Origin of the sequence: Microbacterium sp. PAMC22086, assembly GCF_019443525.1 — a bacterium.
Lineage (GTDB): Bacteria > Actinomycetota > Actinomycetes > Actinomycetales > Microbacteriaceae > Microbacterium > Microbacterium maritypicum.
Genome location: NZ_CP080380.1, coordinates 684,070 through 740,366 on the forward strand (window position 1 = coordinate 684,070; position 56,297 = coordinate 740,366).

Sequence of the window (56,297 nt, forward strand, 5' to 3'; positions counted from 1 at the left end):
TACCACCTTGCCGCTGGAGAGAACCACCAAAACCTCGTCGTCCTCGGAGACGATCAGACCACCCGCGAGAGTGCCCCGATCGTCGTTGAGCTTGGCGACCTTGATGCCTGTTCCGCCGCGTCCCTGCACGCGGTATTCCTCCACCGCGGTGCGCTTGGCGTACCCACCGTCGGTGACGACGAAGACGAATTTGCCGGGCGCTGCGACAGAAGCCGAGAGCAGGCAGTCCTCGTCGATCTTGAACTTCATGCCCCGGACACCGGCCGTGGCACGACCCATCGGACGCAGTGCCTCGTCGGTCGCCTCGAAGCGCACCGACATGCCGCGACGGCTGATGAGGAGGATGTCGTCCTCGGCGTTCACCAGGAGCGCGCTGACGAGTTCGTCCTCCTCGTTCAGGCGGATCGCGATGACGCCGCCCTGACGGTTGGTGTCGTACGCCTCGAGTCGCGTCTTCTTGACCAGACCCTCGCGCGTCGCCAGCACCAGGTAGTCCGCCACCTGGTAGTCGCGGATGTCGAGCACCTGCGCGATGTTCTCGTCCGGCTGCAGGGCGAGCAGGTTCGCGACGTGCATGCCCTTCGCATCGCGCCCGGCCTCGGGCACCTCGTAGGTCTTCGCACGGTAGACGCGACCCTTGTCGGTGAAGAACAGCAGCCAGTGGTGCGTGGTCGTCACGAAGAAGTGCTCGACGATGTCGTTCGCGCGCAGCTGCGCACCCTTGACGCCCTTGCCGCCGCGGTGCTGCGAACGGTAGTTGTCGCTGCGCGTGCGCTTGATGTAGCCCTCGCGGGTGACGGTGACGACCATCTCCTCCTCGGCGATGAGGTCTTCCATCGAGACATCACCGTCGAAGCCGTGCAGGATGTGCGTGCGACGCTCGTCTCCGAAGCGGTCGACGATACCGGTCAGCTCTTCGCGGATGATCGTGCGCTGACGACCCTCATCGGCCAGGATCGACTTGTAGTCGGTGATCTGGGCCTCGAGCTCGTTGGCCTGGTCGATGATCCGCTGACGCTCGAGAGCGGCGAGGCGGCGCAGCTGCATCTGCAGGATCGCGTCGGCCTGGATGTCGTCGATGTCGAGGAGCTTCTGGAGTCCCTCGTTCGCATCCGCGGTGGTCTGCGAACGACGGATCAGCGCGATGACCTCGTCGAGCGCGTCGAGCGCCTTGAGGTATCCGCGCAGGATGTGCATGCGCTTCTCGGCCTCGCGCAGACGGAACTCCGTGCGCCGGACGATCACATCGATCTGGTGCGAGATCCAGTGCGTGATGAAGCCGTCGATCGCGAGGGTGCGCGGCACACCGTCGACGATCGCGAGCATGTTCGCGCCGAAGTTCTCCTGCAGCTGGGTGTGCTTGTACAGGTTGTTCAGCACGACCTTCGCGACGGCGTCGCGCTTGAGCACGACGACCAGACGCTGTCCGGTGCGGTCGGAAGACTCGTCGCGGATGTCGGCGATACCGGTGATCTTGCCGTCGCGGGCGAGGTCGCCGATCTTCACGGCCACGTTGTCGGGGTTCACCTGGTAGGGCAGCTCGGTGATGACGAGGCAGGTACGACCCTGGATCTCCTCCACGTTGACGACCGCGCGCATCGTGATCGAGCCGCGACCGGTGCGGTACGCCTCGTGGATGCCCTTGTTCCCGAGAATCTGCGCGCCGGTCGGGAAGTCCGGTCCGGGAACACGCTGGATCAGACCTTCGAGCAGCTCCTCACGGGAGATGCCGGGGTTGTCGAGGGCCCAGAGGGCGGCGTCGGCCACCTCGCGCAGGTTGTGCGGCGGGATGTTGGTGGCCATGCCGACCGCGATGCCGACCGAGCCGTTGACGAGCAGGTTCGGGAACCGGGCCGGCAGGACCGTCGGCTCCTGCGTCTGGCCGTCGTAGTTGTCGGTGAAGTCGACGGTGTCTTCTTCGATGTCGCGCACCATCTCGAGCGCGAGCGGGGCCATCTTGGTCTCGGTGTACCGCGGGGCCGCGGCACCCATGTTGCCAGGCGAGCCGAAGTTGCCCTGGCCGAGGGCGAGCGGATACCGCAGCGACCACGGCTGCACCAGTCGCACGAGGGCGTCGTAGATCGCCGAGTCGCCGTGCGGGTGGTACTGGCCCATGACCTCGCCCACCACACGGGCGCACTTCGAGAACGACTTGTCGGGGCGGAACCCGCCGTCGTACATGCCGTAGATCACACGGCGGTGCACGGGCTTGAGCCCATCGCGCACATCGGGGAGCGCGCGCCCCACGATGACGGCCATCGCGTAGTCGAGGTAGCTGCGCTGCATCTCCGACTGCAGGTCGACCTGATCGATCTTGCCGTGATCGTGTTCCGGTTCGGTGCGTTCTTCGTCAGTCATGAATCAATCTCTCTGTCACACATCTGGTCTGAGCCCGCGGGCATCAGATATCGAGGAAGCGGACGTCCTTGGCGTTGCGCTGGATGAAGCTGCGTCGGGACTCGACGTCCTCGCCCATCAGCACGCTGAAGATCTCGTCGGCCGCGGCGGCGTCCTCGATGGTGATCTGCTGCAGGGTGCGCGTGGTGTGATCCATCGTCGTCTCCCACAGCTCCTTCGGGTTCATCTCGCCGAGACCCTTGTAGCGCTGGATGCCGGCATCCTTCGGGATGCGCTTTCCGTTCTCGATGCCATGCTTGAGCAGGGCGTCGCGCTCGGCGTCGCTGAACACGTACTCGTGCGCGGAGTTCGACCACTTCAGGCGGTACAGCGGCGGCATCGCGAGGTACACGAAACCGGCCTCGATGAGTCCGCGCATGTAGCGGAAGAGCAGCGTGAGCAGCAGCGTGGTGATGTGCTGGCCGTCGACGTCGGCATCGGCCATCAGCACGATCTTGTGATACCGCGCCTTCTCGATGTCGAACTCTTCACCGATGCCCGTGCCGAAGGCCTGGATCATCGCCTGGACTTCCTTGTTGCCCAGGGCCTTGTCCAGACGCGCGCGCTCGACGTTGAGGATCTTCCCTCGCAGCGCCAGGATCGCCTGCGTGTGCGGGTCGCGACCCTGCACCGCGGAACCACCGGCCGAGTCACCCTCCACCAGGAAGATCTCGCTGATCGACGGGTCCTTGCTCGTGCAGTCCTTGAGCTTGTCGGGCATCGCCGCCGACTCGAACACACTCTTGCGACGGGCGGTCTCTCGCGCCTTCCGCGCCGCGAGGCGGGCGGTCGCGGCGTCGATCGCCTTGCGGATGACGTTCTTCGCCTGGTTCGGGTTGCGCTCGAACCAGTCGCCGAGCTGATCGCCGACGACCTTCTGCACGAAGGCCTTGGCTTCGGTGTTGCCGAGCTTGGTCTTCGTCTGGCCCTCGAACTGCGGTTCTCCGAGCTTGATCGAGATGACCGCGGTCAGTCCCTCGCGCACGTCGTCGCCGGAGAGGTTGTCGTCCTTCTCCTTGAGGAGATTGTTCGCGCGGGCGTACTTGTTGACCAGGGTGGTCAGTGCCGCGCGGAAGCCCTCTTCGTGGGTTCCACCCTCGTGGGTGTTGATCGTGTTGGCGTAGGTGAACACGTTCTCGGTATACGACGTGGTCCACTGCATCGCGACCTCGAGCGAGATCTTGCGCTCGGTGTCTTCCGACTCGAAGGCGATGATCTCGTCGTTGACCACTTCGGCGTGACGCACCTTGTTGAGGTACTCGACGTAGTCGACCAGGCCGCGCTCGTAGAAGAACACGTCTCCCGGCTGCTTGGTGACGGTCGAGCCGTCTTCCTCGACCTCGTAGGCGGAGGACTCGCGCTCATCGCGCAGCTCGATGCGGAGGCCCTTGTTGAGGAAGGCCATCTGCTGGAACCGCGTGCGCAGCGTGTCGTAGTCGAACTCGATGGTCTCGGTGAAGATCGAGGAGTCCGGCCAGAACGTGATGCTCGTTCCGGTCTCGTCCGTCGCCTCGCCCTTCTCGAGCTTCTGCTGCGGGATGCCGCCGTCGGCGAAACTGTGCCGCCAGACGAATCCCTTCTGCTTCACCTCGACGTCGAAGCGCGTCGACAGCGCGTTCACGACGGAGGATCCGACACCGTGCAGACCACCGGAGACGGCGTAGGCGCCGCCACCGAACTTTCCGCCGGCGTGCAGGATCGTGAGCACGACCTCGACCGTCGACTTGTTCGGGTCGGAGGAGTGCGGATCGACCGGGATGCCTCGACCGTTGTCGACGACGCGCACGCCGCCATCGGCGAGCATCGTGACGAAGATCGTGTCGGCGTAGCCGGCCAGAGCCTCATCGACCGAGTTGTCGACGATCTCGTAGACCAGGTGGTGGAGTCCTCGAGGCCCGGTGGACCCGATGTACATACCGGGGCGCTTGCGCACAGCCTCGAGGCCTTCGAGGATCTGGATCGAATCCGCACCGTACTCACCAGGCTGCTTCGCCTTGGGTGCAATGGTGCCCTCGGTTGCGGGGGTTCCCCCGGTGTTCGATTCCGTCTCGTCAGCAGGGGATTCAGGCGTCATCAGAGGGCATTCTCCACATCGATATCACGAACTCCCATTCTAGCGGAGTTTCGTCGGGAAATGCCGCTCAACGGCCGTGTGTGGGCCTGTGAGCGTTTCGACCCCCTTGCGTGGTGCCCTACCCGTAGGTATCGCGCGGGCCCCGTCCTGGAACGGCTCTGGGACCCCATTTCCACGAGGGAACGTCCGGTCCGATGAAGCGAAGATTCTCGACCCCCGCGTCGGGATACCGTCGGCCGATCTCCGTGAGAATCGTGGCCCGCATGAACTGCAGGTTCTTCGCCCACGCGGTCGAGTCGCACTTCACCGTGAGCAGGCCGCGCTCCAGGGAGACGGGTTCGGAGTGCTTCGCTGTGTCGGCGCCGGCGAGATCGGCCCACTGACGGACGAGATCTTCCCGAGCGAGGGTGATCTGCCAGCCGGAGTCACGGCTCAGCTTGTCGAGCACCGCGCCGAGAGCACCAGGATCGCGCCCAGGAGTGAAGGGAGCGTTGTCATCGTCGTTGGCGATGCGCCGCTTGCGCTTCCAGCTTTTGGAGCTCGGCTGCAGGCCCCGAAGGCGCAGGTACGTGCCGATCGTCTCGGGAACTTCGGCCGCGGGAGTCGAAGCCGCGTCAGTCATCCGCCGCCTCCCGTTCGTCGCTGATCGTTCCGGCGCTGATGCGCACCACGTGGGCATGCAGCACCTCGGGGATATCCTCCTCCACCGCCGCCGTCACCACCACCTGCTCGTAGCCGGCCGTGAGGGCCGCGAGTCGCTGACGCCGATCGGCGTCGAGCTCGGCGAAGACGTCGTCGAGGATGAGCACCGGGTCGCCGGCGGGGGATTCGCTGCGCAGCAGCTCGGCCGAGGCCAGCCGGAGGGCGAGGGCGACCGACCAGGACTCGCCGTGAGAGGCATAGCCCTTCACGGGGAGGTCGCGAACACGCAGAACCAGGTCGTCCCGGTGCGGCCCGGTGAGGGTCAGCCCGCGATCGAGCTCGTTCGACCGCTTCGCTGCGAGCGACGCGCGGAAGAGATCGGCGATACGGTGCGGATCGCTGAGTCGGTCGATGGCCGATGCGCCGTCGGCTCCTTCGCCACCGTCTTCTCCTTCTTCGGGGTCGCCGCCGCCGACGGAGAGCGCCCACTCCAGTTCCGGACGATGATCGGCACCGGCGATCGCCTCGTAGGCATCGGCAACCGGCTGCTGCAGATCCGCCGCGAGACGCTGACGTGCCGTGATGATCTCCGACCCGAGCGAGACGAGCTTGTCGTCCCACACATCCAGCGTGCTCAATCCTTCGCCGCGGACACCGCGAGCTCGGGCAGACTTCAGCAGCGCATTGCGCTGTTTGAGCACACGGTCGTAGTCGGCGAGGACGGCCGCGAGCCTCGGAGTGCGTTGGATGAGGAGCTGATCGGTGAAGCGGCGGCGAGCCGAGGGGTCGCCGCGCACGATCTGCAGATCTTCCGGAGCGAACAGCACCACATGTGCGTAGCGGGGGAGTTCGTTCGGCTTCGAGGGCGAGCCGTTGATGCGAGCCTTGTTCGATCCCTGCCTGTTCACCTGGACCTCGGCGAGCACGCGACGCTCGCCGTGCGAGAGTCGCGCGCGGATCACTGCGAACTCCTGCCCGTCACGGACCATCGGCGCATCCGAGGAGACACGGTGCGATCCGAGCGTCGCGAGGAAAACGATGGCCTCGGCGAGATTCGTCTTCCCCTGACCGTTGCGCCCGACGAGGACGTTCGGTCCGCGATGCAGGGTGAGTTCAGCGGTCGCGTAATTGCGGAAATCGACCAGACTCAGGTGCTCCACAATCACGGAGTCAGCCTACCTTCGGGGTCTGACACAGGTTCTTCTCTGGTTTTCATGTGGGGCGCAGGTGACGACGCGCCCCTCGCTCGCAGAGCGGGTTCCCTCCCGATGCTCATTCCGGGATCACCACATCTCCCGAAGGATCTACGTGAGCGCCAAGGCGCCGGCCGATCCGGGAACGTTTCGGGTAGGGAGGTAGCGGAGAGGATCAGCGCAGGAGCAGGTTGGGCTGAAGCAGGTACTTGAACGAGTCGAGGCCGGCCTGGTCCACGGAGGTCTGACTCGTGATCAGCACCGGGCTGAGCTTGTTGGCATTGTCGCTCGAGGTGAACGTCACGCGGACGAACTCGCTCTTCACCGCGCCGAGGGCCTCGATGAGGTACTGCGGGTTCAGGCCGAGCGTGACCTCGTCGCCGCCGGCGAGGATCGCATCGACAGACTCGGAGGCGCGTGCGTGGTCTCCCCCCGAAGCATCCATGGTCACGCTGTCGCTGGAGAACGTGAAACGCAGTGGAGCAGCGCGATCGAGAACGAGAGAAACTCGGCGGACGGCCTCGACCAGGTCGGCCGTGTTGACGACCGCGTAGTGATCCGTCTGCTCCGGGAAGAGTCGGCGAACGGGCGGGAAATTGCCCTTGATCAGGAGAGAAGTGACGGTCTTGTTTCCCGCGGTGAAGGCGATGATCTCTCGGTCGCCTGCTCCGGAGAAGGCCACCTGGATCGTGCCGGCGTGACCGAAGGTCTTCCCCACTTCGAGGAGCGTGCGTGCGGGAACCAGTGCGGTGGCCTCGACGGCTTCGCCGTCCCACGGCACATCCCGCAGCGAGACGCGGTAGCGGTCGGTCGCGACGAGGCTGAGGTTGTGTCCGGAGACTTCGAGCTGCACACCGGTGAGCACGGGGGTCACGTCGTCACGCGACGCGGCGAATCCGACCTGGGAGATGGCGGTGCTGAAGTCGTCGGCGGGAACCACACCGGAAGAACCCGTCACCTCGGGGATCGACGGGTATTCCTCGACCGGCATGGCAGCGAGTGTGAACCGTGCGGAGCCGCAGGTGACGGCGATGCCGCCGTCTTCCTCGACCGCGATCTCGATCGGAGCGTTCGGGAGGCGGCTCGCGATGTCGGAGAGCAGCCGGCCGTGGACCAGAATCGTGCCGGGTGTCTCCACCGTGGCTTCGATGGTCGTCCGCGCGGATGCTTCGTAGTCGAAGGCGGAGAGTGTCAGACCGGAACCATCGGCTTCGATCAGGACTCCGGCCAGGATCGGCTGGGGGTTGCGCTGCGGCAGAAGCTTGACGACGAACGAGACAGCCTCGCTGAAGACATCGCGGTTGACCTGAAACCTCACGGGTGCTCCCTTGTCGTCGAACTGTGACGCGTTGTCGTCTGCCCTGCCGGTGCAGGGCTTCCCATGCTAGCCCCACACTCCGGCGTATCCCTACGCCGAGGTTCTTGTCGTTCGTCCGGCGGTTCTCCCCACCGTCTGGTGATCGGATCGCGCCTTGAATGACTTAACTCCTTAACGGTGTTAACAGCTGTGGATACTGTGGATAAGTCGGTGGATAGCAAGAGCGAGTAGGGAACTACACAGTTGTCAGTTGTGGAAACCCTGAGGAATCCGCGGGCTGGGGGGTTGTGGGCCGAGGACCGCCCTCCCAGAGTTATCCACAGGTTTGGGTGATCAACCCACATTCGTCCCGACCGAATCCACTTTCATCCACAAGTTATCCACATGTGCATAGAGGCATCTATCCGAGGATCAGAACCCCTGTCCGTGTCACAAAAATGGGGAGGACGGCACCCGATCAGGTGCTGTCCTCCCCATTTCTCGGAGACGCGGCGTGTCAGCGTCGGCCGAGCTGCGTGGTGATCTCTGTGACCTGGTTGTAGATGGAGCGTCGCTCCTTCATGAGCTCGCTGATCTTCTTGTAGGCGTACATGACGGTCGTGTGGTCGCGGTTGCCGAACAGCTGTCCGATCTTGGGCAGGGAGAGGCTGGTGCGCTCACGGCACAGGTACATTGCGATCTGTCGGGCGGTGGCGATCTGCTGCGAACGGCTGGAGCCGTACAGGTCGTCGACGGTGAGCTTGAAGTACTGCGCGGTGGCCGTGATGATGTCGGTCGGCGAGATGATGTTGTCCTCGGCCGTGTCGATGATGTCTCGGAGCACGGTCTGCGCGAGGGAGATGTCGAGCGCGGAGCGGTTCAGGCTGGCGAATGCCGACACACGGATGAGTGCGCCCTCGAGCTCGCGGATGTTCGACGACACTACGGTCGCGATGTACTCGAGGACCTCGTCGGGGATGTGGAGCGCCTCGCTCTGTGCCTTCTTGCGAAGGATCGCGATACGCGTCTCGAGGTCGGGCGCCTGCACATCGGTGATGAGACCCCACTCGAAGCGGCTGCGCATCCGGTCTTCGAACCCGGTCAGGTGCTTCGGGGCGACATCGCTGGTGATGACGACCTGCTTGTTGTGGTCGTGCAGCGTGTTGAAGGTGTGGAAGAAGGCTTCCTGGGTCTCGGCTCGTCCCTGGAGGAACTGGATGTCGTCGATCAGGAGGATGTCGACGTCGCGGTATCGCGCCTGGAACGCGGCACCGCGGTTGTTCGCGATCGAGTTGATGAAGTCGTTCGTGAACTCCTCGCTCGAGACGTACCGCACCTTCACTCCTGCATAGAGGGACTGTGCGTAGTCGCCGATCGCGTGGAGGAGGTGCGTCTTGCCGAGGCCCGAGTCGCCGTAGATGAACAGAGGGTTGTACGCCTTGGCCGGCGCTTCGGCGACAGCGACCGCCGCAGCATGAGCGAAGCGGTTGGACTGCCCGATGACGAAGTTGTCGAAGGTGTACTTCGGGTTCAGGCGGGACTCATGGCGCAGCTGCGTCGGCTGCTCCATCGGGGACTCGACGCGCACCTGCTCGTGCCGGCCGAAGTCGCCGACGGCGATCGGTGCCGTCTGCTGCTCGGCCAGTTCGTGATTCACGACGACGCGGTAGGAGGTGACCTCTTCACCGATGTGGGAGAGGGCCTCCATGATCGGCAGGCGCAGTCTCTTGTTGATCTGCGCGGCTGTGAGGTCGTTCGGCACCTCGAGGTAGAGGGTGGCCGACATGACACCGGCCGGGACGGCCAGGCTCAGGAAACCCTGCAGTTGCGGGGTGACTCGATCGTCGTCGACCAGAAGCTCCTGCACCGTGGTCCAGATGGGGACGTCGGGCTGGGCAGGTGATGACATGACGCTCCGGACGAGTGATCGAGGCGGGGTCGACGTGCTGTTCCCCCTGTGGATAACTTAGGATGCCACGGTAGTCATCCCGGCTGTGAACGGCAACCTGCCCTTGAAAATACGCGCGCGTGTTGCACCTGCCGGGCGTGGTTCGGTTGTGGATAATGGCTGTGCGGTTCGTACCGGAAGACCACCACGTGAGCGCGCAGATTTGCTCTGTGCGTCGGTAAGACGTACCCTTACTTGGTTGACTTATGCCATTTTTGGCAGTACCCCATGTCTCCGGTCGCAGTGAACCCGGTGGCAGCATTCCCGGAGTGATTCCATGAGCAAGCGCACCTTCCAGCCCAACAACCGTCGTCGCGCCAAGAAGCACGGCTTCCGTGCCCGCATGCGTACGCGTGCAGGCCGCGGCATCCTCGCTGCCCGCCGCGCGAAGGGCCGCACCGAGCTCTCTGCGTAGTCTGCTGTGCTCGCCCGCCCGTATCGGCTGACCCGCGGGAGCGACTATCGTCTGGTCGTTCGTCGCGGTTCCCGTTGTGGCGGGGCGCGCGTCATCACCTCGATGTTGACGACGGGCGAGAGCAGAGCCGCGAGGTTCGGATTCATCATCAGCAAGCAGGTGGGCACCGCTGTGGTGCGCAACACCGTGCGTCGTCGGCTCAAGGCCGTGTGCGCGGAGGCGCTCCCGCGAGTTCCCGAGGGCACGGATGTCGTCATCCGTGCCCTTCCTGCGTCTGCCACCGCATCGTTCGCCGAGCTTCGTGCCGATGTCGATCGCTGTCTGAGCAGGCTGACGCCGGCGTCCGACGCGGTGTCGGCATGAGCGCCCTTCCGGCTTCGTCGGTCGGGACTGCGCATCTTCGCTCGCAGGACCTGGTGCGCAGCATCCCTGTGATCCCCCGCAATCTGGTGCTGGGGTTTCTGACCGCGTATCGCAAGGTGATCTCCCCGGTGTATGGAGATGTCTGTGCGTACTACCCCAGCTGTTCCGCCTACGCTGTAGGTGCGGTGCAGCAGCACGGCGCAGTGAAGGGAGCGGCGCTCTCGGCATGGCGCATCCTCCGCTGCAACCCCTGGACCACCGGCGGCGTCGATGACGTCCGTCCGCACGACCACTTCCGCTACGACCTGACCGCACACGGTTTCGTCGTCCCTTCCCGAAAGGACTGAACGGTGGGTCTTGACCTTCTGCTCGCCAGCACCACCCCCAGCGATGCGCCCGCGGCGGGTGGCTTCGACCTGATCGGCACGATCCTGTGGCCGCTCAAGTGGGTCGTCGAGATGATCCTCGTCGCCTGGCACTGGCTTCTCACCGCTGTCGGTCTGCCCGCGGCATCCGGTCTGACCTGGGTACTGTCGATCGTCGGTCTCGTCATAGTCGTCCGTGCCGCTCTGATCCCGCTCTTCGTCAAGCAGATCAAGAGCCAGCGCAAGATGATGGAAATCGCTCCTGAACTGCGGAAAGTCCAGGAGAAGTACCGCGGAAAGAAGGATCAGCTCTCTCGTGAGGCCATGAGTCGCGAGACTATGGGCCTCTACAAGAAGCACGGCACGACGCCGATGTCGAGCTGTCTTCCGCTGCTGGTCCAGATGCCGATCTTCTTCTCACTCTTCAGTGTGCTGAGCGATGTGAAGAAACACGCCGTCGATGGTGTCGGTGGAGTCGGTTTGCTGAGCGCTGAGCTGACAAAGGAGTTCTACGACGCGAAGCTCTTCGGTGTGGCGTCGTTGCACGAGACACTGGGCGACGCGGTCGATGCGCAGAACACCACGGCGATCATCATCCTGGTCACCCTCGTCGTTCTGATGATCGGCTCGCAGTTCTTCACTCAGCTGCAGATCATCTCGAAGAACCTGTCTCCGGAAGCTAAGACCGGCCAGGCGTACCAGATGCAGAAGATCATGCTCTACGTGCTGCCGCTCGGCTTCATCTTCTCGGGCATTTTCTTCCCGCTCGGTGTCGTCGTGTACTGGTTCATCTCGAACCTCTGGACCATGGGCCAGCAGTTCCTCGTCATCCGCGAGATGCCGACTCCCGGTTCGGAAGCCGCCAAGGCTCGTGAAGAGCGTCTGGCACGCAAGGGCAAGGCGCTCGACTCCTCGGGCAAGGTCGTCCCGATGGCCGCCTACGAGGCAGAGCAGCAGCGTCTGCTCGAAGAGGCTGAGAAGGCGAAGGCAGAAGCACCGAAGCGCCAGCAGCCGGTAGGTAAGAAGCGCGCGAAGAAGAAGGGGAGCGGTTCATGAGCGAAACCATGACCGACAACGCCGAGCCCACCGTGGCTCAGCTCGAGAACGAAGGCGACGTCGCCGCGGACTACCTCGAGGAGCTCCTCGACATCGCCGATATCGACGGTGACCTCAACCTGGATGTTCGTCAGGGACGTGCCTATGTCTCGGTCGAGGCCGAAGGCGATGCGCTGTCAGTGCTCTCCGCTCCGGAGACAGTCCAGGCGCTGCAGGAGCTGACGCGCCTCGCCGTGCAGAGCAAGACCGGCTCGTTCTCGCGACTGATCCTCGACATCGCCGGCTCCCGCGACACTCGTCGCCGTCAGCTGGAGACCTTGGTCGACGCCGCTGCCGCGAAGCTCGATGAGGGCTCGTCGCAGGCATCCCTGCCTTCGATGTCCAGCTACGAGCGCAAGCTGGTGCACGATATCGCTGCGGAGCGCGGTCTGGTCTCCGAGTCCTACGGTGAGGGTGCTGACCGTCACACGGTTCTTCGCCGTCGTTGATGTTTCACGTGAAACATCGCTCGATCGGAGCCACGCATGAGTGAGCTGGAGCCTGAACCTTCTGTCGCCGCAGATCTCTTCGGAGACCGCATCGATGTGGCGCGATCGTTCACTGCAGCTCTCGCTCGCGAGGGCGAGGAGCGAGGACTCATCGGGCCGCTCGAGTTGCCACGGCTCTGGACGCGACACATCCTCAACAGTGTGATCGCTGCTCCTCTTTTCCACGGCTCCGTCGCTGATATCGGCTCCGGTGCTGGACTTCCTGGGCTGGTGCTCGCGATCGCCCGCCCGGATGTGCAGTGGACGCTGGTCGAACCGATGGAGCGGCGGATCACCTGGCTCAACGAGCAGGTCGATGCTCTGGAACTCGCCAACGTCACTGTTCTTCGTTCTCGTGCGGAGGACGTGCAGCCCGGGGATGGCTTCGATGTCGTGACTGCTCGAGCCGTCAGCGCGCTGCGTACTCTGATCCCGTTGACTGCTCCGCTGGTACGAGAAGGCGGTGAGCTCGCGCTCCTCAAGGGGATGAACGCACCGAACGAGATCGATGCGGCTCAGAAGCAGATCAAGAGGTTCCGGCTGTCCGATGTGAGGGTCGAAGTGTTGGGGGAGAGTGTCCTCCCCGAGACCACTCGGGTGGTTCGCGCCCGCGTTCGCTAGCTTCGTTGTGACAGGTAGGCGGGGTGTTTCACGTGAAACACCCCGCTTTCCGTGTCCATGGGATGGGCATCAGGGCATCGCGCGGCGCTGATGACGAGTTTTCGACCTGATTGTTCGTCGGATGCTGGATCCTTCGTCTAGCTTCGTTCGCCCGGGCCGATGAGACCTCACCCTGCAGAGTTCATCGCCATCGGCGCCGGATCAGGCGCTCTCCTGCGCTGGGCGGGCTTCAATGGTCTCCATGGCAGGTTGGTTCGTCTGCACTGCCCCATTCGCAGGTCGAGGTCGTTTGGCATGTTTCACGTGAAACATGGGCACCATGCTGCTTCCAGCCGTGAGCCTGGGTATGTAGAGGTGTATCGCCGGTCGATCGAAACGCGCGCGAGGGCGATGCCATCGCCAGGGTGGGATTCCGTGAGGAATGAGTGTAGGAGGGATGCAGGTCTGCGTAGCCGCTGCTGGTGCTGGTGCTGGTGCTGGTGCTGGTGCTGGTGCTGGTGCTGGTGATGGGTTGCTGCCGCTCCAGACGTTGCTGTTGCGGCGGACGTTGCTGGTCGTACGGACAGGGTTCGTCGGATTGTTACGCGTTAGCGGGCTCTGTGAAGGGAGGTCACTGCGAGATCGGACGCGTGTCATGTTCGGTTTCACGTGAAACACTGACGTACCTGACGTACCTGACGTACCTGACGTACCTGACGTACCTGACGTACCTGACGTACCTGACGTACCTGACGTACCTGACGTACCTGACGTACCTGACGTACCTGACGAGCCGGACGTGGCCGACGTGCCCGACGTGCTCTGCTTGGTGTGCGGTGCGATCTGGTGCCATGGGCGCTTCAGAGATTTCTGCGGCTGGAGAGCCCTTATGTGCGGGGCTACCCCGCTCGCCTCCACTGCTTTCGAGCATCAAGGGATGAATGTTTCACGTGAAACGTACCCATCCGATCGCCGTCTCTTGGTGTGAATGACCCCTCTACGCAAGGCCGCCGCAAAAAGGAGCGTGGAGAGTGATGCAGACGTGGCGGGAAGGTGGGGGAGGGGTGGCTGTACCGATTCCATGAGCGGTAGAGGCCAGCGGCTGCGGCGACAGCCGCCTCCTGGGTGCGCCTCTCTTGCGTGCGCTGCTCCTACGCTCAGGCGACTCCTGATCACGGATCTTGTGCAGCGCGGTCAGCTTGGAGGGGGTGACGCGTCGTCAGGTTGCAACGCCAGAGCGACGGGCCCGGCTCGGATCTCGTGAGAGCTTGTTGAACGGCGCGAGTGGACACCGTCCAGGAGTCGGTGGCTGTGGGGATCCCCTCGGGCGTGTACGGCCACTCAACACATGTTTCACGTGAAACGGCGTCGATGATGCCGTGGGTGTTCCTACGTGTTCTCACTGCGGCCAGTATCCCTTCGGTTGTCAGCCGGCATGAAACGCGCACCTCCGTACGAGTGTGTGGCGGCCCGATCGGCAGACGTGTATGGCGGTCCGTGTGTGCAGTCCGCAAAAGGTGATGTGGGGGAGGAGGGGTCAGGACCAGAGGCGCGCAAGCGCTCGGGTCATGCCGCGGGCCCAGCGTCATGGGAGGTTCGACGCGAATGGGCGTCTCACGCACCGCTTGTCGCATGGACGCGGCGTACCTACGGGGGTAGACAGCCCCCGGACGCGACCGTTTCACGTGAAACATCGACGTTCCTGCTCCAAGCGACCGCCATCCGGACGCAATTTCCAGTGGTGCTCGGCGCCCCAGCTGTCCGGGGATGGGGCGCACCGTGCGCCCCTCCGTCATCGAACGTCACTCCCAGCGATTAGAGTGGAAGGCGGCCCCGAAAGGAGTGGATGTTTCACGTGAAACAATCCGAGAAGACGTCATCGAACGGATCGTTCGGGATGGATACACCGCTTGCGCGGGAACTCGCTGACCTCTCCGCCCGTAGGCGCGCACTCGAGGCCGCCACCGTCGAGTTCACCGGGGAAACCCGTGTGCTGACCGTGTCGAATCAGAAGGGCGGTGTGGGGAAGACCACCACCGCCGTGAATATCGCATCGGCCCTGGCAGGAATGGGCGCGAAGGTCCTGGTCATCGATCTGGATCCGCAGGGCAACGCCTCCACAGCATTGGGTGTGCCGCATAGCGCCGAGGTCCCCAGCGTCTACGACGTGTTGATCGATGAGTTCCCGCTCGCGGACATCATCCAGGAGTCCCCGGAGGACTCGAACCTCTTCTGTGCGCCGAGCACCATCCACCTCGCGGGTGCAGAGATCGAGCTGGTTGCACAGGTTGCTCGAGAGCATCGCCTACGTCGTGCCCTTGAGGTGTACCTCGCCGACCACCCGATGGACTTCGTCATCATCGACTGCCCTCCATCACTGGGGCTGCTCACCATCAACGCCTTCACGGCGGCGACAGAGGTCTTCATCCCCATCCAGTGCGAGTACTACGCACTCGAGGGACTGAGTCAGCTGCTCGGGAGCATCCAGATGATCCAGAAGCACCTGAATCCCGTCCTTCATCTCTCCACGATCCTGCTGACGATGTTCGACGGGCGCACACGCCTCGCGCAGCAGGTTGCGGAAGAGGTCCGCACACACTTCCCGGAACAGGTGCTGGAGACGGTCATCCCGCGTTCGGTCCGGGTATCGGAGGCCCCGAGCTTCGGGCAGACCGTGATCGCGTACGACGGTCAATCCGCTGGCGCGATCGCCTACCGTGAGGCCGCCGTTGAGATCGCATCGCGCACAGCGACGCAGAGCAAGGAGAAATGATGGCGAAGCGCACTGGGCTGGGCCGGGGTATCGGCGCCCTCATCCCCACGACTGATCAGTCGGAGCGTCCTGTCGACGTGTTCTTTCCTGGCGCGAGCCTGCGAAAGGCGAATGCGGAGGCAGTACCCGAGGTCGAAGCCGACGCCGCCGAACTCGAGGTCGTCCCCGGCATCCACCTGATCCAGGTCGATCCGAACACGATCGTGGCCAACCCCCGTCAGCCGCGAACGCACTTCAACCCCGAAGATCTCGCTGAGCTCGTCCACAGCGTTCGTGAGTTCGGTGTGCTCCAGCCCGTCGTCGTCCGCAAGAACAGCGAGGGCCAGTACGAGCTCATCATGGGGGAGCGACGTACCCGTGCTGCTCGTGAAGCCGGGCTCGAAGTGATCCCCGCGATCGTTCGCGAGACTGCCGACGAGGATCTCCTCCGCGACGCCCTGCTGGAGAACCTCCACCGTTCCGAGCTGAACCCGCTGGAAGAGGCCTCGGCCTACCAGCAGCTCCTCGAGGACTTCGGGATCACGCAGGAGGAGCTGGCCACACGCATCGGCCGCTCACGTCCGCAGATCAGCAACACGATCCGGCTCCTGAAGCTTCCTGTGCCCGTGCAGCAGCGGGTTGCGGCCGGGGTGCTGACCGCGGGGCACGCGCGAGCCATCCTCAGTCTCGAGACTCCGGAGTCGATGCAGCGTCTCGCGGACAAGGTCGTGAACGAGGACCTCTCGGTGCGCGCCACCGAGGAGGCCGCCAAGTCGCAGCCCAGCGCCGGCAAGTCCGTGAAGCCGACCCCCGGTGCGCGCCGCGCATACCTCGACGAGGTGGCCGGCAAGCTCGGTGACCGACTCAACACCCGCGTGAAGATCGCTCTCGGCGCACGGAAAGGCCAGGTCACGATCGATTTCGCTTCCATTCAGGATCTCAATCGCATCCTGGAGGAGATCGGAGAGAGCGGTTACGGCTCGTCGAAGTGAGGCCCCGGCCACGGCAGCGCTAGCCTAGACTCGCGTCATCGTGACGACGAGGGGGATGTCATGTCGAGTACAGCCGGTCCAGTAGCCATCAAGCGCCGTGTGATCGCGGTGAGCATCGCGGCCGCGTTGGGTGGTTTCCTCTTCGGATTCGACACGGCCGTGATCAACGGCGCCGTGGATGCCCTGGCCGGTGACGTCTCCGGGTTCGATCTCGGCACGGCCCTGAAGGGCTTTGCCGTCTCCTCCGCTCTCATCGGTTGCGCGGTGGGTGCCTGGTTCGCAGGACCGGTCTCCAACAAGTACGGACGCATTCCCGTGATGGTCGTCGCAGCGGCGATGTTCTTCATCTCCGCTATCGGCTCTGGTCTCGCCTTCAGTGTCGTCGACCTCATCATCTGGCGAGTCATCGGTGGACTCGGTGTCGGCGCGGCCTCGGTCATCGCGCCGGCATACATCGCTGAGGTGTCGCCGGCAGCCGTGCGGGGTCGCCTCGGATCCCTGCAGCAGCTCGCCATCGTGACCGGTATCTTCGCTGCGCTGCTCTCAGACGCGCTGCTCGCCGGTCTCGCCGGTGCAGCGGATCAGCCGTTGTGGGGTCTCACGGCCTGGCGGTGGATGTTCATGGTCGCGGCTATCCCCGCGTTGGTCTACGGGCTCATGTCTCTTCGGCTCCCGGAGTCTCCGCGGTACCTGGTGCGCAAGGGAGAGCTGAAAAGGGCGGCTGAGGTTCTCGAGACCGTCACCGGTACCGTCGACGTCCAGGGGAAGATTGACGAGATCACCGGAACCATCGACACCGAACGCTCCGAGTCTCTGCGCGACCTGCGCGGCAACCGTCTGGGACTGAAGCCGATCGTCTGGATCGGCATCCTGCTGTCGGTCTTCCAGCAGTTCGTGGGCATCAACGTCATCTTCTACTACTCGACCACGCTCTGGCAGTCGGTGGGTTTCGACGAGTCCAGCGCATTGCTCACCTCCGTCATCACCTCTGTCACGAACATCGTCGTGACGATCGTGGCGATCCTGCTGGTCGACAAGATCGGTCGACGGATCATGCTGCTGGTGGGCTCGGTGGGGATGACCGTGACCCTCGGCCTCATGGCTGTGGCTTTCTCGTTCGGCACGCTGGACGCGCAGGGGACGGCGACACTCCCCGACCCCTGGGCCACCATCGCGCTGGTCTGCGCGAACGGATTCGTCGTGTTCTTCGGCGCGAGCTGGGGCCCGCTCGTGTGGGTTCTGCTCGGCGAGATCTTCCCGAACTCGATCAGAGCCGGCGCCCTCGCGGTGGCCGCTGCGGCGCAGTGGGTCGCGAACTTCTTCATCTCCACGACGTTCCCGGCCTTCGCGGAGATCGGACTCACCTTCGCCTACGGCTTCTACGCGTTCTTCGCGCTTCTGTCGTTCTTCTTCGTCTTCTTCAAGGTGCCGGAGACCAAGGGGAAAGAGCTCGAGGAGATGACAGAGAACATGAAGGTGCAGCGCCGGAGGGGTCCCCAGCCGACGTAGGCTTGAAGCATGACCGAGTCCGTACAGCGTCGCGCCAGCCTGGAAGTGCTGCGGGCCGAAGCGGCCGACGAACTCGCGGTCCTCATCCAGGAGCGCCTGCTCGGAGGCGAGGATCCGTGGGAGTTCATGGAGGAGCTCCCGAGCGTCGACGAGCTCGTCGTCTACCTTCTTCGCGCCGACAACATCAATGCGAATGACGGCGTGCGTCCCAACGCGGCCCGCCACTATCGTGTGCTGCGACAGATCGCACTGGAGTACCCGGAGCTGACCTCGGCCGTCTGGGGCCTGTTGGACGAGAAGCAGCGCCACCGCCGCTGGGATCCGTCCGTCGCCGACGCCTCCTGATGTGGAGGCCGTCCTCGATCCGTACGATCCGGCCTGGCCGGACGCCTTCCGGAGGGTCGCGGCAGAGCTGCGGACGCAGGGGAATCCGAACCGGATCGTCGAGCACATCGGCTCGACCAGCATCCCGGGGATGAGTGCCAAGCCGATCATCGATGTCGCGGTACGGATCGCCGACGAGGAGGACCTCGACCGGCATCTGCCTGCCCTCGAGACCGTCGGGTGGCGGCTCGGGAGCGGAGTGCGAAGCCACCAGGTCATGGTCTTCGAGGAGGACGGCGTGCGCACCCGAATCGCCCACTTCTTCGAGGCGTCCAGGTGGGATGAGGTGAACCAGAGGATCCTTCGGGACTGGCTGCTGCAGAACCCGGAAGATGCCGAGCTCTACGAACGCGCGAAGCACGCTGCTGTCGATGCCTCGCGAATGGGCGAGGAGTCATACAACGCGGGCAAGACCGCAGTGATCCAGCTCCTCGTCGATCGAGCCCGTGCTGCCCGTGGACTATTACCCGTCTCGGTGTACGACAAAGACTGACGGAGAGGCGCATCGCGCACGACACGGGGCACGGAGACGAAGAAAGGGCCGTACCTCCCCGGGAGGTACGGCCCTTTCGAATCGCAGGATCAGCCGATGAAAGCGGCGAGGTCCTTCTCGAGAGCGAACTTGGGCTTGGCGCCGATGATGGTCGTCTTGACCTCACCACCGTGGAACACCTTCATCGCCGGGATCGACGTGATCTGGTACTTCATCGCCAGCTCGGGGTTCTCGTCGACGTTGAGCTTGAGGATCGTGATCTTGTCGGGGTTGTCGGCCTGGATCTCGTCCAGAACCGGCGCGACCATGCGACACGGACCGCACCACTCGGCCCAGAAGTCCACCAGCACGGGACCTTCGGCCTGCAGAACGTCCTGCTCCCAGGTCGCCTGGCTCGTAGCCTTTGCACTCATCAGAGTTCTCCTTGATTCGAGGTTCGTCTGCTACAACAGCCGACGAGGGAAAAGTGTTCCCGGCCTATGCCCTGGCGGTGAGGATCTCGGCGGCCTCGGCGGCCGGGACCTCCACGGACGCGTCCTCCAGGTCTGCGAGGAAGTGCTCCGCATCGAGCGCGGCGACCGCGCCGCTGCCGGCAGCCGTGATGGCCTGACGGTAGGTGGGGTCGATGACGTCACCCGCAGCGAAGACACCCGGAACCGAGGTCTTCGACGAGCGTCCGTCGACCCAGATGGTGCCCTCGGGCGTCAGCTCGAGCTTGTCGTGCACGAGGTGCGTGCGCGGGTCGTTGCCGATCGCGATGAAGAGCCCGTCGAGCGGGAGGTCACGGAGCGTGCCGTCGACCGTGGAGCGCAGCTGCACACCCGTCACGGAGTCGCCACCGAGGACCTCGGCGACCTCGCTGTTCCACACGAACTCGATCTTCTCGTTCGCGAAGGCGCGCTCCTGCATGATCTTCGAGGCCCGCAGGGTGTCCTTGCGGTGGATGACGTAGACCTTGTCGGCGAAGCGCGTGAGGAACGTGGCCTCTTCCATCGCGGAGTCGCCGCCGCCGACGACGGCGATCGTCTTCTCGCGGAAGAAGAAGCCGTCGCACGTGGCGCACCAGGAGACGCCGTAGCCGGAGAGGCGCTCCTCACCGTCGATGTTGAGCTTGCGGTAGGCCGAGCCCGTCGCGTAGATCAGCGACTGGGTCTCATGCTCCGCACCGCTGCCGAGGATGACCTTCTTGACGGGGCCGTCGAGCTGCAGCTCGGTGACGTCGTCGTAGACGACCTCGGTGCCGAACTTCTCCGCCTGCTCCTGGAACTTGGCCATGAGCTCCGGTCCCTGGATGCCCTCAGGGAAGCCCGGGTAGTTCTCCACCTCGGTGGTGTTCATCAGCTCGCCGCCGACCTCGACCGAGCTCGCGATGAGCAGCGGCTTGAGGTTCGCCCTGGCGGCGTAGATGGCCGCCGTGAATCCGGCGGGGCCGGAGCCGATGATGATGACCTGACGCATGTGCTCTCCGTCTTTGAAACTGCAGTCGAATGACCTTCGAGTGCTTCAACCCATGGTAACCGCGAGGCATTCCCCGCACACTGTGTGCCGCCGGACTGGGAGAAGGCTCTGGGCGCCGATCAGCGACCGGGGAGAAAGCGACGGACCAGCGCGCGGCCGGCCGTGAGCTCGGGGGCACGCATGATGGCGAGGATCGCGATGTAGACGATCACGACGGCGAGGCCGACCATCGCGGTCGCGAGGGTGGCGGGGATGACGCCGGAGGTGGCCCAACCCGTGGTGCCGCCGAGAAGCTGGAACGTTCCCCAGCCCGCGGATCCTGCCGGGATTGCGGCGATCGTGAAGCGACCGATGGCCGTGATCCACGAACGAATCCTCAGACCGCCGATCTTCTTGTGCAGCAGCCAGGTGGCGACGATCGTCTGCAGGATGCTCGCGATCGACTGGCCGAGGGCGATCGCCGCGGCGAGAGAGGTGAGAGGGATGATCCCGGCTTCGCGCAGACCGAGCGCGGCCAGGGCGGTGACCACGATGAGGACGCACTGGAAGATCGTGAACCAGAACGGGGTCTTCGTGTCGTCGTAGGCGTAGAAGGTGCGCTGCACGATGAAGAGGATCGTGAGAGGAATGAGCCCGACGAGGTAGGCGAGCAGCACCATTGCGGCGGCTTGGGCGTCTTCGGCGGACTCGGTGAACACCCGAGACGCCGGGATGGCCGCGGCGGCGACGGCCGCGGTGGCCGCGACGATGAAGAAGAGCAGCGTGCGGATGCTCTGCGCGATGTCGGCGCGGACGTCGTCATGGCGACCGGCAGCCGCGTGCGCGCTGATCTGGGTGAAGTAGGGGGTTCCGATCGAGAGCACGATGACGGAATACGGGAGCATGAAGATCAGCCACGCGTTCGCGGTCACGGTGGCGGAGGCACCGAGGCCGGCGACCTCGCTGACGATGTAGCCCTGGAGAACTCCGGCAGACAGGCTCGCGAAAGCCATGAGGAAGGTCCAGCCGGCTAGGCGGCCGACATTGCCGAGACCGACACCGCGCCAACGGAAGTCGGGCTTGAGAGCGAGGCCCGTGCGACGCCAGAAGATGAGCAGGACGACCGCCTGCAGTGCGATGCCCAGCGTGGCCGTGCCGCCGAGCAGGGTGATCATCTCCGGCGTCCAGTCGGTAGCCTTCGTGGAGACGGGACCGAACAGCGCGCCGAGCGCGAGGAAGCCGACGATCGAGACGATGTTGTTGACGACAGGCGCCCAGGTGAAAGGACCGAAGATCTTCCGTGCGTTGAGGGCTTCGCCCAGCATCGCGTAGAGACCGTAGAGGAGGATCTGAGGCAGGCACCAGTAGGCGAGTGCCGTGGCGAGGGCGAGAGTGGCCTCGGTCGCTCTACCGGCGACCAGGTGCACCAGCCACGGTGCCGCCGCCGTTGCGATTCCCGTCACCACGACCAGGACGACAGTGCCCAGGGTGAACAGCTTCGAGATGAAGGCATTGCCGCCGTCGGCATCCGCGGTCGCCTTGACGATCTGGGGGACGATGACCGCCGTGAGGATTCCGACGGAGATCAGGGAGAAGACGCTGTTGGGCAGCTGGTTCGCGTAGGTGAACGCATCAGCCGCCTGCGACCCGAGAGAGCCGATGACTCCGACGAGCACGATGCTGCGCAGCAGACCGGTCAGGCGGGAGACGAGGGTGCCCGCGCCGATGATGGCGCTCGCGCGGCCGAGGCTACTCATTCTTGTCTTCGGTCGCGGTGGCATCCGGTCGTGTGTGCACGGCACCCTCTTCGAGCGTCTCGATCTCGGCTTCGACGGCGGCCTCTTCGGCTGCTTCGTGGCGCTTGCGGCGCACGGTGCGGATCACGCCGAGCGCGATCAGGACGACGGCGAGCCCTCCGAAGACGATCAGGCCGATGGTCTCCCACTCGGCACGGACGGCGACCCGGATCTCCTCCTGGCCTTGGATCTGCACGCCGGTGGGGCTGTACAGGCTGAGCCGCAGGTCGACTTCGCCACTGCCGACGCGTGCCGACACGGGGACCTTGACCCGCTTGGTGGAGTTGGCCTCGACCACCGTCTCCGTCATCGGTGTGACATCAAGACGAGGGTCGGTCGGCGAGACGAAGAGCTGAACCGTCACCGGCCACGGAAGGTCGTTGCGCACGGCGATGGGCAGGTCGGCGTTGGCGGTCAGCAGCTGGATGGTGCTGGACGGCGGTGTGCTCACGGCGCTCAGCGTCTGCGTGGTGCGCTTCTGGTGCTTCTCGACGTTCTTGGCGAAGGCGCTCGCCGGTGTCCCGACGGCCAGCGTGCGCAGGATGCGGATGCGCTCGGGGCTCAGCAGGACCTGCGGATCACTGAGCATCGATGAGAAGGCGGTGAGTGCTGCTTCGTCGGCGAGGAGATCCGTCACCGCCGTTGCCCGTGCCGGGTCGGCTTGGGCTGTGACGGAGGCGGGGATCGCCGGAGTCGCACGCAGCGCCGAGACCTCGAAACCGATCGAGTCGGCGGAGGAGATCGCATCGCGCAGCGCATCGGCGTCACGGTTCTCATCACGGTCGAGACCGATCAGCAGCGGAGCACCGGACACGCGATCCGCTGCCAGCAGGAGCAGGGCGGATGCCTCGGCGAGCAGACGCTGGCGATCCACCTGATCGGACTCGGCCGCAACCTCCGACAGGGACTCGGACAGAGCGGTGTCCGTGACCAGCAGGTCGTTTCCGCCAGCAGTGGCGTGCGCCGCGCTCTGTCCGCCTACGGCGGTGGAGGAGACGATCGTGGTCGTGCCCTCACCGAGATACCTCGTGAAAGCGGCCAGGTCATCCTCGCTGAGCTCGTCGTCCGGCCACACGATCTGAGCGAGCGCGCCGTCGATCGCGGTGAGCTCCTCGTCGTCGGGCAGCTGTGGTGTCCCGGTCGGGCCGGGCGTCGGCTCGGGGGTCGTGGTCGGGGTGCCGGTCGGCGCAGGCGTGGCCGGGGTCTGCGAGAAGTTCGCCGCGTCGAGGAACGGGGCCAGCGTCGTCGGCTGCAGGAGTTCGGGCAGACCCGCCTGCGCCTGGGCCGCGGCATCAGCATCCCCGAACTGCAACGCGAACCGCGCATTGGGCAGGGCATCGAGGCGACGCAGCCAGTCCTGGGCGCTCTCGGGCGCCGCGGAACCGAGAGCGCGGATGGCCGCGACGATGGCGGGATCGATCGCAAGGACCGCGGTGGTGCCCGCCACACCGTCGAGCTGAGCGGTGAGAGCGCCCTCGGGGCCGGTGAGGGCAGCGAGCTCGTCCGAACTGAGCAGTGCACCGCCCTCGGGGGTCGCCGTGATGGGGACGAGCACCCCGACCTGAGCGGTCTGAGAGTCGGCGACGACCAGCACGCTGGTGGCGGTGGTCGCCGCTGCGTCATCGTCGTCGGTGTTCTGCGTCTTCGCGCCGGTGAGCTCCGCCCGCAGCGGGTAGACGCCCGGAGCGAGGGCCCCGAGGGTCTCGGCCGGCACGAAGACCGTGGTCATGGCCGACTCTCCGGCATCGAGGGCTGCCGTCGTGTCGGAGCCGATGGCGTCGAACTCGCCCGGGGCCGTGCCGTCGTCGAGCCAGCTCGCGACAGAGGCCTCATCCGTCAGCGGCGTCCTGCTGAGCTCCACCTGCACCTGACCGCCGGAGAGCTTCGACTCGGTGTCGTTCTGCACCGTGAGCATCGCCGTGGTCGCGGAGCCGGGGGCGACGAGGCCGCGCAGGCCCGCAGAGATGTGGAAGCCCACCCGTGCATCGTCGTCCGCACCCGATGCCCCGGCTGCACTGGCCGCGCTCGGTACGACGACCGCGCAGGCGCCCAGCACGATCGCGAGAACAGCGGTCCTGCTTGCGAGCCTTCGAAGGCGCGCACGGAGGCCGTGCTCGGGGGTGATCGCGGTCATGGAGGTCTTCCTCGAACGCCCGGAGACGGGCTGATCGTGAGTACTGACCTCCCGATTCTAGGAGGCGCAGGGAAAGAGAACCCTGAAGACGCGTAGAGTGACGGCCGTGTCCGACACCCCCGCACCGCTCCCAGACCCCCTTCGCTGCGCCGCGCTCGCTGCCGATCTCGACGCCGCCGACCTCCGTTCCGAGCCGCTTCGTCGTCTATGGGGCGAGGAAGCGGACGACGCTCTCGCGCGCGGCATGCACGAGCCGATCCTGCGCGCCATCGCTGGCGACTCCGGCGTGCTGGCGACGCTCGGGCGACTGCTCGTGCTCGGGAAGCCGCAGCCGCGGGGGGCCGTCGCCGCCGCGTTGCCGCACCTCGGAGTGGACGGGCTCGTGGCTCTCGGACTGGGCACGTCCGACGCCGAAACGGTGACCCCGACCGCGCTGCTGCGCCCGCAGTCTTTCGTCGATGCGGATGGTGTCGGGGAGTGGTGGATCGCCAGCGACCTGGACGAGGTGGCGCTCGATGGCCCTCTTCCTGCCGACCATGTGCTCGGGGTCGGGGGAGCGTCGCGCACGCTCGCCGAGACGATCGTTCCCATCCAGGTCGATCGGGCTCTCGATCTGGGCACCGGCTGCGGTATCCAGGCGCTCCTCGTCGCCCGTCGCGCCGGCACGGTGATCGCGACCGACATCTCGCAGCGCGCCCTGGCCTTCGCGGAACTCAACGCCCGCCTCAACGGGGTGGTCAACATCGAGTTCCGGCACGGCAGCATGTTCGAGCCCGTCGCGGGAGAGGCCTTCGACCTGATCGTCTCCAACCCGCCGTTCGTCATCACGCCGCGGGTGGAGGGGGTCCCGGCCTACGAGTACCGAGACGGCGGACTGGTGGGCGATGCGCTGGTCGAGCAGTTCGTGCGGAGCGCGCCCGCGTATCTGACGCAGAACGGCATCGCGCAGCTGCTCGGCAACTGGGAGTCCAGGTCCGGCATCACCGGCCTCGCCCGTCTCGAGGCCTGGGTGCCGAGCGAGCTCGACCTCTGGGTGATCGAACGCGAGGAGCTGACCCCGCTCGGCTATGCCGAGCTGTGGATCCGTGACGGGGGGACGACGCCGCGCGACCCGGCTTTCACACCGCTGCTGACCGCCTGGCTCGACGACTTCGCCGCCCGAGGCGTGACGTCGATCGGCTTCGGCTACGTGCTGATGCGCCGCGGGGCATCGGAGCATCCGCTTCGGCGCACGGAGAGGATCGCCCAGCAGGTCTCGAACGTCGGGACCGCTCTGGGCACGGGCCTTGCCGCCCACGACGTGCTCGCCGAGGGTATTCCCTCGACCCTGGTGACGGCTCCGGACGTGACCGAGGCGCGCCACCTGCTGCCGGGCAACGACGACCCGAGCGTCATCGAGCTGCGACAGGGCGGCGGTTTCGCCCGCACGGTGAACGTCGATCCCGCGCTCGCCGGGTTCGTCGGCGCCTGCGACGGCGAACTCACCGTCGTGCAGATCGCCTCGGCGCTGGCCGACCTCTTCGAGGTGCCGTTGCCGGATCTGTGGGCCGAGCTCGAGCCCCGCATCCGCTCCCTGGTGCTCGACGGCATTCTGGTGCCGGGGGAATAGTCCCCAGATCTATGCGTTGGAATGGATCATGAAGGCTTTCGGATTCCTCTCCTTCGGGCACTACGCGGATGTGCCCGGCTCAGCGACCCGCACGGCGGGCGACATGCTGAAGCAGACCATCGAGATCGCCGAGGGCGCCGACGAGATCGGTGTGAACGGCGCCTACGTGCGCGTGCACCACTGGGCGCGTCAGGCCGCCTCGCCGATGCCGCTGCTGGCGGCCATGGCGGCGCGCACGAAGCGCATCGAGGTCGGCACGGGCGTGATCGACATGCGCTACGAGAACCCGTTCCAGTTCGCGGAGGAGGCGGCCGCTCTCGACCTGATCTCCGACGGTCGCATCGCGCTCGGCGTGAGCCGTGGTTCACCCGAGACGGCTCTGCGCGGATACGAGACGTTCGGCTACGTCGATGAGGAAGACGCCGAGCGCGGAAGCGTCATCGCCCGGGAGAAGTTCGACCTGTTCCTGCGTGCGATCGACGGGGAGGGAATCGCCCCCGGCGACCCGCGCATGGTGGGGGCTGGGCGCTATCTCGCGATCGAGCCGCAGTCGCCGACACTCCGCGATCACATCTGGTGGGGATCGGGTTCGCGCCCGACCGCGATCGAGACGGGTCGCAAGGGTCTCAACATGATGAGCTCGACCCTCGTCACCGAGGCCACGGGGCAGCCGTTCCACGAACTGCAGCGTGAGCAGATCGACCTCTTCCGGTCCGCATACAAGGAGGCCGGGCACACCGGCACCCCGCGGGTCTCGGTCAGCCGCAGTGTGTTCCCGCTGGTCTCCGACATGGACCGCGCCTACTTCGGCCTTCGGAGCGAGGAGAACGCCGATCAGATCGGCATCATCGACGGGTTCCGCTCCACGTTCGGCAAGACCTATGCGGCCGAGCCCGACGTGCTGATCGAGCAGCTTCGACAGGACGAGGCGGTGATGGCCGCGGACACCCTGATGCTGACGATCCCGAACCAATTGGGAGTTGCTTATTGTGTACATATCCTCGAATCGTTCGCGAAGTATGTGGCGCCTGAGCTGGGCTGGAAGCCGAACACTGAGGGGCCAGTCGAGGGCTACGCGATCTGAGCGGACATAGATCGTTTCTCGATCAGCGTCTGTCGCCCGACTCAGAACACTCGCTATGTTGTTCGCATGACCTCCAATGACGGCTTCTGGTCGTATGTTCACGACGACAACACTGCATCCTTCGACAAGATCGTCGAGCTAGGGCGAGATCTCCAGCGGGTCTATCAGATGATCAGTGGCACGAGCGTCTCGCTGTTTATCGATCGAGATGCACTGGAGTGGGGTGATGCGTGGAAGTCCGTCATCAAGAGCAACCTCGGCACAGTGGCATTCTTCATCCCGGTGATCACACCGGCCTTCTTCCAGAGTCCCGTATGCAGGAGCGAATTCGAGGCGTTCGCGCAGCGCACGGATGCCGAGGGGTTGCGCGGGCTACTCCTTCCCATCCTCTGGATTTCCGTAGAGGGACTGGAGGATGAGGCTACCGAGGACAAGCTGATCAGGACTATCCAGGATCGCCAGTGGGAGGACTGGAGGGACCTACGGCATGAACCTCGCGGCTCCGAGCTATACAGCCGCACTCTGGAAAAGATGGCGCAGCGAATCAAGAAGGCGAACGAGGACGCCGATAGTGCTGACGCTTCCCAGGTCGCTGCAGCCGTAGTGACGGACGCGGAAGACGAGGTCAACGACTCTGAGGGGCGTCTCGAGATCCTCGCGCGCATGGAGGAGGATTTGAACTCATGGGTTCCCTTGTTGGAGCAGGTCCAGGTCGGACTCCAGGACATGGGGGACGTCGCGGTGCAATCCACTGCCGAAATTGCGGCTGACCCCCGCGGACGGACCTTCGCCGGCAGACTGCTGATGATTCGTGAAACCGCGAAGAAGCTCCAGACACCCGCCGACCGCATCGAAAGCGCGGGTGCGGAGTTCGAACGAAAAGTGTCCTCAGTCGATCAGGGAGTGAGGATCATCATCGAATCTGCGCCTAGCGAGATCGCAGACGATCCCGAATCCCGTGAGCATTTCGAATCTTTCTTCGACATGATCAGAGCGCTCGGCGCAACTACTGACACCGTCGACACTCAGCTCTCTGGGTTCATCGACTCGATCGCTCCACTGCAGAAGCAGTCCAGAGATCTCAAGAAGCCGGTCCAAGCGGCTACGAATGGCGTCACTCACATTCGAACCACCCTGGGCCAGATCGACGCGTGGATCGATCTGATCGATTCGACTGAGCTGCCTCCCGACCAGGATTGAGTCGCACGCTGCACCTGGACTGAGCCGGAAGCGGAACACCGAGGGGTCCGTTGAGGGATACGCCCTCTGCGGCTGTTAGATCACCAGACAGCACATCGACACATCTGGGTCGAGTGACCGCCTGAGATCGTGACCTAGGCGCTCAGGCTGATGGCCGGCGACGATGCCAGAACCCTGGAGGCCCCTAAGCTGATTCTCGCGCGGAGGGCCGCGACCACTTAGGGGGAACTATGACCGTGTATGTGTATGTCGACAACTCGAATGTCTGGATCGAAGGCATGCGAATTAGCGCCGTCCGTAAGGGAATGGCAGCGTCTCTCCATGAGGCCATGAACCTCAGGATCACCGACCAGACTTGGACATACGACTTCGGGAAGCTCTACGAGCTCATCTGCCCAGAAGGGCAGCAAATCGGCCGATCCAGCCTCTTCGGCTCGCGCCCTCCCGCGAACGACTCGATCTGGGAACTCGCGCGGGCAGAAGGCTTCGAGGTGTTCCTCTTCGACAGGAACGCCGCCAACAGGGAGAAGCAGGTCGATGTCGGTATCTCCACCCAGATCATGGAGGATTCCTTCCTGCACATGAAGCCGGGAGATCAGCTGCTTCTGGTGAGCGGGGATCGGGACTATCTCCCGACGATCGAATCACTTGCGAAGCGTGGCTTTCCCACACGGGTTGCCTTCTGGGAGCATGCCACTGGCAACGAGCTGAAGAAAGCGCCTATCGACTTCATTCCGCTCGATCCAGCGTTCGAGTTCATCACGAAGAAGTAGCAGACGCAAAGAAGGCCGGGGATCGACGCTTCAGTGAGAATCCCCGGCCCTCTAGTCGGTGTTCTAACGGAAGATCCACTCAACTGTGTAGACAGCCATCGCCAGCCCAGCGACTAGAAACGGAAGCTTCCAGAACCAGGGCAGACGCTGCCAGATCAAACGGCGGAACAGCCCGCCGACCTTCTTCGTTGGCTTAGGCATTTGCTGCCTCCTTTGCCTCTTCCCACTCATCGAGAGTCGTGTAGGGCGGGAGCGATGGATAGATACCGAGCACGCGGCCGATCAGCGACTTCGAGACCTTCCAGTCCGTCGCCAGCTCATCGGGACTCTTCCCATCGGCGTAGCCCGCCGAGATCGCAGCGACAGCCGCACGAGTCAGCTTGGGCTTCTTCCCGAGCTTCAAGCCTCTGGATACCTTCGCAGCGCGACCCTCGTCCATACGGCTACGGATCAGGGAGCGCTCGAACTCCGCGAGTGCTCCGAGCATCTGGAGCATCAGTTTGCTCATGGGGCTGGTTGCGTCATAGACGAATCCGTCGAGCGCCCGGAAGCTAGCACCGAGACGGCCAAGCTCTTCGACCCCATCGAGAAGATCGCGGAGAGAGCGGGAGAATCGATCGAGCTTTACGACGCACACCTCTACCTCTTCGCCCTGATCTCGTAGCTCTTTGACTCGGGCGAAGAGTGCCGCATACTCAGCACTCTGGTGGTTCTTGGATCCGGACACCCCGGAGTCATCAAAGATCTGAGTGACGCCGTAGGCTCGAAGTGTCTCCTTCTGGTTGTCTGTCTTCTGATGAGAGGTCTGTCCGTTCCTTTGTGTATGGGGCTTCGGCTTAGTTGATTCCTAGGCGGTCGCCGTAGGTGATGGACAGGGTATTCAGGATAGCTTTCCAGCCGGCGATCTGCCCGGTCGGGTTCGTGCGATTCGGGCGCCGCTCGAGCACCGTCAGGTAGAGCACCTTCATCGCCGCCTGCTCGTTGGGGAAGTGCCCGCGGCGTCTCGTGGCCTGCCGGAACCTGGCATTGAGCGACTCGATCCCATTGGTCGTATAGATGAGGCGTCTGATCTCCGGCGGGAACTTCAGGAACGGCACGAACTCGCCCCACGCGTTCTCCCACATCTGGATCATCGCCGGATACAGGCTCCGCCATTGCTCGGCGAACTCCGCGAATCTCGCCTCGGCCGCTGCGATGGTCGGAGCGGTATAGACCTCGCGGAGCTGCCTGGTGATCTTGGACCAGTACTTCTTCGACGCGTATCGAAGTGAGTTCCGCACGAGATGCACGACACACTGCTGCACCGTTGCGAGGGGCCAGATCGCGGTGATCGCATCGGGGAGGCCTTTGAGTCCGTCGCAGCAGACGATGCAGACATCGGCGACACCACGGTTGCGCAGCTCCGTGAGCATGTTCATCCACTGCTTCGCACCCTCCCCGCCGGTCGGTCCCATCCACAACCCGAGAACGTCACGATGCCCCTCCAGATCGATGCCGACAGCGACGTAGACAGGCCGGTTGGCGACCTGCCCGTCGCGGACCTTGATCACGAGCGCGTCGATCAGCACCACCGGATAGATCGCATCGAGCGGTACTCGGTAGCGGCGGTGAGTCCGGTCACGGTGGCCGAGAAGTGCTTGTTCGGGTTGCCGTTCACCACACCCGCGTCGTAGGCGTCGACCGTGCGGGAATCGCCGCCGGCGGACGGAGCAATCTCGACCTGTCCGACCGTGTGCGAGGCGTCGCCGGCGAGCCAGGAGAACGACTGCGAGACGGCGGGCTGCTCGGTCGGTGTGAGGATCACCCGGGTCGGCGGCGCGACGACGGGGGTGCCGGGAGCGGATGCTTCGACGAGGGTCAGCGACGACATGTCGAAGAAGATGTCGGAGCTGGTCTCGCGGTCCTGGAACAGCGACACGGCGATGGTGTTCGTGCCGTCGTGCAGCAGGTCGCCTTCTGCGCTGAACGTGCTGGTGAGCGGGCTGCCGTTGCCGTCGCCGGCATACTCGACGTTCACGGTGTCGGTGATGCGTCCGTCGACGTAGCGGGCGACCTCGGTGCCGTTGATCCAGACGATGATCGCGTCGTCGTACGTGATGGTGCTCTGCAGAGCCGCGACCTGCTCGGCGACGCCGGCTTCCAGCTCGAACGTGGTGCGGAAGAAGTAGGTGGGAACGGTGGGGGCGGCCGCACCGTCGAGGTAGTGGTTCAGCAGCGTCTTCGGCGTCTGCGAGCCCACAGGCGCGAGCTTTCCGCCCTTGGCGCCGAACGAGCCCGCTGCCGACTTCCATGCACTGTCGTCGTAGGCGGGCAGGGTCCAATCGCGCAGAGCTGCGGGAGCGGGAGACGGGTCGGAGCCGTCGTCGAGGTAGTGCCAGGCCGTGTCGCCGGTGATCAGCGATCCCGTCGGCACCTCGGGGTCGGGAGCAGCGAGGGCCGCGGGGGCGACGACGGCGCCGCCGAGCAGGGCGAGCAGCGCGACGGAGGTCAGTCCGCGACGCCGCCACCGCACCGCAGGGGTGGGGGAGGTCATGTCAGTCCTTCAGGGTGGGGTTTCCGTGCGCAGTCGCACGATGCCCCTCCACCCCATCGAAGACGGATGACCGGGGGTTGGCCTTCGGGCGACCGGGAGGTGAACGGGCGTCGCGGGATCGGGCGCACCCGCCCCGGTACGCTGGAACCCATGCTCAACATGGCTGACGGCCTCGCCCGTCTCGGTGCGCTCGCCGAGAATCCGGTCGTCCGCACCCTCGCGACGGCGTTCGAGGATGCCGGGTTCGATCTGGCCGTCGTCGGCGGCCCGGTGCGCGACGCGCTGCTGGGACGCACGACGCACGACCTCGATTTCACGACGAACGCCTCGCCCGACGAGATCCTGTCCATCGTCACGCCGATCTCGACCGCGCAGTGGGACATCGGCCGTGCGTTCGGCACGATCGGCGCACGCGTGCAGCGTGAGCAGGTCGAGATCACGACCTATCGAGCCGACAGCTATGACGGCGTGACCCGCAAACCCACCGTGGAGTTCGGCGACACGATCGACGGCGACCTCGTGCGCCGTGACTTCACCGTCAACTCCATGGCACTGCAGGTGCCGGCCGTGAAGCTCGTCGACCCGACCGGCGGCGTCGAAGACCTCATCGCGGGGGTGTTGCGCACGCCCGCCGATCCGCGCGTCTCGTTCGGCGACGATCCGCTCCGGATGCTGCGGGCGGCTCGCTTCAGCGCGCAGCTCGGCTTCCGTGTCGAGGACGCCACGGCCGAGGCGATCACCGAGTTGCGCGAGACGCTGAAGATCGTGAGCCCCGAGCGCATCCAGTCCGAACTCGTGCGCCTCATGCAGACCGACGACCCGGTGCGCGGCATCCGCGTGCTGGTCGACACCGGACTGATCGACGAGTTCCTCCCCGAGGTCACCGACCTGCGCCTCGAAGTCGATGAGCACCACCACCACAAGGACGTCTACGAGCACTCGCTCACGGTGCTCGCCCAGGCGATCGAGCTCGAGCACTCCCGGCACCCCGGCGCCGCGCCCGACGTGCCGCTGCGCATCGCGGCTCTGCTGCACGACATCGGCAAGCCGCGCACCCGCAAGCTCGAGGCCGGGGGAGTGGTCACCTTCCACCACCACGACGTGGTCGGCTCGCGCATGGCCCGCAAGCGACTGCAGGCGCTGCGCTTCGACACCGATACCACCGACGCCGTCGCGACGCTCATCGAGCTGCACCTGCGCTTCTTCGGATACGCCGAGGGGGCGTGGACGGATGCGGCCGTGCGCCGCTACGTGCGCGATGCCGGTGACCTGCTGGAGCGTCTGCACATCCTCACCCGCGCCGACGTGACCACCCGGAACAAGCGCAAGGCCGGTCGCCTGGCCAGCGCATATGACGACATCGAGGCGCGCATCGCCGCACTGCGCGAGCAGGAGGAGCTCGACTCCATCCGTCCGGAGATCGACGGCAACCGCATCCAGCAGGTGCTCGGCATCAGCCCGGGGCGCGAGGTCGGCGAGGCGTACAGGTTCCTGCTGGATCTGCGTCTGGACGAGGGCGTGCTCGGAACCGAGGTCGCCGAGCAGCGGCTCCGGGAGTGGTGGGCCGCACGCGGCTGACCCGGCTCACCCCTCGCGTCGGCGTTCGAGCTCGGTGAACACCACGCCGCTGTCGTAGGTGACGGTCTCGACCGCGTCGAACTGTTCGGGGCGATAGGGGCGCTCGCCGAACAGGGGGATGCCCGAGCCGAACAGCAGGGGCTGCCGCTTGAGGACGAGGCGGTCGATCTCGTCGGCGAGTGTGGCGGCCAGAGCACCGCCTCCGCAGAGCCAGATGGCGGCGCCTTCCTCGAGTTTCAGCCGGCGCACCACAGCGATCGGGTCTTCGGACGTGACCTCGAGGTTCTCTCCCTCTGCGGTGCGCGAGCGGCTGAAGACGATCTGGCGCAGGTGCGCGTAGGGGCTGGGCACACCGCCCACCTGATACGTGTTCCACCCCATCAGCACGGTGTCGAAGAGCGCGCGCTTCTGGGGGATGCCGAGCGCTGCGGCCGCGACGGTGGGGAGGGTGTCGGCGAACCGGGCGTTGATGCCCTCCATGTGGTCGCCCTCGATGAGGAATGCGTCGAACTCGCCGTTCGGGCCGGCGATGTAGCCGTCGAGGGTGACGGCGGCGTAGTACACGAGCTCTCGCATGATTCTCCAATCACTACATCTGTCTCAGTTACGGTACAACAGGCGTAGTGATTGCGCTAGTGTTCCGTGCATGGTGAAGAACGACTCCCGGCGACGGCTCATCGCGGATGCAGGACTCACGGTGCTCGCACGAGAGGGATCGCGAGGTCTCACGCACCGCGCGGTCGATACCGCCGCGCAGGTTCCGACGGGCACCACCTCGAACTACTTCCGCAACAGGGACGCCCTGATCGAGGGTCTGGTCGAGCGGATCGGAGAGCGTCTCGCCCCCACCTCCGAAGACCTGGAGCGTCGTGCGACGGCGGAGCCCGGGCCCGCCCTGTTCGCCGACTACATCCGCGACATCGTGCGGCGACTGACCGAGGACCGCGACGTGACGCTCGCGCTGTTCGAGCTGCGACTCGAAGGCGGTCGGCGTCCCGAGGTCGCCGCCGTGCTCGCTGCCTGGCAGCGCGCCGGCTTCGACGGCGATGTGGCGTTCAACACCGCGGCCGGGCTCCCGGGCGGACGCCGGGAGATCGCGCTGTTCCACTACGCGATCGATGGGTTGCTGCTCGACAGGCTCACGACGCCGATCGATCCGGACACCTCCACCGACGAGGTGATCGACGACCTGGTCGCCGGGCTTCTCCGCTGACACGGTGAGGTGTTCCCTCCGGGGCAGTGCTCCTCGTACACTGAGGCAACGCACGCTCTCGACGATCGGAGACCGCTGTGTCTGCGCCGTGGCAGGTATCCCGCGAGTCCCTTCCCCCGACATCGCGACTTCTCATCGAGCGTGCGCACGAGGAACTGCTCGCCGGAAACCTCGAGGATCGGCGTCTGCAAGAGGTGCGACCCCTCGTGCGCGAGTCGTGGGAGAGGTCCTGGCGCGGGCGGGTCGGCCCTGAGGGCGCTCCGCCGCTCGACCTGGTCAGCGACGAGCTCGACGCCTACCGTCTCGCACATCCGCTCGCCTCGGTGATGGACATGATCCGTGCGCTGCTGCTGCCGGGTGAGGCAGAGGACACGGGAGTGATCATCGCGGTCGGCGACCAGGCCGGTCGCCTGCTGTGGATCGAGGGCGACAGCCAGCTGCGCTCGCTCACCGACGGCATGGGTTTCGTGGCCGGGGCCAACTGGTCGGAGGATGCCGTCGGCACGAGCGCACCGGGAACCGCCCTCACGCTCGGGCAGTCGGTGCAGATCCGCGGCGCGGAGCACTACAACCGACTCGTGCATCCGTGGTCGTGCACCGCGGCCCCCGTACGCGACCCGGAGACGCAGCGCGTGCTCGGCGTGATCGACATCACGGGCGGCCCCGAGGTCGTCTCGCTGCAGGCGCGACTGCTGGTCGATGCCACGGCCCGCGCCGTCGAGTCGGAGCTGATGGTCGCCCGGCTCCGGCAGCGGAGCGAGGGATCCCGACCCCGATCCGCCGCGACGAAGGGACGCACTCCGGTGACCGCCAGGGCGACGCTCCATGTGCTGGGCCGCGACAGGGCGCGGCTGGAGACCGAGTCCGCGCACGACGAGTCGATGATCGAGCTCAGTGCGCGCCACGCTGCGATCCTGCTCATGCTCGCCGTGCATCGCCAGGGCCTCTCGGCCGAGCGCCTGTGCGAGCTCGTCTACGGCCCCGGTGTCTCACCCGACACGCTCCGCCCGGAGATGGTGCGCCTGCGCAAGGTGCTCGAGCGCACCGCCCCCGACCTCGTGCCGGAGTCGCGTCCGTATCGCCTTCCCGTCGCCCTCGACACCGACGCACACGACGTGCTGTCCCTGCTCGATCGCGGCGCGCACCGGGTGGCGCTCACGGCCTATCGGGGTCCGGTGCTGCCCGAGTCGACATCGCCCGGTGTCGAGGAGTTCCGCGAGTCGGTGAGGGCAGCGCTGCGTGAGGCGATGCTGTCCGAGGCGAGTCTCGACGTGCTGCTCTCCTACGCCGAGATCCCCGAGGGTCAAGGCGACGCCGAAACCCTCCGACTGGCGCTGGAGATGCTCCCCGCCCGGTCGCCGAAGCGCGCGGGACTGGTCGCCCGTATCGAGCGTCTCGAGGCCTGACCGAGCCTTGCAACCCGGCGCAACGTTGCGCACCGGGGTGCAACCTCGTGCGACCTACCTTCGAAGGACAGCCGCTGCACCGATGCGCGGCCCCGTCGAAGGAGACTCCCATGAGCATCGTCGAAGAAGACGTGTCCCTCGCCTACGCGGCCCCGGGCCAGCCGGGCGCCCTCGCGAACTACCGGCCGCGCTACGGCCACTACATCGGCGGCGAGTTCGTCGAACCCGTCAAGGGCCAGTACTTCGAGAACGTCAGCCCCGTCAACGGCAAGGCGTTCACCGAGGTCGGCCGCGGCACCAGCGAAGACATCGATCGGGCCGTCGAGGTCGCGTGGCAGGCGTTCGCGGGTTGGGGCAAGACGAGCCCGGCCGAGCGCTCGGTGATCCTCAACAGGATCGCGGACCGGATCGAGCAGCACCTCGAGGAGATCGCCGTCGCCGAGACATGGGAGAACGGCAAGCCGGTTCGCGAGACGCTGGCCGCCGACATCCCCCTCGCCGTCGACCACTTCCGCTACTTCGCCGGCGTGCTCCGGGCGCAGGAGGGCGGCATCAGCCAGCTCGACGAGAACACGGTCGCGTACCACTTCCACGAACCGCTCGGTGTGGTCGGGCAGATCATCCCCTGGAACTTCCCGATCCTGATGGCGGTCTGGAAGCTGGCGCCCGCGCTCGCCGCAGGCAACTGCGTCGTCATCAAGCCGGCCGAGCAGACCCCGGCATCCCTCCTGTTCCTGTTCGACATCATCGGCGACCTGCTGCCGGCGGGTGTCGTCAACATCGTGAACGGGTTCGGGATCGAGGCGGGCGCCCCGCTCGCGCAGCACAAGCGCATCCGCAAGGTCGCCTTCACGGGTGAGACCACGACCGGTCGTCTGATCATGCAGTACGCCTCGCAGAACCTGATCCCGGTCACGCTGGAGCTCGGAGGCAAGAGCCCGAACGTGTTCTTCGAAGACGTCGCCCGCTCGACCAGCGACCCGTTCTACGACAAGGCGCTCGAGGGCTTCACGATGTTCGCGCTGAATCAGGGCGAGGTGTGCACCTGCCCCTCGCGGGCGCTCATCCAGCGCTCGATCTACGACGGGTTCCTCGCGGACGGACTCGAGCGCGTGAAGAAGGTCGTGCAAGGCAACCCGCTCGACCCCGCGACGATGATCGGCGCGCAGGCATCGAACGACCAGCTGGAGAAGATCCTCAGCTACATCGACATCGGCAAGCAAGGCGGCGCGCGCCTGCTGACCGGTGGCGAGCGGGTCGACCTCGGCGGGGATCTGAGCGGGGGCTTCTACGTCGCCCCGACCGTGTTCGAGGGCACGAACGACATGCGCATCTTCCAGGAGGAGATCTTCGGGCCCGTGCTCTCGGTCACCTCGTTCGACGGATTCGACGACGCGATCTCGATCGCCAACGACACGCTCTACGGTCTCGGCGCCGGCGTCTGGAGCCGCAGCGGTGACACCGCCTACCGGGCGGGTCGGGCGATCGAGGCCGGGCGTGTGTGGACCAACACGTACCACCAGTACCCGGCGCATGCAGCGTTCGGCGGGTACAAGCAGTCGGGCATCGGTCGCGAAAATCACAAGATGATGCTCGACCACTACCAGCAGACGAAGAACCTCCTCGTCTCGTATGCAGAGGGCCCGATGGGCTTCTTCTGAGTTCGATCCCCGGGCGGGCGCTGCTCCCTCAGCGTCCGCCCGGCTCCCTCCGCGGAAGGCGGCAGTCATGGTCAGCATCGGCACCTACCAGCGCGTGGACGTGACGGAGGCTGCGGCCTCGCTCATACGCGAGCTGACCGCCCAGCACGGGCCGCTCATGTTCCACCAGTCCGGCGGCTGCTGCGACGGCTCATCGCCCATGTGCTATCCGATCGGGATGTTCATCACGGGGCCGGGCGACGTGCTGCTCGGGGCGCTCGACGTGGGCCTGGCGCAGTCCGTCGAGGTCTTCATGTCGCAGTCGCAGTTCGAGTACTGGAAGTACACGCACCTGACCATCGACGTCGTGCCGGGGCGCGGTGCGGGATTCAGCGTCGAGGGGCCGACAGGGATGCGATTCTTGATCCGCTCGCGGATGCTGAACGACGCGGAGCTTGAGTACTTCGGGCTGGCGTCGCCCTCGGCGTGACTCGAGCGGTACTCAGCGCGGCAGCCGCGGAACAGCGTCGACGAGCGCCCGCGTGTAGGGGTCCTGCGGGGCGTGCAGCACGGCCGATGTCGCGCCCTGCTCGACGACGCGGCCGTTCTTCAGTACGAGCGTGCGGTCGCAGGCCGAGGCGATCGCGGTCAGGTCGTGCGACACCATCACGAGCGCCAGGCCGTTCTCGCGGCGCAGCCGGTCGAGCAGCTCGAGCACCTGCACGCGCGTCGTCACGTCGAGTGCGCTGACCGGCTCGTCGGCCAGCAGCACCCGGGGGCGCGAGACCACGGCGCGCGCGATCGCGATGCGCTGGCGCTGCCCACCGGAGAACTCGTGCGGGTACCGGCGCGCGGTGTCGGCGGGGAGCCCGACCGAGTCGAGGGCTTCCGCGATGCGGCGCTGCGCATCGGCGCCGGATGCCAGACCCAGCGAACGGAGCGGTTCGCCGACGATCCGGTCGATGCGTTGGCGAGGGTCGAGAGACGAGTACGGGTCCTGGAACACCGGCTGCACGCTCGCGCGGAACCGACGCATCTGTGCGCGATCGCGCAGAGCGAGCGGGGCGCCCTCGAACAGCACCTGTCCGTCGCGCGGGGCGGTGAGCCCGAGCATCAGCCGCAGGATCGTGGACTTGCCCGCCCCCGATTCACCGACGAGGCCCAACGAGTCGCCCTCATCGATGCGCAGCGTCACGTCGTCGAGAACGCGGCGCGATCCATAGGCGAAACCGGCCCCGCGCAGCTCGAGCAGCGTCATCGTCCGACCTCCCCGGCGTCGAGGAACGCATCGAGCGCACGGGCGCTGTCGACCAGCATCCGCGTGTACGGCTCGGCCGGCTCCTGCAGAACCTGCGCCACCGACCCCGCCTCGACGACGAGCCCGTCGCGCAGCACGACGATGCGATCCACCATGCGCGAGACCACGGCCAGGTCATGGCTGATGAACAGCAGCGCCATGCCGCGTTCGTCGACCAGGCGTTCCAGCAGTGCGAGCACGCCGTCCTGCACGGTCACGTCGAGCGCGGTCGTCGGCTCGTCGGCGATGAGCAGCTGCGGGCGGGCCGCGAGGGCGATGGCGATCGCCACGCGCTGACTCGTGACGGCCGTCGCCGTGGTCTCGCTGCGCGAGACGAAGGGCAGCTCGCTGCAGGCGATCGACGACGCCGATGCCGCCCGCACGGCCGCGGCCTGACACACCGAAGGAGCACGACATGACCGATCTGCGAGGACGCACGGCGCTCGTCACGGGCGGTGCGAGCGGGATCGGCGCCGCGTGTGCCCGGGAGTTCGCTTCGGCGGGCGCCCGGGTCACGGTCGCCGATGTCGATCGTGAGGCCGCGGAGGCTCTCGCCACGGAGATCGGCGGGCAGGCGTGGTGCGTCGACCTGTCCGACCTCGGTGCGCTCGCCGATGCCCGCATCGACGTCGACATCCTCGTCAACAACGCCGGAGTGCAGCACGTGAGTCCGATCGAGGACTTCGCACCGGAGCGGTTCTCGTTCATCCTGCGCCTCATGCTCGAAGCGCCGTTCCTGCTCATCCGCGCCGCACTCCCGGGAATGTACGACCGGGGCTTCGGGCGGGTGATCAACATCTCGAGCGTGCACGGCCTGCGCACCTCGGCCTACAAGTCGGCGTACGTCGCGGCGAAGCACGGTCTGGAGGGGCTGTCGAAGGTGACGGCGCTGGAGGGTGGACCGCGCGGGGTGACGAGCAACTGCATCGATCCCGGGTACGTGCGCACGCCGCTCGTCGAGAAGCAGATCGCCGATCAGGCCCGGGTGCACGGCATCCCCGAGGAGGACGTCCTCGCGAACGTGATGCTGACCGAGTCGGCCATCAAGCGGCTCGTCGAGCCGAGCGAGGTCGCCTCCCTCGCGCTGTGGCTCGCGGGCGATACTGCGGGGATGGTGACCGGGGCGAGCTACACGATCGACGGCGGATGGTCGGCGCGCTGACCGGTCGGCAGAAGCGCATTCGTGCGAATGGATGCAAGGGGTTGCAACCTCGCCCGGTATACCATTTCCCCATACGCCCAGCAGTGTCAGTCCCCAGCTGACCGTGGGCGGGGCGGCTCAGCCGTCATGCGGAGGGAGAGTGGATCTCTTTTCGATCCCGAGGGGGGATGGGGTGGGAGTTCGGTCCCCAGCCGGCACCCACCCCCACACTCGGCCCCTCCGCCACTCCGCGCGGTCGCATCGGCTCAGTTGAATCTGCTCACGATCCAGAACCCGGCGATCATGAGCGCGATGACGATGGGTATCCATGTGCCGCCGCGTTTGAGTCGCCGCCCTTGAGGGGCGACTCCGGGCGGCGGGGTGAGCAGGCCTGCAGGCGGCGCGAACGGCAGCGACGGACTCGACGTCGGGGCCGATGCCCCCGCTCTCGTCTCGGCGACGAGCCGCTCATCGCGCCACCGCGCCCACTGCTCGAACTTCGTCAGCAGGGCGCCGACGGTGCCGAACAGCCACGCCCAGGTGTCGGGATCGAGGGTCGACACCTTCCGCTGCGTGTAGAGGAAGAGCCAGTCGTCGACGATCTCCACGTCGAGCTCGGCCGCGTTGTCGATGAACCGCGCCATGATGTCGGGCGTGAAGAGATAGAGCGCGTCGCGTTCGTAGCCCTCGGGGCAGTAGAGCGTGAAGTGCTGGTCGAAGTCGCCCTCGAGCGACAGCCGCTGGCTTCGCTGGAACGATGCCGGCAGGTTCGAGCCGAACCCGTTGTTGCCCTTGGCGTCGAGGACGATGTTCGGCAGCGGTGCATCGAGCTTCACGGCCACGTAGCCCCAGCGGTAGGTCGTGGAGTTCTTTCCCGACTGCACCGTGTACTGGTAGTTGCCGAATTCGACGAAGCGTGGCCTGGTACCGCGGATCAGATCGGTGGACTGCCGTCCGCGCCCGAGGTGGAAGATCATGCCGGGCAGCGGCGGGTCGACGACCTTGGGCTCGTAGGTCATGCCGTTCGTCTGTGCGAACCGATGAAGGCGGTACCGCGTCGTCTGGGCATTGCGCACGCCCAGCCAGATCATCACGCCCGCGGCGGCCAGCAGAAGCGCGATCAGCACGAGGGGGATCGCTGCGGACGCGGGGGAGCCGCCGAAGGATGCCAGGCTCAGGACCACGCTGATGAGGACAGGCAGCATCACCACGGCGACGATCGCGACCGCCACGACGCCGATGATCGTGGATGCCCCGGTGCCACCCGTCGGCCGGGAACGGAGCTCCGCGGCGAAGGCGCGCACCGCGCTCGCGTCGACCGGATCGGTGAGGGGTCGGGCGTCGAAGGTCATCGGCGGGGACGTCACCTGTTCACCGCATCGGCGTCCCACGTGAGGTCGGCGCCCTCCGGGAGCGGGAGGGCTTCCAGGTGCTCGTCCGCGCACAGCGCCTCGATCAGTGCGGGCGAACCGGCCACGATCGTGGAGTCGAAGTCGACCTCGCTCACCAGCACCCAGGCGTGATCCTCCGGCCAGAGGAGGCTCGGGCTCTGTGCCGCCGGCGGGAATCCGCGCTCCTCGGCGGGGAGATCGCGCCAAGGCACGTGCAGCACCCACTCCGGATCGGCGAACGCACGCGGGGCAGCCGAGAACAGCACGTGTCCTCGTCCTGGCAGCTCGAACCTCGGCCCCTCCGAGATCTCCTTCGAGAGGATGCCCTCCTGCCAGGTGGGCTTGCGGAAGACGTTGTTGAACGGATCGCGCGCGCTGCGGTCGAGCATCGCCTGATGGTTCGGATCGTCCGAGAATGTCGGGAACGAGCGCGATGGGGTGATGCCGACAAAGCCCAGCAGATCGCCTCGCCCCTCCCAGAGCGCGGCGAAACCGGCGTCCGGTGTCTGCGTGTGCTCGACGAGGTGGGTGACGATGTTCGCCAGGTGGGCAGGTTCCAGCTCGCCCTCCATCGGCGCGGTGAACTCGCGACCGTCGGGGGCGATCCGCGTGCGCCAGTCGCCGTCGGACGCGGTGCGCACGAGCCGGTTCCACTGCGCGAGCGGGTGGAGGACGGTGCCGAACGCCGCCGCCGTCTGCGCCCACGACACCGGCTCGTCGACGAATCCGGCCATGAGCGCGTGCTGCGCGGACTCGGGCATCCGCACCCACTCGTCCGCCGTCGGAATCGCCCGATCCGGCGATGAGCGAACTTTGGCCGGATGGAAGATGCGCGCATACGCGGGAAAGCCGCGGGGCACCACCACATGCATGGTCTCGTTGCCGGCGTCGAGCCGCTCACGCAGCCATGCCCCCGCCGAGGGATCGGGCGTCCACTCCATGCGACCACGCTACCGGGCACTGCGCTGTTCGTGCGGTCGGCGGACACCGGGTGCGCACAGAGCCGCCCTAGGCTGACGTCGTGGAGACCGAGACCGAGACCGAGACCGTCGCGCCGCAGGCCCGCCGCGCGTGGGGAATCGGCCGCATCGTGGTCGGCGCCTCGGTCATCGCGGTCCTCCTCTACGCCTACGCTCTGCGCATCGCCGTGGGGGACGCGAGCCCGTTCGACTACTTCGGGTACTTCACGAACCAGACCAGTCTCATCGCGGCGCTCGTCCTGATCGGCAGCGGTGCACTCGTGACGACCGGCCGATCGGTTCCCTCGTGGTTCGCGTTGCTGCGCGGCATCGTGACCGCCTACCTGCTCGTGGTCGGCGTGATCTACAACGTGCTCGTCCCCGGCACGGGTTCGGCGCCGCCCTGGGTGAGCGTGCTGCTGCACGTCGTCTTCCCCGTGCTCGTGGCGCTCGACTGGCTGCTCATCGGCGATCGCCCCCGGCTGCCGTGGTCCCGACTCTGGATGCTCGTGCCCTACCCCCTGATCTGGCTGGGCGTGGTGCTGTGGCGCGGAGTCACCGACGGCTGGGTGCCCTACGGCTTCCTGCTCCCCGAACGCGGGCTCGGTTCGTTGATGCTCCACGTGCTCGGGCTGCTCGTCGCCGTGCTGATCGCCGGCGTCCTGGTCTGGACGGCCAGCCGATTCCGCGGCGTGTCGTTGAGGGAGAACGCATCCCCCCTCGGCTGAGCCGATTCTCCTCGGTGCTCCCCGGGCGGGCACTACGGTGGGAATCGCGTCACGCGAGCCGACTGTCATGGGGGAGAGTTCGAATGCTGAATCAGGCCGAAGCCGTGTCCGGCGAGCGGGTCTTCCGCAGGAACCCGCTCCGTTCGGCCGTCGGCGCGATCGTGCTCTCCGCGGTGCTGTCGGCGGTGACGCTCTTCGTGCTCCCGAAGTTCCTGCCGCGCACGATGGACATCTCGACCCGCGGCGTGCTGGTGCTCGTCGTCGCGATCGCGCTGACCGTGGCGGTGTTCGCCGGCTTCTTCTGGTTCCGCAACATCCGGATCGTCGTACGCCCCGATGCGGTCGAGATCGGCAAGGCCGGCAACCGCGAGACGTTCCTGCGCGCCACGACCGCCTTCCGCTCGAAGATCACCGAGCACCGCACGAACGGACTCCCGAGCGGCACCACGCGCGCCCTGATCGTGCATACCGGCGACCGCGAGATCACGATCGAGCTGCCCGGGTACTCGCGACCCCTGTTCAACGAGCTCATGGCGACGCTGAACCCGATCGCGCTGCCGGTGTTCGACGACCCTGTCGCGGCCGCGCGCGCCGGAGCCCAGCTGCCGACGCAGTTCACGATCGACGCCACGGGGGAGCGGCGCCTGGCCACGCGGCTCACGGTCGCCGCCGTCGTATTCCTCGTCATCGCGATCGGCGTGGGGCTGCTCGTGGCGGTGCCCGGTTTCGTCGACAGCGAGCTCTCGGCACTCATCCTGCTCGCGCCGTTCGCCGCGGTCGCTGCCATCGGCTTCGGGATCGGCGCCGTGCAGCGTCGGCGCCTGGTGCGATCGATCCCCGCTCAGGTGTCGGTCGACTCCCAGGGCATCCGCATCGACGGTGTCGACACGCCCTACGCGCAGCTGGCCCGCATCTGGTTGACCCCGCCCGCGTACCCGGTCAAGCGACTCCGCTTCGACCGCGCTGCCGGCAAGACCACGGCGCACCTGCTGGCCTCCTCCCGCGTCGGCATCACGCCCGACTACGGCGATCTCCTCCTCGCTGTGCGCGCACGTACGGCGCATCTGCGTGGCCTGCTCTCCCTGGACCTCGAGTGACGGGGGAGTCGGGGCACGACCCCGAGTACCCGATCATCACGGAGCGCCTGCTCCTGCGCCCGATCGCGCCCGCCGATGCCGCACCGATGCACGTCTACAAGTCCGACCCTGATGCCGTACGGTACGTGCCCTACGCGCCACTGGAGCTCGCGGAGGTCGAACAGCGCATCGCCACCACCTGGTCGAACACGCGCTTCGCGAAGGAGGGCGACGCGGTCTCCCTCGCCGTCGAGGAGCGTTCATCCGGCGCACTCCTCGGCGACGTGGTGCTGTTCTGGCGCAGCGAGAGCGACCGATCCGGCGAGGTCGGGTACATCTTCGACCCGCGCGCCGGCGGCCGTGGCTATGCGACCGAGGCGGTCGACGCGCTCCTCGCGCTGGGCTTCGACGGCGTGGGCCTGCACCGCATCGTGGCGCGCATCGACGAGCGCAACACGGCATCGGCCGGGGTCGTGGAAAGGCTCGGCTTCCGCCGCGAGGCCCGTCTGGTGGAGAGCGAATGGTTCAAGGGCGAATGGACGACGTTGCTCGTCTACGCGCTCCTCGAAGACGAATGGCGGGGGCGCGACGGCGCGGACGGCTCGTGACGGGATCCCCCATAATCGAGGATGTGACTGCGACTGCAACCCTTCCCTCCCTCGACGGCCGCCGATTCCGCATGGTGTCGTCCACGACCTCTGCGGTCGACCCGGAATCCCCGAGCATCTTCGAGTATTTCGAGCGCGACGGCGCGATCTGGGGCGGGTACGAGGGTGACACGGTCACCTTCGGCAAGTTCGTCGGCACCCGCACGGGTGACACGATCTGGGTGTCTTTCGTGCACGTGCTCAAGGCCGACGGCACGGTCGTGACCGGCGACGGCGAGAGCGAGCTGGAGCGTACCGACGAGGGCGGCATCCGCCTGGTCGAGCACTACGAGATGCACGGACTCCCGCAGCTGAGCGTGTGCGAGGAGATCACCGCCTGAGGCCTGCGCCTCAGCGCGGCGGCAGCGCGTCGCGACCGGGCGAGGCCGGCGTCCACCGTGTCATCCCGAGCGGTGCGGTGACGCTGCTTCGTTCCGGCAGGTCCCCCGGCAGCAGGTAGGGGCGGCGGATCACCTCGTCGAGCACCACCACGCTGACCACCGTGCGCACCTCGGGAAGCTGAGCGATCACTCCGGTGGAGAACTCGTGCACGCCGCTGACATCGACGGCGCGGATCAGCAGCATCGCGTCGTGCTCGCCTGTGGTGATCGCGCACCACTCCACATCGGGCATCTCCAGCACCCGCTCCCGGAACGACGCCCAGGCCTGCGGCATCACGGTGACGAAGACGAGGGCGCCGATGGAGAGCCCCGCCTTCGCCTGATCCACGCGGGCGCTGAAGCCCGTGATGATGCCGTCGTGCACGAGCGACTCGACGCGCGTGTAGGCGTTCGCGCGTGAGATCCCCACCTTGTCGGCGAGAGCCGCGATCGAGACACGACCGTTATCACGCAGGACTTCGAGGATTCTGTACGCCGTCTCGTCCAATGGGGCGGCACTTCGTCCAGAATGCTTCGAATCTTCCGCATTCTTGCTGGACATATTGTTCCTCACATCCGAGGTTCTGGACAGAGCGTGTCGAGGTGACCCACTCTTGCTGGACACATCGTCGCATATGATGCGAATCTGATCCACGGTCGTCCACATCGGTGGCGGCTCACCCGAATGTACTCCTCGCCTCTGGAGGCCCTCATGTCGTCACGCCGTATCACGCCGGTCATCGCGCTCGGAGCCACAGCGCTCCTCGCGCTCGCAGGTTGCTCTGGAGGGAACTCGGCGACCGGCGGCGGGCAGTCCGGATCCGACTCCCTCGTCATCGACACCGCGTTCTCGATCGAGACCACCGACCCGGGACACACCTACGACCCGACCGGCAACATGATCGCGAAGGCCCTGTACGAGACCCTCGTCGACTTCGAGGGCTCCGACGTCTCCACCCCCGTCCCCGGCCTCGCATCGTGGGAGCAGAACGACGAGGCGACCGAGTTCACCTTCACGCTCGACGGCGACCGCGTCTTCTCCGACGGCTCGCCTATCGAGGCGAAGGACGTCGTGTTCTCGCTGCAGCGCATCCAGGGCATGGAAGACGCCAAGCCCAACTTCCTGCTCGGCGGTCTCACCATCACCGAGGTCGACGACAAGACGATCGAGTTCACGTCCGAGACCCCGCTGCTGCAGCTGCCCGCGATCCTCGCGAACCCGGCGCTCGGCATCGTCAACTCCGACGTCGTCATCGAGAACGGCGGCGCGACCGACGGCACCGACTCGGCGCAGAAGTTCCTCGACGGCGCCTCCGCGGGCTCCGGCCCCTTCGTGCTCGGCACGCTCGACCTCAGCTCGCAGGTCGTGCTGACCAAGAACGACGAGTACAACGGCGACGAGGCATCCGACTACAAGCGCGTGGTCGTGCGCAACGTCTCGGAGAGCGCCACCCAGCTCGCCAACCTCAAGGGCGGCGACTCGATGGTCGCGATGGACCTGAACGGCGACCAGGTCGCCGGTCTCGGCGACGGCATCACGGTCGACTCCGTCCCCTCCGGCCAGACCATCTTCCTGCTGCTCAACCAGTCCGAGGCCGTCGCCGGTGACCTGGCGAACGTCAAGATCGCCGAGGCGATCCGCTACGCCCTCGACTACGACGCACTGCTGGAGCTGGCCGGTGCCGGTTCCGTGCAGGCGACCGGCGTGATCCCTCCCGGATTCGAGGGCGCCCTCGACGGCGGCGTGGAGCAGGACCTCGACAAGGCGAAGGCCGCGCTCGCCGAGGCCGGCTACACGGGCCAGACCCTCAAGCTGCAGTTCCCGAACGACTACCCGGTCGGCGGCGTGGAGTTCACCCCGCTCGCCGAGCGCGTGCAGGCACAGCTCGAAGACGCCGGCATCACGGTCGACCTCGCCCCCGCGCCCTTCGCGACCGAGCTCGACGCCTACGTCAACGGCGCCGAGGGCTTCGGCCTGTGGTTCTGGGGCCCGGACTACGCCGACTCCGCGAACTTCCTGCCCTTCGCCCCGGGTCTGAAGGTCGGCCTCCGCGCCGGCTGGGCAGCCGAGGCCAACCCGGAGATCGCCGGTATCGCCGCCGGTGCCGCCGCCGCGACCGACCCCGACCAGCGCACGGCAGCCTTCACCGAATTCGCCGAGGCGATGCAGGCCGAGGGCCCGTTCGTGCCGCTGATCGTCCCCGGTCGCAACATCTCCTCCGCGGACAGCGTGAAGGGTGCGGTGTACAACTCCGTCTGGGAGATGGACATCGCCGAGATCACGCCGGCCGGCTGAACGGACATCTCATGACGACAGTGGCGGTGCAGAGGCAGGCGCAGCGGCGCCGATCGCCTCTGCTCGGATACCTGCTGCGGCGGGCCGGCACCTCCCTGCTCCTGTTGGTGGGCGTGACGATCGTCACGTTCGCGCTCACCAACCTGGTGCCGGGAGACCCGGTCTCGGCCGCGCTCGGTGAGGGTGCGTCGCAGAACCCCGCGACGCGTGACGCGTTCATCAAGGAGCACGGTCTCGACCAGCCACTGTTCGTGCAGTACTTCATCTATATGGGGAACCTGCTGCGCGGGGACCTCGGCACGTCGCTGGTGACCGGACGCCCGGTCACCAGCGACCTCGCCACCGCGGTGCCGGCGACCATCGAGATCGCGATCGGGGCGATCATCGTCAGCCTCGCGGTCAGCATCGTGCTCGGTACGCTCGCCGCCTACCGTCGCGGACTCGTCACCGACCAGGTCATCCGCGTCGTGACGCTGGTCGGGCTCAGCGTGCCGACCTTCTGGCTGGCACTCGTCAGCTTCTACGTCTTCTTCCTCGAGCTGCGCATCGCACCGGGATCCGGCCGCATCTCCCCGTCGATCACGCCACCGCCGCGCGTGACGGGGCTCTACACGGTCGACTACCTCCTGGGCGGCGACGCCGTCGGCTTCTTCGACGCCCTCGCCCACCTCGCGCTTCCCGTCATGGTGCTCTCGCTCGTGACCATCGGTCTGCTCACCCGTTTCATCCGCACCTCGGTGCTCGAGGTCCTCGGGAGCGATTACGTGCGCGCCGCCAGAGCCAAGGGGCTCCCGGCCATGCGGGTGATCCTCGACTACGTGCTGCGGGGAGCGTCGCTGCCGATCCTCACGGTGGTGGGTGTCGCGTTCGGCGCTCTGCTGTCGGGCACGGTGCTCGTCGAGTCGGTGTTCGCCTGGCCGGGCCTGGGCACCTACGCCTACAACTCCGCCGCGAACCTCGACCTGCCGGGCATCATGGGCGTCGGTCTCGTGGTCGGCGTCATCTACCTCCTCATCAACTTCATCGTCGACCTGCTGTACGGCGTGCTCGACCCGAGAGTGAGGATCGCATGAGCCGCATCGCCGCCGCCTCCCCGGCCGGGCGCTTCCGCTTCCGCTGGCCCCGCGCCTGGCGCACGCCGCTGGGGATCATCGGCACCGTCATCGCCGGAGCCTGGATCATCGTGGCCTTCACCGCCCAGTGGTGGGTCCCGTACCCGCCGAACGCGCAGGTGCTGCCGCGCCTGCAGCCCCCGGGGGTCGACACGCTCCTCGGGACCGACGGCAACGGACGCGACATCTTCTCCCGCCTGATGACCGGCGCCACCGTGAGCCTGCCGCTCGCCCTCATGCTCGTGATCGCGGCCATGATCATCGGCACGCTCATCGGAGCGCTCGCCGGGTACTTCGGCGGCTGGGTCGACGAGACGCTCATGCGCATCACCGACCTGTTCATGGCCTTCCCGACCGTGATCCTCGCGATGGTGGTCACGGCCTCGCTCGGCCCGTCGCTGTTCAACGCGGTGATCGCGGCGATCGTGGTGTCGTGGCCGCAGTACTCCCGTGTCACGCGCAGCATCGTGCTGGGGCTCCGCGGCCAGAACTACGTGATCGCGGGACGACTGCTCGGGCACTCGCCGGCACGCACGCTGTTCGTCGACATCCTCCCGAACATCGCCGGCCCCGTCCTGGTGCTGGCGACGCTCGACATCGGCGCGGCGATCCTCCTGCTCTCCGGACTCTCCTTCCTCGGTCTCGGTGCGCAACCGCCGACGGCCGAGTGGGGGTCGATGATCTCGGGTGCGATGCAGAACTTCGACGCCTGGTGGCTCGGGGTCTTCCCGGGTCTCGCGATCCTGACCGTGGTGCTGGCGTTCAACTTCCTCGGAGATGCGATGCGCGACGTGCTCGACCCGACAGCCGAGATCACGCACGAGAAGGCTGCAGAGCACAAGGCGTCGGCGGGGGTGGCCGCATGAGTGCCCACAGCGCTGTCGCGCAGCAGGCCGCGACGCTCAGCATCCGCGACCTGACGGTCGACATCGGGCGTCCGCTCGTCAAGGGTGTCTCCCTCGAACTCGAGGCGGGTCGCATCCACGGTCTGGCCGGAGAATCCGGGTCCGGCAAGACCCTCACCTCGCTCGCCGTTCTGGGACTGCTGCCGCGTCAGGCCCGTACCGGGGGATCGATCCTGCTCGGCGGCGAAGAGCTCCTGGGACTCAACCGGCGCGCGCTCAACAGGGTGCGCGGCAAGCGGATCGCGATGGTGTTCCAGGATCCGTCGGCCTCGCTGCACCCGCAGCTGCCCGTCGGCCGCCAGCTCACCGACCACATGCGGGTGCACCTCGGTCTCAAGGGCGCCGCCGCCCGAGCGCGGGCTGTCGAGCTGCTCGAGACCGTGCAGGTGCCGAACCCGGCCGCGGCCCTGGGGCGCTACCCGCACCAGTTCTCGGGCGGGCAGCGTCAGCGCATCGCGATCGCGTGCGCTCTGGCCTGCGACCCCGAGGTGCTGCTGGCGGATGAGCCCACCACCGCTCTCGACGTCACGGTGCAGGCCGGCATCCTGAAGCTGCTGCGCGACCTCGCGATCGAACGCAACCTCGCCGTGCTCCTCGTGACCCACGACCTCGGCGTGATGAGTGCGATCGCCGACCGTGTGGCGGTCATGAAGGACGGCCGCATCGTGGAGCTCGCCGACCGCGAGACGCTGTTCCGCGATCCTCAGCACGAATACACGCGCATGCTGCTCGCGGCCCTCCCGGGTTCGCGCATCGACGAGGCACCGGAAGGGCAGGCCGCAGATGAGTGAGGTCGCAGTCCTCGACGCGCGCGACGTGGTCGTGCGCTACCCGGGCAACCCGCCGGTGATCGCCGTGAACGGTGTGTCGATCAGCGTCGCCGCGGGGGAGACCGTCGCGCTGGTCGGTGAGTCCGGCAGCGGCAAGTCGAGCCTCGCCCGTGCCGTGGTCGGCATCGAGAAGATCGCCGCGGGGTCCGTGCTCTTCCGCGGCGCCCCGGTGTCGCCGCTCGGCATCCGGCGTCGCTCGATCGCCCTCACCGGCATCCAGATGGTGTTCCAGGACCCGGCGACGTCGCTCAACCCGCGACGTCGCGTCGGCGACCAGATCGCTGATGGCATCGCCACCGCCCGTGCGCGCGGTGCCGAGGGATCGACCGTGGACGAATGGCTCGAACGCGTCGGATTGCCGACGAATGTGAGCACGCGCTTCCCGCACCAGTTCTCGGGCGGGCAGAAGCAGCGCATCGCGATCGCCAGGGCCCTGGCCGCGCGGCCGTCGCTCCTCGTCGCCGATGAACCGATCTCGGCGCTCGACGCCTCTACCCAGACGAGCGTCGCCGGACTCATGCGCGACCTGGTGGCGGAGTCGGGGGCGGGAATGCTGTTCATCTCCCACGACCTCGCCGTGGTGCGGCGCATCGCCGACCGCACGTTCGTGATGTTCGGCGGGCGCGTGCTCGAGTCGGGTCCGACGGACCAGCTCTGGGCGGCACCCGGGCATCCCTATACGCAGGCGCTCCTGGCCGCGATCCCTGAGCCGGACGGATCCGGGCGCATCCCGGTCGCTCCCTCGGTCGACGACCGCACGCTGTGGGCGGAGATTCCGCCGGTCATGTACTGAGGCCTGCGCGTCGCGGCGAGGGGATCCCGGCGGTCTGCTGCGGAGGCCGTGACGTGAGAGAATTGTTCGAATGTCTGGCGAACGATAGGGGAGGGGATCAGCCGTGACGGACGGTGAGATGCTCACAGGTCGAACGGCGGCGGTCTCGGTGATCCTCGCGTCGTACAACGCCGCGCCCTGGCTCGCGACGGCGCTCGATTCCATCGTCCACGCAGCGCTTCGGACCTCGTGGCCGGTCGAGTTGGTTGTGGTCGACGACGGATCGACCGATGACACGGCTCAGATGCTCGCCGAATACAAAGCCGCCTGCGCCATCCCCATGCGCGTAATCTCGCAGCAGAACTCTGGCCGCTTCCTTGCGTTCCATGCCGCCGCGGAGGCGGCCACGGGAGAGCGGGTCCTCATCATGGGTGACCGGATGCTCATGCAGCCGGACGCCTTTGAGTACTTGGAGCGCGTCGACCCGACCCTGCCCGAGGGTCAGGTGTGGAACGGGCACGTGCCGACCGCACCCGACGGCCCGCTCGTCAGCCGATTCTGGGAAGTGCCGCTGCACATCTTCTGGGGCAGCTACCTCGCCGATCCGAAGCCCACGCAGATCACGGAAGCGAACTTCGATCGCGTCCCGAAGGGAACCGGGTCGCTTCTCATCGGGCGACAGTTCTTTCTCGATGCGTGCAAGGCGGTATGGCCCAAGGAGAACGCGGCGCTCGTCTCGGACGACACCAAGCTCCTGCGTTATGTGGTCCAGCATCGTCCGATGCGCCTCGACCCTGGTTTCGGTGCGATCTACCGTCCCCGGGTGAACGTGCGCTCTTTTCTCTCGCACGCCTACACTCGCGGAACGCTGTTCGTCGACAGCTATGCCGGAACGAGCCTCGTGCGCAACATCCTGCTCCTCGGCCTGAGTATCATTCCGGTCGTCTATGTGATTGCTCTCCTGGTCGCTCTCGTGACCGGAGCCTGGGCGTACCTTTTGGCGCTCGTCGTCCTGGCCGTGCTCGGTCTGCTCGCCCCTGCTGCGGTGGCGGCGATCCGCAAGGCGCCGGCACGGGCCATTCTCTCCTATCTGACCTACGTCATACCCTTCGGCGTCGTCTTCTGGGCCGGTCTGGTCCGCGGCGTCGTCGTCCACCGCCGCACCTTCCGCCGCGCTCGAAGAGGAACCAGCAACTCACAATGATCGTCTTCATCTACGGAACCACCGCCGAGGCCATCAAGCTCGCCCCGATAATGCGCCGACTCGATGCCCGTGGCATTCGCTATGAGCACTGGCTCACCATGCAGCACACCGAGGCGCTTCGCAAGATCCTCCCTCAGCTGGGGTTGCGCGAGCCAGACCGGATCATCGCGGACGGCAACGGTGGCAAGCCGCTTCGCCGCCCCACCGATGTGATCGGTTGGGGTTGGCAGGCGTTCCGATGGATTCTGAAGAACCGCTCCGAGCTCAAGCGCACGCTCCCTGCCAACACCATCGTTGTCGTGCACGGAGACACGATGACGAGTGTTGTGGGGGCATTCGTCGCCTGGCGGCTGGGGGTTCCGAGCGCGCACGTCGAGGCCGGCTTGCGGTCGGGCAACTGGCGCCACCCGTTCCCTGAGGAGCTCGACCGCCGCATCGTCGGGCGTATGGCGAGCGTGCATTACGCCCCGTCGGATGTTGCCACCGCGAATCTCCGCGGTCGCAAGAACGTCATCCAAACTCACGGAAACACGGTCACCGATGCCGTACTCGACCACGACGAGGTCGATGTGGAGGCCGGTCAGCGGTACGGACTCGCTCTGCTGCACCGCTTTGAGTTCATCTCCAATGAGCAGCTCGTGCAGGACACCATCCGCACCCTCATCGACTCGAGCCCCGTGCCGATCCGTCTGCTGGTGGACGCGTACAACACCGAGACTCTGGAGCGTGTGCTTGCGGCCGTGCAAGCGGGGGACCGCGTCGTGATCGAGGCGAAGAAATCTCACAGTGAGTTCGTCATCCTCCTGAAGCGTGCGGAACTCGTGATCACAGACTCGGGGGGAGTGCAGGAGGAAGCGGCCCTGCTCGGCATCCCGACTCTCGTGCACCGTGTCGCGACCGAACGTCAAGACGGCATCGGACGCAATGTCGTGCTTTCTGGGTGGGATCTGGACGCGGTTCGCGACTTCTTGAGCGACCCGGAGAGCCACCGGTTCCCACCTCAGCGGCCGCCGGTGTCGCCCTCGGACATCGTCGTGGACGACCTGATCGCCCGAGGCTTCGGCACTCCTGGATAAGCGGGTTTCGCTGCGGCGCGCGCGGCGCGAAGCCCTCCCGGTGGCGTTCGCGGTAGGCGCTCGCGTCCGCTAGACTGTCAAGGTTGTCTGTCTCGCGGCGTCCATTCGGGATTCCAGAGACCGGCACGTGCACACACCCTCCTGCTCCCGGGAAAGTCCCGAGAGCCGTTCTAGTCCGAAGGAGGTGGGTAAGTGACGCACCAGTACGAACTCATGGTCATTCTGACCCCCGAGATCGACGAGCGCACGGTCGCCCCGACGCTCGACAAGTTCCTGAAGGTCATCACCAACGATGGTGGCTCGATTGACAAGGTCGACATCTGGGGCAAGCGCCGTCTGGCTTACGAGATCCAGAAGAAGACCGAGGGCATCTACGCCGTCGTCAACTTCACCGCTACCAGCGAGGCCACGCAGGAGCTCGACCGTCAGCTGAAGCTGAACGAGCAGATCATGCGTACCAAGGTCCTCCGCTCGGAAGAGGCTCAGGCGATGGTCGCTTCGGAGGCCAAGCGCTCCGAAGAGAAGGCTGCTCGCAAGGCCGCCAAGGCTGCGAAGGCCTAAGTCCCATGGCCGGCGAAACCGTCATCACCGTGGTGGGAAACCTCACGGCCGACCCCGAGCTGCGCTACACGCAGAACGGGCTGCCGGTGGCGAACTTCACCATCGCATCGACGCCTCGGAACTTCGACCGTGCCGCGAATGAGTGGAAGGACGGCGACGCGCTGTTCCTCCGCGCATCCGTCTGGCGCGAGTTCGCCGAGCACGTGGCGGGTTCGCTGACGAAGGGCATGCGCGTCATCGCGCAGGGCCGTCTGCGTCAGCGCTCCTACCAGGACCGCGAGGGCAACCAGCGCACCGCGATCGAGCTGGAGGTCGACGAGATCGGCCCCTCGCTCCGGTACGCGACCGCGCAGGTCACCCGTGCGGCCTCGACCGGCGGTGCCGGCGGTGCCGGTGGCGGTGGACAGTCCCGTCCCGCGCAGCAGCAGGTGTCGGAGGAGCCGTGGTCCACGCCCGGTTCGTCGACCAGCGCGGATGCCTGGAGCACTCCCGGCAGCTTCGGCGACGACACCCCGTTCTGAACAACTTCTGGATCCGGCCTTCACGGCCGGCATCCGCTCATCACTAAGGAAAAACAATGGCTGGAAAGTCGAGCGGCGACCGCCGCAAGCCGCGGAAGGGTGGCAAGCCCACCGCTCCCGCGAAGTCCATCCGGGTCGGTGTCATCGATTACAAGGATGTCGCCACCCTTCGCAAGTTCGTCTCGGAGCGCGGCAAGATCCGTGCCCGTCGTATCACCGGTGTCTCGGTGCAGGAGCAGCGTCTGATCGCCACGGCGATCAAGAACGCGCGCGAAATGGCGCTCCTGCCCTACGCTGGCGCCGGCCGGTAAGGGGTATCGAGATGGCAAAGCTGATTCTCACGAACGAGGTCGCCGGGCTGGGTAGTGCTGGTGACGTTGTCGAGGTCAAGAACGGGTACGCCCGTAACTTCCTCATCCCGCAGGGCTTCGCTACGGCGTGGACCCGCGGTGGCGAAAAGCAGGTCGCATCGATCCAGGCCGCGCGTCAGGCACGCGCGATCCACGATCGTGACGACGCTGTCGCGCTGAAGAACGCTCTCGAGGGCACCAAGGTGCGCCTCACGGTCAAGGCCGGCAAGGAGGGTCGTCTCTTCGGCTCCGTCAAGACGGACCACGTCGCGGATGCTGTCGCAGCCGCCGGCCTGGGCTCGATCGACAAGCGCAAGGTGCACATCACGTCGCCCATCAAGGTGACAGGTGAGCACGAGGCGACCGTGCGTCTGCACGACGACGTCACCGCAGTGATCACGCTGCAGGTCGTCGCCGCCAAGTAAGGCACGTCGAGAACGCCCCTGTCCTCCCGGGCAGGGGCGTTCTGCATTCCCCGGCCCGGTCGCTCGTGCGCCTCACCCGTCTCGACCGTGCACCGGCCGTGCATTGGCCGGCGGCTCTCCGACCTCATCGACGGTGTGACCGCTGCAGGCCGCCTTCGTGACGCTGGCCCTCTCGACGCGCGACACGGCGAACCATCGCATGGCGTCACGCAGACGGCACCACCCGACCAGGTACCACTGGCCGTTCGTGGAGGCGAACAGCACGGGCTCGACATCACGCGTTGTCGTGTTCCCGTCTCGGGCCGTGTACCGGAGGCGGACCACGCGCTGGTCCGACATCGCCTCCTCCAGCGCCGACCGGATCGCGCGGGAGGAAGAGGGCGGCGCATCGATCCACACACGGTGGGCGAGAGCGTCGGCTCGGGCGCGCGTGTGAGGATCGAGGACATCCAGGATCTTCCGCACTCCCGCCGCGGCCAGGTCGGCGTAGGGGGCGTCGGGCGCTGCGGACACGGCAGCCATGAGGGCCACGGCCTGCGCGGGAGACAGGCTCACCGGCGGCAGCGATGCTCCCACGGCCAGGCCGTAACCGCCTCCGGGCCCCGGGCGCGACCACAGCGGCGCGCCGCTGCGGTCCAACGCCGCCAGGTCTCGCTTGACGGTGCGCACGGAGACGTCGAACTCCCGCGCCAGACGCTCGGCCGAGCAGCCCCGCGATCCGCTGCGTCGCAGCATCTCGGACAGCGCATGCAGGCGCTCTGCACGCTTCACGATTCTGCCTGAAAATTCATGACATAAATAGTGACATACACCTGCCCGCACTGCGGAGGAAGCTGGGGGTATGACACAGACGACGAGCAGCCCGACCATCCTCTTCATCGCCGGCCACTGGTTGGGTGCGTGGGCGTGGGATGAGGTCCTCGAACACCTGAACGCCGCGGGCCCTCGTGCGGTCGCGATGACGCTGCCGGGTCTCGACGCGAACGATCCCGAGCGTGCGACGAAGACGCTCGACGATCAAGCCGCCGGGATCCTGGGGGAACTCGCCCGGCTCGGTGTCTCAGAGCAGCATCCCGCGATCATCGTCGCGCACAGCGGCGCGAACGCGCCCGTCAGCGTCGCGCTCGATCGGCACCCGGAGCTGTTCGCCCGGGTGGTGTGGGTCGACTCCGGCCCGGTGGCGACCGGGAGCGTGTTCGCGCCCGATCTCCCGGAG

57 protein-coding genes (2 of these 57 only partly in view) are annotated in these 56,297 nt (G+C 66.4%); 37 read left to right on the top strand and 20 right to left on the bottom strand.

The genetic code is table 11. The features are described from left to right. The 6 genes from gyrA to dnaA all read right to left on the bottom strand — a co-directional run. Positions 1-2,358, bottom strand: the 5' portion of a protein-coding gene (gyrA, locus tag KY497_RS03305; protein WP_055875450.1) for a DNA gyrase subunit A. It extends 198 nt beyond the left edge of the window; only the first 2,358 of its 2,556 coding nucleotides appear in the window; its start codon is at positions 2,356-2,358; its stop codon lies beyond the left edge, outside the window. A gap of 43 nt (positions 2,359-2,401) precedes the next feature. After that, positions 2,402-4,471, bottom strand: a complete 2,070-nt coding sequence (gene gyrB / locus KY497_RS03310) for a DNA topoisomerase (ATP-hydrolyzing) subunit B (RefSeq protein ID WP_174799515.1) — start codon at positions 4,469-4,471, stop codon at positions 2,402-2,404. A 118-nt stretch (positions 4,472-4,589) separates the two neighbouring features. Further along, positions 4,590-5,093 (bottom strand): DUF721 domain-containing protein, encoded by a 504-nt coding sequence (locus KY497_RS03315; protein WP_055871548.1) that lies wholly within the window; start codon positions 5,091-5,093, stop codon positions 4,590-4,592. Beyond that, complete coding sequence (gene recF / locus KY497_RS03320; RefSeq protein WP_055875445.1) at positions 5,086-6,279, bottom strand: DNA replication/repair protein RecF; 1,194 nt, start codon at positions 6,277-6,279, stop codon at positions 5,086-5,088. The genes KY497_RS03315 and recF overlap by 8 nt, the downstream gene beginning before the upstream one ends. A gap of 202 nt (positions 6,280-6,481) precedes the next feature. Then, a complete protein-coding gene (gene dnaN, locus KY497_RS03325) occupies positions 6,482-7,624 on the bottom strand; it encodes a DNA polymerase III subunit beta (protein ID WP_141385623.1) in 1,143 nt (380 codons plus the stop codon). Positions 7,625-8,120: 496 nt separating this feature from the next. Then, on the bottom strand, positions 8,121-9,512 hold the full coding sequence (dnaA, locus tag KY497_RS03330) for a chromosomal replication initiator protein DnaA (RefSeq protein ID WP_017829913.1): 1,392 nt from the start codon (positions 9,510-9,512) through the stop codon (positions 8,121-8,123). 316 nt (positions 9,513-9,828) lie between these two features. Here dnaA and rpmH point away from each other — a divergent pair, with 316 nt between their 5' ends. The 11 genes from rpmH to KY497_RS03385 all read left to right on the top strand — a co-directional run bounded on the left by rpmH (position 9,829) and on the right by KY497_RS03385 (position 19,007). Further along, positions 9,829-9,966, top strand: a complete 138-nt coding sequence (gene rpmH, locus KY497_RS03335) for a 50S ribosomal protein L34 (RefSeq protein ID WP_013584598.1) — start codon at positions 9,829-9,831, stop codon at positions 9,964-9,966. Between the two features lie 6 nt (positions 9,967-9,972). Next, positions 9,973-10,329: a ribonuclease P protein component gene (rnpA, locus tag KY497_RS03340; protein ID WP_031205843.1), complete on the top strand. Its 357-nt coding sequence runs from the start codon at positions 9,973-9,975 to the stop codon at positions 10,327-10,329. Beyond that, complete coding sequence (gene yidD, locus KY497_RS03345; RefSeq protein ID WP_219869818.1) at positions 10,326-10,676, top strand: membrane protein insertion efficiency factor YidD; 351 nt, start codon at positions 10,326-10,328, stop codon at positions 10,674-10,676. Before rnpA ends, yidD begins: the two co-directional genes overlap by 4 nt. A gap of 3 nt (positions 10,677-10,679) precedes the next feature. Continuing rightward, entirely contained in the window at positions 10,680-11,750 is a 1,071-nt protein-coding gene (yidC, locus tag KY497_RS03350) for a membrane protein insertase YidC (protein ID WP_055871533.1), read from the top strand. Further along, positions 11,747-12,238, top strand: coding sequence for a R3H domain-containing nucleic acid-binding protein (locus KY497_RS03355; RefSeq protein WP_017829909.1), 492 nt, complete (start codon positions 11,747-11,749; stop codon positions 12,236-12,238). The genes yidC and KY497_RS03355 overlap by 4 nt, the downstream gene beginning before the upstream one ends. 36 nt (positions 12,239-12,274) lie before the next feature. Beyond that, on the top strand, positions 12,275-12,898 hold the full coding sequence (gene rsmG, locus KY497_RS03360) for a 16S rRNA (guanine(527)-N(7))-methyltransferase RsmG (protein ID WP_218682460.1): 624 nt from the start codon (positions 12,275-12,277) through the stop codon (positions 12,896-12,898). A 1,876-nt stretch (positions 12,899-14,774) separates the two neighbouring features. Beyond that, complete coding sequence (locus tag KY497_RS03365) at positions 14,775-15,650, top strand: ParA family protein (RefSeq protein WP_229778783.1); 876 nt, start codon at positions 14,775-14,777, stop codon at positions 15,648-15,650. After that, on the top strand, positions 15,650-16,621 hold the full coding sequence (locus KY497_RS03370; RefSeq protein WP_218681960.1) for a ParB/RepB/Spo0J family partition protein: 972 nt from the start codon (positions 15,650-15,652) through the stop codon (positions 16,619-16,621). Before KY497_RS03365 ends, KY497_RS03370 begins: the two co-directional genes overlap by 1 nt. A 60-nt stretch (positions 16,622-16,681) precedes the next feature. Further along, positions 16,682-18,130, top strand: a complete 1,449-nt coding sequence (locus KY497_RS03375) for a sugar porter family MFS transporter (protein ID WP_200942495.1) — start codon at positions 16,682-16,684, stop codon at positions 18,128-18,130. Positions 18,131-18,139: 9 nt separating this feature from the next. After that, a complete protein-coding gene (locus tag KY497_RS03380) occupies positions 18,140-18,475 on the top strand; it encodes a hypothetical protein (RefSeq protein WP_017829903.1) in 336 nt (111 codons plus the stop codon). A 1-nt stretch (position 18,476) separates the two neighbouring features. Further along, positions 18,477-19,007 carry a GrpB family protein gene (locus KY497_RS03385; RefSeq protein ID WP_218681959.1) on the top strand — a complete coding sequence of 177 codons (531 nt, stop codon included), beginning with the start codon at positions 18,477-18,479 and terminating at the stop codon, positions 19,005-19,007. Between the two features lie 89 nt (positions 19,008-19,096). Here the strand turns inward: KY497_RS03385 and trxA are convergent, their stop codons facing one another. The 4 genes from trxA to KY497_RS03405 all read right to left on the bottom strand — a co-directional run bounded on the left by trxA (position 19,097) and on the right by KY497_RS03405 (position 24,374). Continuing rightward, positions 19,097-19,420 (bottom strand): thioredoxin, encoded by a 324-nt coding sequence (gene trxA, locus KY497_RS03390; RefSeq protein WP_017829901.1) that lies wholly within the window; start codon positions 19,418-19,420, stop codon positions 19,097-19,099. Between the two features lie 64 nt (positions 19,421-19,484). Further along, the gene (gene trxB, locus KY497_RS03395; protein ID WP_141385630.1) at positions 19,485-20,465 is read right to left on the bottom strand and encodes a thioredoxin-disulfide reductase; all 981 of its coding nucleotides are present in this window, start codon (positions 20,463-20,465) and stop codon (positions 19,485-19,487) included. A gap of 119 nt (positions 20,466-20,584) precedes the next feature. Then, positions 20,585-22,201 carry a murein biosynthesis integral membrane protein MurJ gene (gene murJ / locus KY497_RS03400; RefSeq protein ID WP_219869819.1) on the bottom strand — a complete coding sequence of 539 codons (1,617 nt, stop codon included), beginning with the start codon at positions 22,199-22,201 and terminating at the stop codon, positions 20,585-20,587. Continuing rightward, on the bottom strand, positions 22,194-24,374 hold the full coding sequence (locus tag KY497_RS03405; protein WP_219869820.1) for a DUF6049 family protein: 2,181 nt from the start codon (positions 24,372-24,374) through the stop codon (positions 22,194-22,196). The genes murJ and KY497_RS03405 overlap by 8 nt, the downstream gene beginning before the upstream one ends. 97 nt (positions 24,375-24,471) lie before the next feature. On the opposite strand from KY497_RS03405, the gene KY497_RS03410 reads away from it, so the two are divergent. From KY497_RS03410 to KY497_RS03425, 4 genes are all read left to right on the top strand, one after another. Then, positions 24,472-25,983 carry a methyltransferase gene (locus tag KY497_RS03410; protein ID WP_219869821.1) on the top strand — a complete coding sequence of 504 codons (1,512 nt, stop codon included), beginning with the start codon at positions 24,472-24,474 and terminating at the stop codon, positions 25,981-25,983. A 28-nt stretch (positions 25,984-26,011) separates the two neighbouring features. Further along, positions 26,012-27,067, top strand: a complete 1,056-nt coding sequence (locus KY497_RS03415; RefSeq protein ID WP_219869822.1) for an LLM class flavin-dependent oxidoreductase — start codon at positions 26,012-26,014, stop codon at positions 27,065-27,067. A gap of 66 nt (positions 27,068-27,133) precedes the next feature. Beyond that, the gene (locus KY497_RS03420) at positions 27,134-28,267 is read left to right on the top strand and encodes a toll/interleukin-1 receptor domain-containing protein (protein WP_219869823.1); all 1,134 of its coding nucleotides are present in this window, start codon (positions 27,134-27,136) and stop codon (positions 28,265-28,267) included. A gap of 230 nt (positions 28,268-28,497) precedes the next feature. Next, positions 28,498-29,040 carry an NYN domain-containing protein gene (locus KY497_RS03425; protein WP_219869824.1) on the top strand — a complete coding sequence of 181 codons (543 nt, stop codon included), beginning with the start codon at positions 28,498-28,500 and terminating at the stop codon, positions 29,038-29,040. Positions 29,041-29,233: 193 nt separating this feature from the next. Here the strand turns inward: KY497_RS03425 and KY497_RS03430 are convergent, their stop codons facing one another. The 3 genes from KY497_RS03430 to KY497_RS03440 all read right to left on the bottom strand — a co-directional run bounded on the left by KY497_RS03430 (position 29,234) and on the right by KY497_RS03440 (position 31,573). Then, positions 29,234-29,785 (bottom strand): recombinase family protein, encoded by a 552-nt coding sequence (locus KY497_RS03430; protein WP_258185958.1) that lies wholly within the window; start codon positions 29,783-29,785, stop codon positions 29,234-29,236. Positions 29,786-29,876: 91 nt separating this feature from the next. Beyond that, complete coding sequence (locus tag KY497_RS03435) at positions 29,877-30,611, bottom strand: IS256 family transposase (RefSeq protein ID WP_219869825.1); 735 nt, start codon at positions 30,609-30,611, stop codon at positions 29,877-29,879. Further along, the gene (locus tag KY497_RS03440; RefSeq protein ID WP_219869826.1) at positions 30,602-31,573 is read right to left on the bottom strand and encodes a fibronectin type III domain-containing protein; all 972 of its coding nucleotides are present in this window, start codon (positions 31,571-31,573) and stop codon (positions 30,602-30,604) included. The genes KY497_RS03435 and KY497_RS03440 overlap by 10 nt, the downstream gene beginning before the upstream one ends. Positions 31,574-31,723: 150 nt before the next feature. Here KY497_RS03440 and KY497_RS03445 point away from each other — a divergent pair, with 150 nt between their 5' ends. Beyond that, the gene (locus KY497_RS03445; protein WP_127483290.1) at positions 31,724-33,151 is read left to right on the top strand and encodes a CCA tRNA nucleotidyltransferase; all 1,428 of its coding nucleotides are present in this window, start codon (positions 31,724-31,726) and stop codon (positions 33,149-33,151) included. Positions 33,152-33,157: 6 nt separating this feature from the next. Here the strand turns inward: KY497_RS03445 and KY497_RS03450 are convergent, their stop codons facing one another. Continuing rightward, a complete protein-coding gene (locus KY497_RS03450; protein ID WP_055871466.1) occupies positions 33,158-33,727 on the bottom strand; it encodes a dihydrofolate reductase family protein in 570 nt (189 codons plus the stop codon). Positions 33,728-33,797: 70 nt separating this feature from the next. Here KY497_RS03450 and KY497_RS03455 point away from each other — a divergent pair, with 70 nt between their 5' ends. The 4 genes from KY497_RS03455 (at position 33,798) to KY497_RS03470 (ending at position 37,900) form a co-directional block, all read left to right on the top strand. After that, entirely contained in the window at positions 33,798-34,364 is a 567-nt protein-coding gene (locus KY497_RS03455) for a TetR/AcrR family transcriptional regulator (protein WP_219869827.1), read from the top strand. A 77-nt stretch (positions 34,365-34,441) separates the two neighbouring features. Continuing rightward, the gene (locus KY497_RS03460; protein ID WP_219869828.1) at positions 34,442-35,770 is read left to right on the top strand and encodes a GAF domain-containing protein; all 1,329 of its coding nucleotides are present in this window, start codon (positions 34,442-34,444) and stop codon (positions 35,768-35,770) included. A 110-nt stretch (positions 35,771-35,880) separates the two neighbouring features. Beyond that, positions 35,881-37,431, top strand: coding sequence for an aldehyde dehydrogenase family protein (locus tag KY497_RS03465; RefSeq protein WP_218682893.1), 1,551 nt, complete (start codon positions 35,881-35,883; stop codon positions 37,429-37,431). Positions 37,432-37,498: 67 nt separating this feature from the next. Beyond that, entirely contained in the window at positions 37,499-37,900 is a 402-nt protein-coding gene (locus KY497_RS03470; RefSeq protein WP_055875388.1) for a DUF779 domain-containing protein, read from the top strand. A 12-nt stretch (positions 37,901-37,912) separates the two neighbouring features. Here KY497_RS03470 and KY497_RS03475 read toward each other — a convergent pair whose 3' ends face one another. Continuing rightward, entirely contained in the window at positions 37,913-38,668 is a 756-nt protein-coding gene (locus KY497_RS03475) for an ABC transporter ATP-binding protein (RefSeq protein ID WP_219869829.1), read from the bottom strand. Further along, complete coding sequence (locus tag KY497_RS03480; protein WP_308813128.1) at positions 38,665-38,997, bottom strand: hypothetical protein; 333 nt, start codon at positions 38,995-38,997, stop codon at positions 38,665-38,667. The genes KY497_RS03475 and KY497_RS03480 overlap by 4 nt, the downstream gene beginning before the upstream one ends. 125 nt (positions 38,998-39,122) lie before the next feature. Between KY497_RS03480 and KY497_RS03485 the strand changes: the two genes are divergently transcribed. Continuing rightward, positions 39,123-39,869: a 3-hydroxybutyrate dehydrogenase gene (locus KY497_RS03485; protein WP_219869830.1), complete on the top strand. Its 747-nt coding sequence runs from the start codon at positions 39,123-39,125 to the stop codon at positions 39,867-39,869. 245 nt (positions 39,870-40,114) lie between these two features. Here the strand turns inward: KY497_RS03485 and KY497_RS03490 are convergent, their stop codons facing one another. Continuing rightward, on the bottom strand, positions 40,115-41,215 hold the full coding sequence (locus KY497_RS03490; protein ID WP_258185844.1) for a DUF3137 domain-containing protein: 1,101 nt from the start codon (positions 41,213-41,215) through the stop codon (positions 40,115-40,117). Then, positions 41,212-42,180, bottom strand: a complete 969-nt coding sequence (locus KY497_RS03495; RefSeq protein WP_219869831.1) for a hypothetical protein — start codon at positions 42,178-42,180, stop codon at positions 41,212-41,214. The genes KY497_RS03490 and KY497_RS03495 overlap by 4 nt, the downstream gene beginning before the upstream one ends. Before the next feature lie 80 nt (positions 42,181-42,260). Between KY497_RS03495 and KY497_RS03500 the strand changes: the two genes are divergently transcribed. From KY497_RS03500 to KY497_RS03515, 4 genes are all read left to right on the top strand, one after another. Next, complete coding sequence (locus KY497_RS03500) at positions 42,261-42,926, top strand: Pr6Pr family membrane protein (RefSeq protein ID WP_219869832.1); 666 nt, start codon at positions 42,261-42,263, stop codon at positions 42,924-42,926. Between the two features lie 83 nt (positions 42,927-43,009). After that, a complete protein-coding gene (locus KY497_RS03505; protein WP_219869833.1) occupies positions 43,010-44,023 on the top strand; it encodes a hypothetical protein in 1,014 nt (337 codons plus the stop codon). Further along, positions 44,020-44,610, top strand: a complete 591-nt coding sequence (locus KY497_RS03510) for a GNAT family N-acetyltransferase (RefSeq protein WP_127483278.1) — start codon at positions 44,020-44,022, stop codon at positions 44,608-44,610. Before KY497_RS03505 ends, KY497_RS03510 begins: the two co-directional genes overlap by 4 nt. A gap of 23 nt (positions 44,611-44,633) precedes the next feature. Then, positions 44,634-44,990, top strand: coding sequence for a hypothetical protein (locus KY497_RS03515; RefSeq protein WP_258185845.1), 357 nt, complete (start codon positions 44,634-44,636; stop codon positions 44,988-44,990). 10 nt (positions 44,991-45,000) lie between these two features. On the opposite strand, the gene KY497_RS03520 is transcribed toward KY497_RS03515, so the two are convergent. Beyond that, positions 45,001-45,537, bottom strand: coding sequence for an Lrp/AsnC family transcriptional regulator (locus tag KY497_RS03520; protein ID WP_055875346.1), 537 nt, complete (start codon positions 45,535-45,537; stop codon positions 45,001-45,003). Between the two features lie 204 nt (positions 45,538-45,741). Here KY497_RS03520 and KY497_RS03525 point away from each other — a divergent pair, with 204 nt between their 5' ends. From KY497_RS03525 to rplI, 11 genes are all read left to right on the top strand, one after another. Further along, positions 45,742-47,325: an ABC transporter substrate-binding protein gene (locus KY497_RS03525; protein ID WP_219869834.1), complete on the top strand. Its 1,584-nt coding sequence runs from the start codon at positions 45,742-45,744 to the stop codon at positions 47,323-47,325. A gap of 11 nt (positions 47,326-47,336) precedes the next feature. Continuing rightward, the gene (locus KY497_RS03530; protein ID WP_055871404.1) at positions 47,337-48,398 is read left to right on the top strand and encodes an ABC transporter permease; all 1,062 of its coding nucleotides are present in this window, start codon (positions 47,337-47,339) and stop codon (positions 48,396-48,398) included. Continuing rightward, positions 48,395-49,303, top strand: a complete 909-nt coding sequence (locus KY497_RS03535; protein ID WP_219869835.1) for an ABC transporter permease — start codon at positions 48,395-48,397, stop codon at positions 49,301-49,303. The genes KY497_RS03530 and KY497_RS03535 overlap by 4 nt, the downstream gene beginning before the upstream one ends. Beyond that, on the top strand, positions 49,300-50,133 hold the full coding sequence (locus KY497_RS03540) for an ABC transporter ATP-binding protein (RefSeq protein WP_055875337.1): 834 nt from the start codon (positions 49,300-49,302) through the stop codon (positions 50,131-50,133). The genes KY497_RS03535 and KY497_RS03540 overlap by 4 nt, the downstream gene beginning before the upstream one ends. Then, a complete protein-coding gene (locus KY497_RS03545) occupies positions 50,126-50,965 on the top strand; it encodes an ABC transporter ATP-binding protein (protein WP_219869836.1) in 840 nt (279 codons plus the stop codon). The genes KY497_RS03540 and KY497_RS03545 overlap by 8 nt, the downstream gene beginning before the upstream one ends. Before the next feature lie 148 nt (positions 50,966-51,113). Next, a complete protein-coding gene (locus KY497_RS03550) occupies positions 51,114-52,148 on the top strand; it encodes a glycosyltransferase family A protein (protein WP_258185846.1) in 1,035 nt (344 codons plus the stop codon). Continuing rightward, positions 52,145-53,224 (top strand): UDP-N-acetylglucosamine 2-epimerase, encoded by a 1,080-nt coding sequence (locus KY497_RS03555; RefSeq protein WP_141385651.1) that lies wholly within the window; start codon positions 52,145-52,147, stop codon positions 53,222-53,224. Before KY497_RS03550 ends, KY497_RS03555 begins: the two co-directional genes overlap by 4 nt. A 192-nt stretch (positions 53,225-53,416) precedes the next feature. Beyond that, complete coding sequence (gene rpsF / locus KY497_RS03560) at positions 53,417-53,785, top strand: 30S ribosomal protein S6 (protein WP_017829852.1); 369 nt, start codon at positions 53,417-53,419, stop codon at positions 53,783-53,785. 5 nt (positions 53,786-53,790) lie between these two features. Beyond that, complete coding sequence (locus KY497_RS03565; RefSeq protein WP_021201451.1) at positions 53,791-54,306, top strand: single-stranded DNA-binding protein; 516 nt, start codon at positions 53,791-53,793, stop codon at positions 54,304-54,306. Between the two features lie 56 nt (positions 54,307-54,362). Further along, the gene (gene rpsR / locus KY497_RS03570) at positions 54,363-54,617 is read left to right on the top strand and encodes a 30S ribosomal protein S18 (RefSeq protein ID WP_017829850.1); all 255 of its coding nucleotides are present in this window, start codon (positions 54,363-54,365) and stop codon (positions 54,615-54,617) included. Positions 54,618-54,628: 11 nt separating this feature from the next. Further along, positions 54,629-55,081 carry a 50S ribosomal protein L9 gene (gene rplI / locus KY497_RS03575; RefSeq protein ID WP_017829849.1) on the top strand — a complete coding sequence of 151 codons (453 nt, stop codon included), beginning with the start codon at positions 54,629-54,631 and terminating at the stop codon, positions 55,079-55,081. A 72-nt stretch (positions 55,082-55,153) separates the two neighbouring features. Here the strand turns inward: rplI and KY497_RS03580 are convergent, their stop codons facing one another. Beyond that, a complete protein-coding gene (locus tag KY497_RS03580; protein ID WP_219869837.1) occupies positions 55,154-55,852 on the bottom strand; it encodes a YafY family protein in 699 nt (232 codons plus the stop codon). Positions 55,853-55,922: 70 nt separating this feature from the next. Between KY497_RS03580 and KY497_RS03585 the strand changes: the two genes are divergently transcribed. Further along, positions 55,923-56,297 carry the 5' portion of an alpha/beta fold hydrolase gene (locus KY497_RS03585; protein WP_219869838.1) on the top strand. It continues 366 nt past the right edge of the window, so only the first 375 of its 741 coding nucleotides appear in the window; it begins with the start codon at positions 55,923-55,925; its stop codon lies off the right edge, out of view.

Bases quoted from the DNA above. Each gene is read 5' to 3' on its own strand.
- gyrB (WP_174799515.1), bottom strand. From the start codon at position 4,471: ATGACGCCTGAATCCCCTGCTGACGAGACGGAATCGAACACCGGGGGA.
- KY497_RS03315 (WP_055871548.1), bottom strand. From the start codon at position 5,093: ATGACTGACGCGGCTTCGACTCCCGCGGCCGAAGTTCCCGAGACGATC.
- dnaA (WP_017829913.1), bottom strand. From the start codon at position 9,512: ATGTCATCACCTGCCCAGCCCGACGTCCCCATCTGGACCACGGTGCAG.
- rpmH (WP_013584598.1), top strand. From the start codon at position 9,829: ATGAGCAAGCGCACCTTCCAGCCCAACAACCGTCGTCGCGCCAAGAAG.
- yidD (WP_219869818.1), top strand. From the start codon at position 10,326: ATGAGCGCCCTTCCGGCTTCGTCGGTCGGGACTGCGCATCTTCGCTCG.
- KY497_RS03355 (WP_017829909.1), top strand. From the start codon at position 11,747: ATGAGCGAAACCATGACCGACAACGCCGAGCCCACCGTGGCTCAGCTC.
- rsmG (WP_218682460.1), top strand. From the start codon at position 12,275: ATGAGTGAGCTGGAGCCTGAACCTTCTGTCGCCGCAGATCTCTTCGGA.
- KY497_RS03365 (WP_229778783.1), top strand. From the start codon at position 14,775: ATGGATACACCGCTTGCGCGGGAACTCGCTGACCTCTCCGCCCGTAGG.
- KY497_RS03370 (WP_218681960.1), top strand. From the start codon at position 15,650: ATGGCGAAGCGCACTGGGCTGGGCCGGGGTATCGGCGCCCTCATCCCC.
- KY497_RS03375 (WP_200942495.1), top strand. From the start codon at position 16,682: ATGTCGAGTACAGCCGGTCCAGTAGCCATCAAGCGCCGTGTGATCGCG.
- KY497_RS03380 (WP_017829903.1), top strand. From the start codon at position 18,140: ATGACCGAGTCCGTACAGCGTCGCGCCAGCCTGGAAGTGCTGCGGGCC.
- trxA (WP_017829901.1), bottom strand. From the start codon at position 19,420: ATGAGTGCAAAGGCTACGAGCCAGGCGACCTGGGAGCAGGACGTTCTG.
- trxB (WP_141385630.1), bottom strand. From the start codon at position 20,465: ATGCGTCAGGTCATCATCATCGGCTCCGGCCCCGCCGGATTCACGGCG.
- murJ (WP_219869819.1), bottom strand. From the start codon at position 22,201: ATGAGTAGCCTCGGCCGCGCGAGCGCCATCATCGGCGCGGGCACCCTC.
- KY497_RS03405 (WP_219869820.1), bottom strand. From the start codon at position 24,374: ATGACCGCGATCACCCCCGAGCACGGCCTCCGTGCGCGCCTTCGAAGG.
- KY497_RS03415 (WP_219869822.1), top strand. From the start codon at position 26,012: ATGAAGGCTTTCGGATTCCTCTCCTTCGGGCACTACGCGGATGTGCCC.
- KY497_RS03420 (WP_219869823.1), top strand. From the start codon at position 27,134: ATGACCTCCAATGACGGCTTCTGGTCGTATGTTCACGACGACAACACT.
- KY497_RS03425 (WP_219869824.1), top strand. From the start codon at position 28,498: ATGACCGTGTATGTGTATGTCGACAACTCGAATGTCTGGATCGAAGGC.
- KY497_RS03440 (WP_219869826.1), bottom strand. From the start codon at position 31,573: ATGACCTCCCCCACCCCTGCGGTGCGGTGGCGGCGTCGCGGACTGACC.
- KY497_RS03445 (WP_127483290.1), top strand. From the start codon at position 31,724: ATGCTCAACATGGCTGACGGCCTCGCCCGTCTCGGTGCGCTCGCCGAG.
- KY497_RS03450 (WP_055871466.1), bottom strand. From the start codon at position 33,727: ATGCGAGAGCTCGTGTACTACGCCGCCGTCACCCTCGACGGCTACATC.
- KY497_RS03455 (WP_219869827.1), top strand. From the start codon at position 33,798: ATGGTGAAGAACGACTCCCGGCGACGGCTCATCGCGGATGCAGGACTC.
- KY497_RS03465 (WP_218682893.1), top strand. From the start codon at position 35,881: ATGAGCATCGTCGAAGAAGACGTGTCCCTCGCCTACGCGGCCCCGGGC.
- KY497_RS03470 (WP_055875388.1), top strand. From the start codon at position 37,499: ATGGTCAGCATCGGCACCTACCAGCGCGTGGACGTGACGGAGGCTGCG.
- KY497_RS03475 (WP_219869829.1), bottom strand. From the start codon at position 38,668: ATGACGCTGCTCGAGCTGCGCGGGGCCGGTTTCGCCTATGGATCGCGC.
- KY497_RS03485 (WP_219869830.1), top strand. From the start codon at position 39,123: ATGACCGATCTGCGAGGACGCACGGCGCTCGTCACGGGCGGTGCGAGC.
- KY497_RS03495 (WP_219869831.1), bottom strand. From the start codon at position 42,180: ATGGAGTGGACGCCCGATCCCTCGGCGGGGGCATGGCTGCGTGAGCGG.
- KY497_RS03505 (WP_219869833.1), top strand. From the start codon at position 43,010: ATGCTGAATCAGGCCGAAGCCGTGTCCGGCGAGCGGGTCTTCCGCAGG.
- KY497_RS03525 (WP_219869834.1), top strand. From the start codon at position 45,742: ATGTCGTCACGCCGTATCACGCCGGTCATCGCGCTCGGAGCCACAGCG.
- KY497_RS03530 (WP_055871404.1), top strand. From the start codon at position 47,337: ATGACGACAGTGGCGGTGCAGAGGCAGGCGCAGCGGCGCCGATCGCCT.
- KY497_RS03535 (WP_219869835.1), top strand. From the start codon at position 48,395: ATGAGCCGCATCGCCGCCGCCTCCCCGGCCGGGCGCTTCCGCTTCCGC.
- KY497_RS03540 (WP_055875337.1), top strand. From the start codon at position 49,300: ATGAGTGCCCACAGCGCTGTCGCGCAGCAGGCCGCGACGCTCAGCATC.
- KY497_RS03545 (WP_219869836.1), top strand. From the start codon at position 50,126: ATGAGTGAGGTCGCAGTCCTCGACGCGCGCGACGTGGTCGTGCGCTAC.
- KY497_RS03555 (WP_141385651.1), top strand. From the start codon at position 52,145: ATGATCGTCTTCATCTACGGAACCACCGCCGAGGCCATCAAGCTCGCC.
- KY497_RS03565 (WP_021201451.1), top strand. From the start codon at position 53,791: ATGGCCGGCGAAACCGTCATCACCGTGGTGGGAAACCTCACGGCCGAC.
- rpsR (WP_017829850.1), top strand. From the start codon at position 54,363: ATGGCTGGAAAGTCGAGCGGCGACCGCCGCAAGCCGCGGAAGGGTGGC.
- rplI (WP_017829849.1), top strand. From the start codon at position 54,629: ATGGCAAAGCTGATTCTCACGAACGAGGTCGCCGGGCTGGGTAGTGCT.